Genomic DNA, 45,868 nt, shown 5'->3' with positions numbered 1-45,868 from the left:
CTCCTGCTCCGTGAGAACGAGTTCGGCCGCCGCGGCCGAATCCCGCACCGTCTCGGGACGGCTCGCCCCCGGCTGGTCGCTCCGCTGGAGCGACGACTTCGACGGCCCCGACCGTTCCCTCCCGAACGCCGCCGACTGGCAGATCGACACCGGTCACGGCTATCCCGGCGGCCCCGGGAACTGGGGCACCGGAGAGATCCAGAACTACACCGCCAGCCCCGACAACCTCCGCCTCGACGGCACCGGCAACCTGCGCATCACCCCGCTCCGGGACGGCGCGGGCAACTGGACCTCCGCCCGCATCGAGACCAAGCGGGCCGACTTCAAGGCCCCCGAGGGCGGCACCCTGCGCATCGAAGGCCGCGTCCAGATGCCGAACGTCACCGGTGACGCCGCCCTCGGCTACTGGCCGGCCTTCTGGGCGCTCGGCGCACCGTACCGGGGCAACTACTGGAACTGGCCCGCCATCGGCGAGTTCGACATCATGGAGAACGTCAACGGGCTCAACTCCGTCTGGGGCGTGCTCCACTGCGGGGTGAACCCGGGCGGCCCGTGCGGCGAGACGACGGGCATCGGCGCCAGCCGCGCCTGCCCGGGGGCGACCTGCCAGTCGGCCTTCCACACCTACCGCTTCGAGTGGGACCGCTCGGTCTCGCCCAACGCGCTGCGCTGGTACGTGGACGACCAGCTCTTCCACAGCGTGGACGAGAACCGGGTGGGCGCCGCCGCCTGGGCCGACATGACCAGCCACGCCGGCTACTTCATCCTGCTCAACGTCGCGATGGGCGGGGCCTTCCCCGACGCGCTGGCCGGGAAGACGCCGACCGCGGCGACCGTGCCGGGCCGGCCGATGCTGGTCGACTACGTGGCGGTCTGGACCCGGGGCGGTACGACGACACCGCCGACGACTCCCCCGACCACTCCCCCGCCGTCCGGCTCCTCCCAGCTGTACCTGCGGCCGGGCGGCGGGGCCGGGGACGCGACCACCGCCTCGACGGTGACCCTGGCGTCGGCGGGCGGAGCCAACCACGACGGGACCCCGGCCAATCCGCAGGTCTTCACCTCGGGCCCGATCACGCGGACGTACAACGGCGGTTCGACGCAGTTCGACCTGTTCGTGGACGCCGGCACGGTGGTGGCCAACGGCCAGCAGGTGCGGGTGAGTTACGACCGCACCGGCGACGGCACCTGGGACCGTACGGAGACCTACCAGTACTTCGCCACCGATCCGGTGCCGGGCGACGAGCACTACACCCAGGCGCGCGGTCTGAAGTCGGCGACCGGGACGCACGGCAACCTGGTCAACGGCCGGGTCCGGGTCGAGGTGTGGAACGCGATCGGCAACGGGCCGAGCACCCTGGGGATCGGGAACCGGTCCCTGGTGACCGTCCCCTTCTCCTGACCCGTCCGCGACACCCCGACACGGAGGGAGGACCCCAACCGCAGGCGGCCGGGGTCCTCCCCCACCCGAGGCCCGGATCCGGCTCAAGGCCCGGGACCCGGGATCCTCAGACGCCGGCGCGCGCCTTCTCGTCGCCCTCGTCGGCCGCCTCGACCGCGTCGGCCCGCTGGTCCGGTACCTCCGCGGCGGCGTGGTCGTCGACGAGCGTCTTCTCGTCGAAGGGGACACGGCCGGCGAGCACCTCGGACACCCGGGCCTTGTCGATCTCCTTGGTCCAGGTGCCGACGAGGACGGTCGCGACCGCGTTGCCCGCGAAGTTGGTCAGGGCGCGGGCCTCGCTCATGAAGCGGTCGATGCCGACGATCAGGCCGACGCCGTCGACCAGCTCGGGCCGGTGCGACTGCAGGCCTCCCGCGAGGGTGGCCAGACCGGCGCCGGTCACGCCCGCCGCGCCCTTCGAGGCGATCACCATGAAGACGAGCAGGGAGACCTGCTCGCCGAGCGAGAGCGGGTTGCCCATCGCCTCCGCGACGAAGAGCGAGGCCATCGTCAGGTAGATCGCGGTGCCGTCCAGGTTGAACGAGTAGCCGGTCGGCACGGTGATGCCGACGACGGGCTTGCTGACGCCCAGGTGCTCCATCTTCGCGATCAGCCGCGGCAGGGCCGACTCCGAGGAGGAGGTGGAGAGGATGAGCAGGAACTCGCGGCCCAGGTACTTCAGCAGCTTCAGGATGTTGACGCCGGCGACCAGCCGCAGCAGCGTGCCGAGGACCACGAAGACGAACAGCGCACAGGTCACGTAGAAGCCGATCATGATGACGGCGAGCGACTTCAGCGCGTCCATCCCGGTGGCGCCGACGACCGCGGCGATCGCGCCGAAGGCACCGACGGGCGCGGCCCACATGATCATGCCGAGGATGCGGAACACCAGCCGCTGGATGTGCCCGATCCCGCGCAGCACCGGCTCGCCGGCCCTGCCCATCGCCTGGAGCGCGAAGCCGGCGAGCAGCGCGACGAGCAGGGTCTGCAGCACCTCGCCCTCGGTGAAGGCCGAGACCAGCGTCTTCGGGATGATCCCGAGCAGGAAGTCCGCCGTGGACTCGCTCGCCCCCTCCGCCTGCTTGGAGCCGACCTCGGCGATCTCCTTCGTCAGGTGCAGCCCGGAGCCCGGCTCCAGGACGTTGCCGACGACGAGGCCGATCGCGAGGGCCACGGTCGACATCACGAGGAAGTACCCGAGGGCGAGCCCGCCGACCGCGCCGACCTTCGCCGCCTTCCGGACCGAGCCGACACCGAGCACGATCGTGCAGAAGATGATCGGCGAGATCATCATCTTGATCAGGTTGACGAAGCCGGTGCCCAGCGGCTTGAGCTCGACGGCGACGCCCGGTGCCAGGAAGCCGACGGCGATGCCGAGCAGCACGGCGCCGATGACTGCCAGATACAGGTAATGGGTACGGTCCCGCTGTGCGGCCACGGGGTCCTCCTCGTGCTGATGGGTGTCCACGTCCCGGTGGATCCCCGCGACTATCCATCAGCCTGTGACCCGGGTCACGGTTACGTGCGTTTCGTTCACGCACTGCTCCGCGACACCGTCACGGACGGCCCGGCCTCGGCCCGGGAACGATTCGGACGATCCGATTCCCCGGCGCGAATCCGGCCGGGCACACTTACCCGCATGCGCATACCCTTCCCCCGGCCCCGGAGCCTCGCCGGCCAGCTCTTCGCGATGCAGGTCGTGCTGGTGGCGGCGATCGTGGCCGGCTGCGCCGCCTTCGCCTACGTCACCGACCGGGGCCAGGCCGAGGAGACCGCGCGCCGGCAGTCCCACGCCACCGCGACGGCGGTGGCCGAGTCCCCGGCGGTGCTCGAGGCGGCCCGCTCGGGGCACCCGACGGCGCTGCTCCAGCCGTACGCGGAGTCGCTGCGGCACCACTCGGGGGTCACGTTCGTGGTGATCATGGCGCCCGACGGGACCCGGTGGACCCACCCCGAGCCGGACCAGATCGGGCGCACGTATCTCGGGCACATCGAGCCGGCCCTGCGGGGCCGGACGTTCTCCGAGACGCACCTGGGCGTCCTCGGCCCGTCCGTGCGGACGGTGGCCCCGGTCCTCGACCAGGGCCGCGTCGTCGCGCTGGTGAGCGCGGGCATCACGATCGAGAAGATCAGCGAGCAGGTCCGGGAGCAGGTCACGGCGCTGCTGGGGATGGCGGGCGCCGCGCTGGCGCTCGGCGGCGTCGGCACGTACGTCATCAACGCGCGGCTGCGCCGGCACACCCACGGCATGAACGCGGGCGAGCTCAGCCGGATGCACGACTACCACGAGGCCGCGCTCCACGCGGTGCGCGAGGGGCTCGTGATGCTGGACGGACGCCGCCGGATCGCGCTGATCAACGACGGCGCGCGGGAGCTCCTCGGCCTGGACGCGGACGTGGTGGGCAGGTCGGCGGCCGACCTGGGGCTGCCCGCCTCGCTGACCGGGGCTCTGCTGGCCTCGGAGCCGCGGGTGGACGAACTGCACCTCACGGCGGACCGGGTGCTGGTGGTCAGCACCGGCCCGGTGGTGGGAGGCGAACGGCGCGGAACGGTCGTCACCCTGCGAGACCGCACCGAACTCCAGGCGCTGTCCGGCGAGTTGACCTCGGAGCGGGGATTCACCCAGGCCCTTCGCTCCCAGGCTCACGAGGCGGCGAACCGCCTGCACACCGTGGTCTCGCTGATCGAGCTGGGCCGGGTGGACGAGGCCGTCGACTTCGCCACGGCCGAACTGGAACTGGCCCAGGCGCTCACCGATCGCGTGGTCGACGCGGTGGGCGAGCCGGTCCTGGCGGCACTGCTGCTGGGCAAGGCGGCGCAGGCGAACGAACGCGGCGTGGAGCTGGTCCTGACCGAGGACAGCCGCATCGACGACGGCCTGCTGCCGCCCGCGATCCCGTCCCGCGACCTGGTGACGATCCTGGGCAACCTGATCGACAACGCGGTGGAGGCGGCGGGCGAGGCCGCGTTCGGCCCGGCGAGGCCCGAGGCCGGGAACGCGGAGGCCGAGGAGGCCGCGGACGCGGAGGCCGAGGACGGGCCCGGATCGGCGGCCGGCCCCGGATTCACGGGCGGTCCCGGACCGCGGGTGACGGTCACCGCCCGGGCCGGGGACGGCGTGCTGCTGATCCGCGTCGCCGACACCGGCCCCGGGATCGCCGACGAGGCCCGGGAGACGGTGTTCGACCGGGGCTGGTCCACCCACGGACCGGGCCGTGGGCTCGGTCTCGCACTGGTCCGCCAGGCGACGGCGCGCGCGGGCGGCACGGTGACGCTGGCCGGGTCCCCGGACGGCGGCGCCGAGTTCACCGTACGGCTGCCGCTGGACCGCAGGCCCGGCCTCGTGGAACAGCGGACCGCCGATCCGGCCGCGCCCGGCACCGCCCCCGACGCCACATCCGCATCCGGCGCCGCCGGGCCCGCGGCGGCCGGCTCCGCCCGCACCGAGGTGACCTCATGAACGGCACGCCCATCCGCGTCCTCGTCGTCGAGGACGACCCCGTCGCCGCCGACGCGCACGCGCTCTACGCCGGGCGCGTGCCCGGGTTCACGGTCACCGGGGTCGCGCACTCCCGGGCGGCCGCCGTGCGGTTCCTGGAGCGCGGGCCGGTCGACCTGATCCTGCTCGACCTCTACCTCCCCGACGGCCACGGCCTCCACCTGCTCCGCTCGCTGCGCGCCGCCGGGCACTCGGCCGACGTCATCGCCGTCACCTCCGCCCGCGACCTGGCGATCGTCCGCGAAGGCGTGTCCCTCGGGGTCGTGCAGTACGTGCTGAAGCCGTTCACCTTCGCCACGCTCCGGGACCGGCTCGCCCGGTACGCGGAGTTCCGCGCCGCCGCGGGCGAGGCGTCCGGGCAGGACGAGGTGGACCGGGCGCTGGCCACGCTGCGGACCCCGCAGCCCGCGGCCCTCCCCAAGGGGCTCAGCGCCCCCACGCTGGAGGCGGTCACGCGCACGCTCCGGGACTCCCCCGAGGGGCTGACCGCCGCCGAGGCCGGGAACGTCGTCGGCATCTCGCGGATCACCGCGCGCCGCTACCTGGAGCACCTCGTCACGGACGGCCGGGCCGCGCGGGCGCCGCAGTACGGGCAGATCGGGCGGCCGGAGCTGCAGTACCGGTGGATCACGTCGGCCGGGCGCACGCGCTGACCGCGCGCCGGCTCCCGCTCCCCGGGCCGTCCGGGCCCCGGGGCGGGCCCGCGGGACGGGCCCGCGGACCACGGCGTCGACGGCATCCGCGCTCTACGCGCGAAGACTCACCGTGAGTGACCGGTCTCCCTCGGTTACTCATCGGTTCCCCCATTCCTACGACATTTGGCCTTGGGTAAACACACCGTAGCCATCCGTGACGTTCCGCTTCTACTGTGACGCCGTGCACCAACCCCAGTCCCAGCCCTCTCCCCCGTTCGACACCGTCGCCGCGCGCCGTCTGCGCGAGGGCCTCGGCATGGCCCCGGGCCATGTCGCCTACGGCCTGCGGGCCCAGTACGGGCTCCTCGTCACCCCCGACACGGTGGTCGCGTGGGAGCGCGGCCGGCTCGCCCCGAGCTCACAGGAGATGACCGCGCTGGCGGGAGTCCTGTGGTGCGCGCCCGGTGATCTGCTCGCCGCGGCGACCACCCTGCGCGAGTACCGGATGGCCCGCTCCCTCACGCCCGAGGACCTGGCCCGGCGGGTCGGTCTGGACCCGGCCGCGTATCTGAGAATGGAGGAGAGCGGACGCTGGCGCGGCAACGAACGCCAGACCGCCGCCCTCGCCGAGGCCCTCTCCCTCGGGCCGCGCGCCCTGCTGACCGCGACCGGCCGGGACGAGGACCTCGCCGCCCTGCTCCGCGACGCGGCGACCACCCGCTGGCAGGCGTACGTCCGGCCCGCCGTGCGGATGCTGCCGCTGCCGAAGCGGGTCCTGGAGTCCGCGCTCCAGCGGCTGCACACCGACTACCACGCCAGGATGGCCGCCACGAGCAGCTGGGGCGCCTCGGGCGACAGCGGGGACTCGGGCCGCGCCTACCTGGACGGCATCGTCGGGCACTTCTGGGACGCGACGGGCGACTAGGTCCTGTCCGGCCGATCAGGCCGTGTCCGAGGACCGTCCGAGGACCGTCCCGGGTCAGCCGGACGTGTTCCGGCGGTCGAAGCTGAAGAGCTGGCCCCGCCCGTCCGTCCGGCACGGGGCCTGGGCCAGCCTCGCCCACGCAGCGGTGCGGTCGCCGACCACGGTCACGCACACCCCGGCGGTCGCCGAGCCCACCGGCACGATGCGGTAGCCGCGGACCGGCGTGCCGAGCGGCTCCAGCGCGAAGCGCTCGACGCGGGTCGGATCACCGCACTCCGAGTCCTCCAGCGCGGCGTCCGGGATGCGGCCCCCGGAGGGGATGCCGGAGCAGCCCGGGCCGTAGTCGGGGTGGTCGGAGACGATCCGCCATCGGTCCGCGCCGAGGTCCTTCAGCGAGTAGAGCGGGGTCGTGGCGCCCGCGCACTCCTGCTGGAAGACCTGGCCACTCCTTCCCCCGCGCCGCTCGCCGAGGCAGAGGTCGGAGCCGATCACCCGGATCCGCACGTCGCCCGCGGCCGGCGCCGTCGGCCGGGGCCGGCCCGGGGGCGGTTCCGGGGTGCCGTCGCGGACGAGCGCGACGACGACGCTGACCGCGGCGAGGACGAGTCCCGTGACGGCGACGAGCCCGACCAGCGTGCGCCGGACCCGGGGGCCGGCCCCGGGGCGCGGCGGCTCGGGTTCGGGGTCGGGTTCCGGGGCAGCGGGCCAGCGGAGCGCGCCGTCCGCGTGGTCACCGGCCCCGGCCACCGCGTCCGCGGAGATCTCGGCGTCGTCGGTGTCGTCATCGGTGTCGGCGGCGTCGGCCCCGGTGTCCTCGATGCCTCCGCCGTCCTCGCCTGCGGCCGGCCCCGCCCTCCGCCCGGGGACCGTGCCGGCGGCCTCGGGTCCGGAGCCGTACGCCCCGCGCACGGCCAGCTCCTTGCGGACCACCAGCCAGCTCTCCAGGGACGACGGGTCCACGCCGCAGGCCAGGACGAAGGACGTCAGCAGCTCCTCACGGGGCAGGGTCGCGCGCGACAGCATGTTCGCCACGGTGGAGCGGGGCAGCACCTGCCCCAGCGCCTCCGCGTGGGCCGTCAGCTCGCGGTAGGTCAGCCCGGACCAGTCCTTGAGGTCCTGCAGCCGTGCGACGAAGGCCGCGGGGTCGCCGGCCTCGCGCGGGTCGGGTGCGCGCCGCCCGCCGCGGTACCGCTCGGTCATCCGTACTCCCCCGCCCTCGCCGTGCCCGCCTCCGGCCGCGCCCGGGACGGAGTCGGGACATGTCCCGGACAGGGGCAAGCCTTGTTGATCGCGCTGTTCGGCTCAAGAGTGGAAACCGGCAATTCCGGGTCGGGGGCCGGAAGGGCACGGGGAGGGCGAAGGGCCCCGACCGTCCACGGGGGGACGGTCGGGGCCCTTCAGCGTGCGGGACACCCCGCGACGAACGGGGCGGCCGGGCCGGGTCAGAAGACCGACTCCGCCTCGGACATCCGGTTCGCGGGCACCGTCTTGAGCTGCGTGATGGCCTCCGCGAGCGGCACCATCACGACGTCCGTGCCGCGCAGCGCCGTCATCCGGCCGAAGTCGCCGCGGTGCGCCGCCTCCACCGCGTGCCAGCCGAAGCGGGTCGCGAGCACCCGGTCGTACGCGGTGGGCGTGCCGCCGCGCTGCACGTGACCGAGGATGACCGGCCGGGCCTCCTTGCCGAGGCGCCGCTCCAGTTCGACCGCGAGCCGGTTGCCGATGCCCTGGAAGCGCTCGTGACCGAACTGGTCGATCTCGCCCTTCCGGTAGTCCATGGAGCCCTCCGCCGGGTGGGCGCCCTCGGCGACGCAGATGACGGCGAACTTCTTGCCGCGCGAGAAGCGCTCCTCGACCATCTTGACCAGGTCCTCGACCTGGAAGGGCCGCTCGGGCAGGCAGATGCCGTGAGCGCCGCCGGCCATGCCGGACTCCAGGGCGATCCAGCCCGCGTGACGGCCCATCACCTCGACGACCATCACCCGCTGGTGGGACTCGGCGGTGGTCTTGAGACGGTCTATGGCCTCGGTCGCCACACCCACCGCGGTGTCGAAACCGAAGGTGCGGTCGGTGGCGGAGATGTCGTTGTCGATGGTCTTCGGCACGCCCACGACGGGCATGCCGGCGTCGGAGAGCATCCGCGAGGCGGTGAGGGTGCCCTCGCCGCCGATCGGGATGAGGACGTCGATGCCGTACTCCCTGGCCAACTCCGGCGCGGACGCGGCGGCTTCGGCCAGCCGGTTGCGCTCCAGCCGGGCGGAGCCGAGGATCGTGCCGCCACGGGCCAGGATGCCGCTCACCGCGTTGAGGTCGAGCGGGCGGAAGTGCCCGTCGAGGAGACCCTTGAACCCGTCCTCGAAGCCGATGACTTCGTCCCCGTGACCGGTGAGCGCGCGGTGGACGACCGACCGGATCACTGCGTTCAGGCCAGGGCAGTCGCCGCCTGCGGTGAGAACTCCGATACGCATCGTGCTGTGTCTCCTGCTCGGGTAGCGGAACGTGTGAGCCCTGTCGATTCTCACACGCCCGGAGCGGCGCCCGCGCTCCCGACCGCCCGGCGCGTCCGGCCCCGGGCCCGCCCGGGCGGGGCCGTGGGGCGGCTTCCGCGCGGGTCCGGCACGGCCCGGAACAGGGGCCGCGGAGGGCCCGGGCGGCCCTCCGGGACGGCCGCCCGGGCCTTTCGTCCCGACCTCGCGGGACCCTTGTCGGGACCTTCCGTCCGGCGGGCGTTCTAGCCATCCCCAGAGGTATTGTCAAGAGGGCATTGCCACCCTATCGAGCTGCCTTGAGAACACTCGGCTGACGGAAACGGGACAGGAGACCACGGCGTGACGCGCAGTGTGTACGTGACCGGGATCGACCGCGGGGACGGCCGGCAGGTCGTCGAGCTGGGAGTCATGGAGCTCCTGACCCGCCAGGTGGACCGCGTGGGGGTGTTCCGGCCCCTCGTGCACGACGGCCCCGACCGCCTGTTCGATCTGCTGCGGGCCCGCTACCGGCTCTCGCAGGACGCGTCGACCGTCTACGGCATGGACTACCACGAGGCGTCCGCCCTCCAGGCGGAGCAGGGCACCGACGAGCTGGTCTCCCGGCTCGTCGACCGTTTCCACGCGGTGGCCCGGAAGTACGAGGTCGTCCTCGTCCTGGGCACCGACTTCGCCGCCACCCAGCTCCCCGACGAGCTGGCCATCAACGCCCGGCTCGCGAACGAGTTCGGCGCCTCGGTCATACCCGTGGTGGGCGGCAAGGGCCAGCCCGCCGAGTCCGTACGGGCCGAGGCCCGCAACGCCTACCGGGCGTACGACGGGCTCGGCTGCGACGTGCTCGCCATGGTCGTCAACCGGGTGGCCGCCGAGGACCGCGCGGTCATCGCCGAACGCCTCGCGAGCCGGCTGCCCGTCCCCTGCTACGTCCTGCCCGACGAGCCGGCACTGGCCGCCCCCACCGTGGCCCAGATCGCCCACGCGCTCGGCGCCTCGGTCGTGCTCGGCGACGACGCGGGCATGGCCCGGGACGCCCTCGACTTCGTCTTCGGCGGCGCGATGCTGCCGAACTTCCTGAGCGCGCTGACCCCCGGCTGTCTGGTCGTCACCCCCGGGGACCGCGCCGACCTGGTCGTGGGCGCGCTGGCCGCCCACTCGTCCGGCACCCCGCCGATCGCCGGAGTGCTGCTCACCCTGAACGAGCGGCCCAGCGACGCGGTGCTGACCCTGGCGGCCCGGCTCGCGCCCGGCACCCCGGTGATCTCCGTCGCCGGCACCAGCTTCCCCACCGCCGCCGAACTGTTCGCCCTCGAAGGCAAGTTGAACGCGGCCACGCCCCGCAAGGCGGAGACCGCGCTCGGACTCTTCGAGCGGCACGTGGACACCGCCGATCTGCTCAAGCGGATCTCGGTGGCCCGCAGCGGCCGGGTCACCCCGATGATGTTCGAGCACGAGCTGCTGGAGCAGGCCCGCGCGCACCGCCGCCGGGTGGTGCTGCCCGAGGGCGGCGAGGAGCGGGTGCTGCGCGCCGCCGACGTCCTGCTGCGCCGCGACGTCTGCGACCTGACGCTGCTCGGCGACGTGGAGGCCATCCGCAAGAAGGCCGCCGACCTCGGCATCGACCTGTCGGCCACCCAGCTGATCGACCCGCACACCTCCGAGCTGCGCGACGCCTTCGCGGAGAAGTACGCGGCGCTGCGCGCCCACAAGGGCGTCACGGTCGAGCTCGCGTACGACGTGGTGGCGGACGTGAACTACTTCGGGACGCTGATGGTCGAGGAGGGTCTGGCCGACGGCATGGTCTCCGGTTCGGTGCACTCCACGGCCGCGACGATCCGCCCGGCCTTCGAGATCATCAAGACGAAGCCGGAGGCGTCGATCGTCTCCTCGGTCTTCTTCATGTGCCTCGCGGACAGGGTGCTCGTCTACGGCGACTGCGCGGTCAACCCGGACCCGGACGCGGAGCAGCTCGCGGACATCGCCGTGCAGTCGGCGGCGACGGCGGCGCGGTTCGGCGTCGAGCCGCGGATCGCGATGCTCTCGTACTCCACCGGCACCTCGGGCTCCGGGGCGGACGTGGACAAGGTGCGGGAGGCGACCAAGCTGGTGCGCGAGTCCCGTCCGGAGCTGCGCATCGAGGGACCGATCCAGTACGACGCGGCGGTCGAGCCCTCCGTCGCCGCGACCAAGCTGCCGGAGTCGGAGGTGGCCGGCCAGGCGACCGTGCTGATCTTCCCGGACCTCAACACCGGCAACAACACCTACAAGGCGGTGCAGCGTTCGGCCGGCGCGGTGGCCGTCGGACCGGTGCTCCAGGGTCTGCGCAAGCCGGTGAACGACCTTTCGCGCGGCGCGCTCGTCAGCGACATCGTGAACACGGTCGCCATCACGGCCATCCAGTCCCAGGGTGAGGAGCTCCCCGCATGACCGCGTCCCGTGTCCTCGTCCTCAACTCCGGTTCTTCGTCGGTGAAGTACCAGCTGCTGGACATGCGCGAGCACACCCGGCTGGCGGTCGGCCTGGTGGAGCGGATCGGCGAGGAGACCTCGCGGCTCGTGCACACCCCGCTCCAGGGCGGGGGCGGCGAGAGGCGCGAGCGGACGAGCCCGGTCGCCGACCACGCGGCCGCGCTGAAGGCGGTGGCCGAGGAGCTGGCCGCGGACGGCCTCGGACTGGACTCCCCCGAACTGGCCGCCATCGGCCACCGGGTGGTGCACGGCGGGCTGCGGTTCACGCAGCCGACCGTCGTCGACGACGAGGTGCTGGCCGAGATCGAGCGGCTGGTGCCGGTGGCCCCGCTGCACAACCCGGCGAACCTGACCGGCATCCGCACGGCGATGGAGCTGCGCCCGGACCTGCCGCAGGTCGCCGTCTTCGACACCGCGTTCCACACGACGATGCCGGAGCACGCGGCCCGGTACGCGATCGACGTGGAGACGGCGGACGCCCACCGCATCCGCCGCTACGGCTTCCACGGCACCTCGCACGCCTACGTGTCGCGCGAGACGGCGAAGCTCCTGGGCAAGGCGCCCGAGGAGGTGAACGTGATCGTGCTGCACCTGGGCAACGGGGCCTCCGCCTCCGCCGTGCGGGGCGGCCGGTGCGTGGACACCTCGATGGGCCTGACCCCGCTGGAGGGCCTGGTGATGGGTACCCGTTCCGGCGACATCGACCCGGCGGTCACCTTCCACCTCGAGCGCGTGGCCGGCATGTCGACCGACGAGATCGACGTGCTGCTGAACAAGCGGAGCGGGCTGGTCGGGCTCTGCGGGGACAACGACATGCGGGAGATCCGGCGCCGGATCGAGGAGGGCGACGAGCGGGCGGCGCTCGCCTTCGACGTGTACATCCACCGGCTGAAGAAGTACATCGGGGCTTACTACGCGGTTCTGGGGAAGGTGGACGCGGTGGCGTTCACGGCGGGCGTCGGGGAGAACGCGGCCCCGGTGCGGGAGGCGGCCGTCGCGGGCCTGGAGGAACTGGGCCTCGCGGTGGACGCCGGTCTCAACGCGGTGCGGTCCGACGAGGCCCGGCTGATCTCGCCCGCCTACGCGCGGGTGGCGGTCGCCGTGGTGCCGACCGACGAGGAGCTGGAGATCGCCCGGCAGAGCTTCGCGCTGGTGGAGGAAGTGAACGCCTGAGCGGCCGCGCGCCCATTTGTACATTCCACCAGACGGAATATTCCGCAGTGAAACAAACCGATAGGATCCGCCTCATGCGCCGTTCCAAAATCGTCTGCACGCTGGGCCCCGCCGTCGACTCGTATGAGCAGCTGAAGGCTCTCATCGAGGCCGGTATGAACGTGGCCCGATTCAACATGAGCCACGGGACCCAGGCAGAGCACCAGGAGCGGTACGACCGTCTCCGCAGGGCGGTGGCGGACACCGGCCGCGCCGTGGGCGTGCTCGCCGACCTCCAGGGCCCCAAGATCCGTCTGGAGACCTTCGCGGAGGGTCCCGTCGAGCTGGTCCGCGGTGACGAGTTCACCATCACCGTCGAGGACGTCCCCGGGGACAAGTCCATCTGCGGCACCACGTACAAGGGCCTGCCCGGCGACGTGTCCAAGGGCGACCAGGTCCTGATCAACGACGGCAACGTCGAACTCCGCGTCGTCGAGGTCGAGGGCCCGCGGGTGAAGACGATCGTCGTCGAGGGCGGTGTCATCTCCGACCACAAGGGCATCAACCTGCCCGGCGCGGCGGTGAACGTCCCGGCCCTGTCCGAGAAGGACGTCGAGGACCTCCGCTTCGCCCTCCGGATGGGCTGCGACATGGTCGCCCTCTCCTTCGTCCGCGACGCCAACGACGTCAAGGACGTGCACAGGGTGATGGACGAGGAGGGCCGCCGGGTCCCCGTCATCGCCAAGGTGGAGAAGCCGCAGGCCGTCGAGAACATGGCGGACGTCGTCGCCGCCTTCGACGCGGTCATGGTGGCCCGCGGCGACCTCGCCGTGGAGTACCCGCTGGAGAAGGTCCCGATGGTGCAGAAGCGCCTCGTGGAGATGTGCCGCCGCAACGCCAAGCCGGTCATCGTCGCCACCCAGATGATGGAGTCGATGATCACCAACTCGCGCCCCACGCGCGCCGAGGCCTCCGACGTGGCCAACGCGATCCTGGACGGCGCGGACGCGGTCATGCTCTCGGCGGAGTCCTCCGTCGGCGCGTACCCGATCGAGACCGTGAAGACGATGTCGAAGATCGTCGTCGCGGCCGAGGAGGAGCTGCTCTCCAAGGGCCTGCAGCCGCTCGTGCCCGGCAAGAAGCCGCGCACGCAGGGCGGCTCGGTCGCCCGTGCGGCCTGCGAGATCGCGGACTTCCTGGGCGGCCAGGCACTGATCGCCTTCACGCAGTCCGGCGACACCGCCCGCCGCCTCTCGCGCTACCGCGCGTCGCAGCCGATCCTGGCCTTCACGACGGAGGAGTCGACCCGCAACCAGCTCACCCTGAGCTGGGGCGTGGAGCCCTTCCTCGCGCCGTTCGTGCAGACCACCGACGCGATGGTCGAGCTGGTCGACGCCGAGCTGCTGAAGCTCCAGCGCTACAACGAGGGCGACACGATGGTCATCACCGCCGGTTCGCCTCCCGGCGTCCCGGGCAGCACGAACATGGTCCGGGTGCACCACCTGGGCGGCGGAGAGCGCGACTGACGCCCCCCGCACGCGGCATGACGAGGGCCCCCGTCCGGATCGGACGGGGGCCCTCGTCATGGGAAAGGGGCCGGCGCGAGCGCCGTCGTCGAGGGGCGGCGCGCCGTCCCGAGCGACCGGGGCGGTCAGCTCGGTTCGATCGTGTTGCGCAGGCCGGGCACCTTGAGGGTGCCGCCGAACTGGCCCGCCTGGAGGACCTCCACGTTCGTGAAGAAGGCGAACGGGACGTCGAGCGGCGGCGGGGTCTGCGGGTTGAAGGTGATCGGGATCAGACCGAAGAGGTTGCCCTTCAGCTGCTCCGTGTACATGGTCACCGTGCCGTTGCGGATGGTCGACGTCGAGCCCTTGTCGGAGCGGACGTGACCCGTGCGGCCCTGCGAGTGCACCGTGAACTGGTGCAGGTCCTTGATGTCGACCTCGCTCGAGGTGAACTTCAGCACCTTCTTGATCTTGCCGCTGCCCGTCTTGACCTCGACGATGCCGTGGTACTTCAGGCCCTTCAGCGTGAGCAGCGAGCTCTCCAGCTTCCACGGCTCGTCCGGGAGCAGCGGGATGCCCGGCTCCAGTTCGGCCGCCGCGAGCGCCTCGGGGTCGGGCTCGGGGCACGGGAAGCGCGGCTTGGCGCCCTCGGGTATGTCCTCGTCCTTCTTGGCGTCGAGGCCCTTGGCGTCCTCGGGCAGCTCCTCGACCTTGGCACCCGCCTTGTCGGCGGCGTCCTTGATCGCGTCCTTGGTCTTGTCGACCGGGGTCTGCGTCTTGGGTGCCGTGCCCGTCTCGGGAGCCTTCGTCGGAGCCGTCGTGGGGGCCGTCGTCGGCTCGGGAGCCTCGGTGGTGGCCGTCGGGGACGGCGTGCCCGTCGGCGTGGCGTCGGGTCCGTCGAAGAGGTCCTTGAGCTTGTCGCCGAGGCCCAGCGGGTCGAGCGGGTTGACGCTCTTCGTCGGGGTCGGCGCCGGAGCGGGCGCCTGCTGTGCGGCGGGCCGCTGCTCCGTGACGGCCTGCGCGCTCGCGTCGGCCGAGGGGGTGGCGCCGGGTGCCGGCGTCTCCTTCTCCTCGGTCGCCTCCGGGTCGGGCTTCTCCGTCGCGGAGGCGCTGGCGGTCGGCTCGGGCGTCTCGGCGGGCTTCGTCGTCTCCTCGGCCGCCGGCTCGTCCGAGCGGGTCACGCACGGACCGGGAGCGAACGGGATGTCCTTCTCGTCGGCGAGGGCGAGACGGGGCGTCAGCCCCATGCCGACGAGCACCGCGGTCGGCATGGCCGCGAGGGCCATCGCCTTGCCCGCCGGTACCTGGATTCTGTTCAGCAGTGACTTGCGCGGGGCCGCGTGCCGCGGACCCCTGCTGGCCAGAGTGGCGCTGTCCCCAGTCGTCGCCGACTGCGACGACTGTGTTTCGTCACCCCGCACTGTTCCTCCCGCCGTTGGCGTCGATCGTCGTTTCGGTCGGCTGCGCACCGGGACCCGCCGAGAGGCCCGGCTCCTCACCGGCGCGCTGCTCCGGAACCGGCACCGGCGCGACGGCGTCGAAGCCCTCGTCACCCTCCGGGCCCTGCTGCGGACCGTCGTACCCGTACTCGCCCGGGACTTCCCCGCCCTCGGTCTGCTCGGTCTCCTCCACCGGGGCGCCCGGCGCCCAGGCGACCGAGAGGCAGCCGCCGACCATGGAGAAGAGGAAGCCGAAGACGAGACCGCCGAAGTTCGACACCGGGATGGAGACGAGCGCCAGCACGATCGCGGCCACACCCGCGAACACCCGGACGATCGGCTGGAACCACATGGTGAGGCCGAGCGTCACCAGCAGTACACCGATGATCAGCGCGCCGGCGCCGGCCGTGGTCGCCATGGCGATCGTCATGTTGCCGAGCCGCATGTCGGCGTACGGAAGGTACGCGATCGGCACGCCGCCCAGCATGGTGAACAGACCGGCCCAGAACGGCCGGGTACCCCGCCAGGTGCGGAAGCGGTGTTCGTTCGGGACTCCGCGGGAAGCAGTGGACTCGGCGCTCATGGAAAACAGCTCCCTGGAAGCGGTGTTGCTGAGAAAAGTAGAGAAAGTGGCGCTATGGCCGGGAACGGGCGCGGGCCGTACGGAACGAACGACGGCCCACGCCCGCCGAGCGGGGTGCTCGCCGAGTGATTACTCGGAGAAGCACTCCTTGGTGCCCTTGTGCAGCGACAGCTTCAGGTCGGGAAGCTTGAAGGTGCCGGCGGTGGTCGCCCAGGCCTTCTGCTCCACGTTCTTCAGCGTCGCCGTCTCGGCGCGCTGCGAGAAGCCGTACGGGTTCGCCTGGGTGCCCGGCTGGATGCCCGGCTTGCCCTGCGACTTCGGCAGGGAGCCCGCCGCAACACCGATGTCGATGTTGCCGAACTCCGCGTCCGCCTTCAGCGAGGAGACATCGAGGTAGATGTCCTTCGCGTAGACGGGCTCGCCGTTGTCCGTACCGGCGCGCAGCTCCAGCGAGACGTTGCCGATGAACGGAACCTTCGGCGTCACGACGGACTGGCACATGTTGGTGATCCACGCCTCGGAGAAGCCCGAGACGCCGACCGGCTCCGCGAACGGCTTGCCCTCGAGGTCCTTGCCGGACGCGAGGCTGCCGTACTGCACGAAGTCCTTGCCGACAAGGCTGTCGGCCTTAACCTTGAACTCCTGGCCGGAGATGCTGAAGGACGCGGCCAGCGCGCCCTGAGCCAGGCCGACACCGATCGCGGCCGTCGCGGCCACACTCGGCACCATGACGACGGCGAACCGCTTCCATCTGGTCCCGCCACGAACCTGGGACTTCATGAGAATTCCTCCTTCTCGGACGTACATCTCCGGATGGGCCCAGGGCCCGTCCTGGGATGGGAGAAGTGCTACGTCCTCGGGAAGAAGCGCCGGAACAACGGCCGCTGTGCGTCCGATTCACCGGCGATCACCCCCGAGCGACAACCACTGGCCACGCCTTGCGCGCAACCTGCTTGGACAGGCCCTGCCGGTGAGAGCAGGAACCCCCCTGTCCACGGCCGGCGTCAGTGCCGCCGGCCCGCCCGGTGGGGACCCTCGCCGCTCACCCGGATGGTTGCCGGGCTTGGTGCGGTGGAGGACCGAGCGTGGCCGATCGTGGTCCATTACGGGCCGGGGCACAAGGGGGTTCGTTACTCGCTAGTAACGGCTGGATAACCACGCCACGACAGGGCGATGTCGGGCGGCCACACAGGGTGGGGCCTTGGCCCACGACATAGAAGGAGGATGCCGGTGAAATACGGACAGAAATCCGGGTTCGATTTACTGCAAGTAACAGCGGCCGCGATTACCAAGTTTTGGTAAAGCGCGGCCGCGTTGTGTCACTGTGTCGCCAAATCGGCACCGTCCCGGGAGGGACGGACGGGGTCAGAACAGCACGCGCGCGAGAGCCTGACGGGCCGTCGTGACCCGGGGGTCGTCCGGACCGATGACCTCGAAGAGCTCCAGCAGGCGCAGGCGCGCCGCGTCCCGGTCCTCACCGGCGGTACGGCGCACGGCGTCCACAAGACGGCTGAAAGCGTCCTCGACATGACCGCCCACCAGGTCCAGGTCGGCGGCGGCGATCTGCGCGGTGACGTCGGCCGGCCGGTCCGCCGCCTCCTTGCGCACCAGCTGCGGGTCCATGTCCTGCACCCGGGCGAGCAACTCGGCCTGGGCCAGACCCAGCTTGGCCTCGGGGTGGGCGGGGTCGTCGGCGAGCACGTTCTTGTACGCCTGCACGGCGCCCGCCAGATCACCGGCGTCGAGCGCGGACATCGCCGCCTCGAGCAGGACGTCGTACGGGCCGGCCGGCAGCGGCGCCTCGTCGGCGTCGCCCTCGGCGGACGCGTCCACGGCGATTCCGGTCAGACCGAAGCGCTCCTCGCCGACCTGGATCAGCTGGTCGAGGGTCTGCCGGATCTGGGCCTCGGGCGCCGCGCCCTGGAAGAGCGGCAGGGCCTGGCCCGCCACGACCGCGAAAACGGCCGGAATTCCCTGGATGCCGAACTGCTGCATCAGCATCTGGTTGGCGTCGACGTCGACCTTGGCCAGCAGGAAGCGGCCGTTGTACTCGACGGCGAGACGCTCCAGGAGGGGGCCGAGCTGCTTGCACGGCTCGCACCACTCGGCCCAGAAGTCGATGACGACCGGAACCTCGGCGGAGCGCTGCAGGACGTCGCGCTCGAAGCCGGCCTCGTCGACGTCGATCACCAGGGCGGAAGGGGCGACGGCGGGGGTGCCGCCGTGCCGGGCGGCCTCGGCGCGCGCCTGCTCCGCCTTGGCCTTGGCCTCGCCGGCCGCCTTCACCGCGGCGAGGTCGACGACGCCGCTCATGGACATGTTTCTGGGCTGCATGAGTACATCCTCCCCCTTCCGCGCGCGTTACCGGTAAGCCATGGCTGAACCGTGCCGCCCGCAGGCCTCCCGCCGGTGTGCGAGACGTACGGACGAACACGGTTCCCGTTCGGTTGCACCGGGTCCCCACCCGGTGCCTGTGGTTGTCGCTGGGGCCGCTCAAGCCTTTCGCTACAGGTCGTAGCGTAACTGTCCGAGGCGCCGCGCGGCGAGGGGTCCGGGGTGGTTCCCGGCGGTGAACTGCCTCACATCACGCGCCTCTGGCGCAATACCTACCGGCGGGTATGGTCGCCTCCATGTGCAGCCGTACCCGCTCCCGCACCTCCGGCCGCCCCGGCCGCCCCCGCTCGGTCGAGGCCGATGCCGCGATCCTGGAGGCGACCCGCGCGGCCCTGGTCGACCTGGGCTGGTCCAAGCTCACGATGGGCGACGTGGCGACCCGGGCGGGGGTCGCCAAGACCACGCTGTACCGCCGCTGGGGCAACAAGAACGAGCTCGTGGTGGACGCCGTCGCGGTGCTCTTCGACGAACTCGAACTGCCCGACCTCGGCAGCCTGCAGGCGGACATCGAGAACGTGGTGCTGCAGTTCGCCGAGCTGCTCCAGCGGCCGGAGACCAAGACGGCCCTGATGGCGGTGGTGGCCGAGTCCACCCGGGACGCGCCGCTGCGCGAGCGGATCCGCACCTCGATCGTCGACCGGCAGAAGCGCCTGGTCCTGGAGGGGCGGCAGCGGGCCCAGGCCCGGGGCGAGCTGCCCACCGACCGGGATCCCGCCACGATCGACGCCACGGACGACCTGATCTTCGACGTGATCGCCGGCGCGGTGGTCCACCGGGCGCTCGTGAGCGCCGAACCCGTCGACGAGCAGTGGGTCCAGCGGCTGTGCGCGCTGCTCGTGGGCGGCCTCGGCGCTGCGGCCTCCCAGGGCTGAACGCGCCCCGGAAGCGCGGCGGAACACCCTGGCCGCGAGCGGCCCGTCACCCGGGAGGCCCCCCTGCCGCCCCCTGGAAGATCGTCCGGACAGCACCTATCGTCGCGGCGGTGACGACACCTCTGAACGGCGCCGTGCGCGCGCTTCTGGACGACACCCATCCGGCGGTCCTGGCCACCGTCCACCCCGACGGCTCCCCGCAGACCTCGGTGGTCTGGGTGGCCCGCGACGGCGACGACCTGCTGATCTCCACCCAGGACGGCCGCCGCAAGGTCCGCAACATCCAGGCCGATCCGCGCGTGAGCCTGACCGTGTACGACCTCCGGGACCCGCTGAACTACGCCGAGATACGGGGCACGGCCACGGTCACCGAGGACGCCGGCCGGGCGCTCGCGGTGGCGCTCGCCGAGCACTACGAGGGACCGGGAGCGGGTCAGGAGTACCTCGAACTGCCCCCGGAGGTGGTCCGCGTGGCCGTCCGGATCACCCCGCAGCGGGTGCTGGGCACGGCGGCGAAGCAGTAGCGGTGCGACGACGGAAGGGAGCGGCGGTGGCCGCCCCCTCCGTCGTGCACACCCCTCAGAAGCCCGGCGGCTCCGTGTAGATGCCCCACTCGTCGCGGAGCACGTCGCAGATCTCGCCGAGCGTGGCCTCGGCGCGGACGGCGTCGAGCATCGGGCCGATCATGTTCGAGCCGTCCCGGGCCGCCGCCAGCATCGCGTCGAGCGCGGCGCGGACGCGGGCGTCGTCGCGCCGGTCCTTGCGCTCGCCCAGGACCCGGACCTGCTCCCACTCGACCTCGTGGCTGACCCGCAGGATCTCCAGGTCGCCGGTGACCGAGCCGTGGTGCACGTTGACGCCGACGACCCGCTTGTCGCCCTTCTCCAGGGACTGCTGGTACTGGAAGGCGGACTCGGCGATCTCGCCGGTGAACCAGCCGTCCTCGATGCCGCGCAGGATGCCCGACGTGATCGGGCCGATCGGGTGCTGCCCGTCCGGGTGGGCGCGCCGGCCGCGCTCCTTGATCTGGTCGAAGATCTTCTCGGCGTCGGCCTCGATGCGGTCGGTGAGCTGCTCGACGTACCAGGAGCCGCCCAGCGGGTCGGCCACGTTGGCCACGCCCGTCTCCTCCATCAGCACCTGCTGCGTGCGCAGCGCGATCTCGGCGGCCTGCGCGCTCGGGAGCGCCAGGGTCTCGTCGAGGGCGTTGGTGTGCAGCGAGTTCGTGCCGCCGAGGACCGCGGAGAGGGCCTCCACGGCCGTGCGCACGACGTTGTTGTACGGCTGCTGGGCGGTGAGCGACACACCGGCGGTCTGGGTGTGGAAGCGGAGCCACTGGGCCTTGTCGGTCTCGGCGCCGTAGACCTCCTTCATCCAGCGCGCCCAGATCCGGCGGGCGGCGCGGAACTTGGCGATCTCCTCGAAGAAGTCGAGGTGCGCGTCGAAGAAGAAGGAGAGACCGGGCGCGAAGACGTCGACGTCCAGGCCGCGGGAGAGACCGAGCTCCACGTAGCCGAAGCCGTCGGCGAGGGTGTAGGCGAGCTCCTGCGCGGCCGTCGCCCCGGCCTCGCGGATGTGGTAGCCGGAGACCGAGAGCGGCTTGTACGCGGGGATGCCCTGCGCGCAGTGCTCCATCAGGTCGCCGATCAGGCGCAGGTGCGGCTCGGGCTGGAAGAGCCACTCCTTCTGCGCGATGTACTCCTTGAAGATGTCGGTCTGGAGCGTGCCGTTGAGCACGGCCGGGTCGACACCCTGGCGCTCGGCGGCGACCAGGTACATGCAGAAGACGGGCACGGCGGGGCCCGAGATCGTCATGGAGGTGGTCACGTCGCCGAGCGGGATGTCCTTGAACAGGACCTCCATGTCGGCGGCGGAGTCGATGGCGACGCCGCAGTGGCCGACCTCGCCGAGCGAGCGCGGGTCGTCGGAGTCGCGGCCCATCAGGGTCGGCATGTCGAACGCGACCGAGAGCCCGCCGCCGCCGGCGGCCAGGATCATCTTGTACCGCTCGTTGGTCTGCTCGGCGTTGCCGAAGCCGGCGAACTGGCGGATGGTCCAGGTCCGGCCGCGGTAGCCGGTGGGGTGCAGACCGCGGGTGAAGGGGTACTCGCCCGGCCAGCCGATGCGCTCGAACCCCTCGTAGGCGTCCCCGGGCCGGGGCCCGTAGACCGGCTCGACCGGGTCACCGGACAGCGTGGTGAAGTCGGCGTCGCGCTTGCGGGCCTTGTCGTAGCGGGCCTGCCAGCGGCGGCGGCCTTCCTCGATCGCGTCAGCGTCCATGCCATCGAATTTACTAGGACGTCCTAGTAAATGTCGACGGCAAACCTCCGCACATCAGTGCGGAGGTGGACGATCAGGCCTTGACCGGCTCCGGCTGCGCGCCGCTGACCAGCGGAAGCGTGTCGCGGACGACCTTGCGCTCGACGAAGAAGGCGGCGAACGGGATCGTGCCCGACAGCAGGACCCAGAGCAGCCGGCCGAACGGCCACTTCGCCTTGGAGCCCAGGTCGAAGGCGAAGATCAGGTAGATGATGTAGAGGACGCCGTGGGCCTGGGAGACCGCGAAGGTCACGTCCTCGCCCGTCTCGAACCCGTACTTGAAGACCATGCAGGTGCACAGCACGAGCAGCATGACGGCGGTCACGTACGCCATGACGCGGTAGCGGGTCAGCACGCTGGATTTCATGCCGTCGAGCGTAACGGCACGTTCCGGGCGATCTTCGCGCGGGTCAGCCCTCGTCGAAGTCGTGCGCGTTCACGCGCAGCGGGCGCAGCATCGCGAAGATCTCGGCGCACTCCTCGGCGTCGTAGACCCCGAGCCCGAAGTCCATCCCCATCAGGTCGCGGGTGGCCGCCTCGACCACCTCGCGGCCCTTGTCCGTGATGGAGGCGAGGGTGCCGCGGCCGTCGTTGGGATTGGGCCGCTTGTCGACCAGACCGGACCGCACCAGCCGGTCCACGGTGTTCGTCACCGAGGTGGGGTGGACCATGAGCCGCTCACCGATCTTGGACATCGGCAGCTCGCCGGCCTTGGAGAAGGTGAGGAGCACCAGCGCCTCGTAGCGCGCGAAGGTCAGTCCGTACGGCTTGACGACCGCGTCGACCTCGGCGAGGAGGATCTGGTGGGCCCGCATGATCGAGGTGATCGCGGCCATCGACGGCACCGGACCCCAGCGCTTCTGCCAGAGTTCGTCGGCGCGGGCGATGGGGTCGAACGGGAGACTGAGCGGCTTCGGCACGCGTCGACCTTACCCACTGGTCACATGCTGGTCAGCCCCGTCTCGCACTTCGGTCGTCCGGGACGGGGGCGCCGCCGGCCCGGTCGCCCGCACCTCGGCGACGACGCAGAGGACGGCGAGCGTGCCGAGCACGCCGGCACCGGCGACCACGAGATGGACGGCCGCGAACTCCGCGGCGAGGCCGGCGGCGGCCATCCCGACGCCCTGGACCGTCATCATGCCCGCGGTCATCAGCGTCATGGCCCGMCCCCGCTGCTCCTCGGGGACGGCGGCGACGAACCAGGCGTCGAGCCCCAGGGTGTACGCGCCGGTGGCGCCGGCCAGCAGCAGGGCGGCGGCGGCCGGGGCGACGCCCGGCTCGGTCACGTAGAGGAGGAGGGGCAGGAGCCCGACGGCGGCGAGCGGGACGACGATCCGTGAGCGGGTCCCGGGTCCCAGCACGGAGCCGGCGAGCAGCTCTCCCGCGATGGTGCCGACCGGGAGGGCGCACATCAGCAGACCCAGGGCGGCGGTGGAGACGCCGATCTCGTCGGCGTAGGGGGCGGCGAGCGCCTCGGGGGCGACCGCGAAGAGCGGCGGGATCCAGAACATCAGCATGAGGGCGCGGACCCGGCGGTCGCGCAGCACCGCGAACGTCCCGCCGAGCCCCTCGCGCACGCCGGGCGCCCGGGCGGGCCGCTTCCGGGTGCCGAAGCGCAGCAGCAGGGCGGAGAGCAGGAAGGTGGCGGCGGTGATCGCGATGGCCCCGCGCGGCGGGACGACGGTGAGGAGCACACCGCCGACGCCGAAGCCGGCGAGCAGGGCGCTCTGCGAGACGATCCGCAGCACGGACCTGCCCAGGACGAAGAGCTCGCCCGCGCCCAGGATGTCGGTGAGGGTCGCCATGCGGGTGCCGTTGAAGACGGGCGCGACGGCGGCGACGGCGCAGCGCAGTACGAGGAGTCCGGCGACGGGGGTCACGGGGGCGGCCATCAGCGCCACGCAGCCGGCGCACACGAGGTCGCAGACGACGAGCACCCTGCGGGGCGGGTGGCGGTCGGCGACGCCGGCGAGCAGCGTGCCGCCGAGGAGGTAGGGCAGGAAGCCGAGCGCGAAGGTGAGGGCGGACAGGAGCGGGGAGCCGGTGAGGTCGTAGACGAGGACGGTGAGCGCGATCTCGCTGATGACGACACCGAGGAGCGACAGCAGGTGGGCGACGAAGACGGTCCGGAACTCCCGTACGGCGAACACGGCCCGATAGCCCCGCCGCCCGTCCTCCCCGCCGGGGTCCGGGGCCCGCGCCGGGACGTCGTCATCAGCGAGATCGCGCTCACCGTCCTCGTCTACGACCTCACCGGCTCCCCGCTCCTGTCCGCCCTCACCTTCGCGCTCGGCTTCCTGCCCTACCACCTCCATTTCGGCGAGTCCGACCCGCTCCGGATCCGGTTCGCGATCTCGCCGCTCTGGGAGACGCACTCCGCCGTGCGGGTGCTCGCCCGGCCCCGGCAGCAGGGCTACCACCTGCCCTGGCTGCGGCGGATCCGCGGCGCGGCCGAGGGGCTCGACCTGCGGCCGCTGCACCTGCTGATGCCGCAGCGCGGCCACAGCCCCGACTTCCTCTATCCGCCCCCGCTGCGGGCCACCGCGTCCTTCGAGGACGAGATCGCGGCCGTCCGGGAGACCGACCCGGTTCTCGCCCTGGACGACTTCGAGCGGGCACTCGCCGGCACCCCCGGGGCCGCGGACAGCGCCGAGGGCCGGCGCATGCTCGCCGACCCGGCGGGCGCGGTCCAGCGCCTCGCCGATCTGCTCCGGCTCGCCTGGGAGGTCCTGGTGGCCCCCGACTGGCCGCGGCTGCGCGCGCTGCTGGAGGCGGACGTCGCCTACCACTCGCGCCGGCTGGCGGAGGGCGGTCTGGAGCGGCTCCTGGGCGAGCTGCACCCCGGATTCGACTGGGCCGCCGAGCGCGCGACCCTCACCGTCGACTACCGCGGCGAGCACGTCCGCGCCCTAGACGGCCAGGGGCTCGTCCTGCTGCCGTCGGTGTTCATCTGGCCCGACGTGGTGAGCGGCTTCGACCCGCCCTGGCAGCCGACCGTCGCCTATCCGGTCCGCGGGATCGGCGGCCTGTGGACCGAGGCCCGCGAGCGGACGCCGGAGAGCCTGGCCCGGCTGCTCGGACGGGCCCGCGCCGACGTGCTGTGCGCGCTCGACGAGCCGGCCGGCACGACCGCGCTGGCGCACCGGCTCGGGCTCGCCGCCTCCTCGGTGTCGGCCCATCTCGGCGTGCTGCGGGAGGCGGGCCTGCTGACCTCGCGCCGCCACGGCCACCAGGTGCTGTACGAGCGGACCCCGCTGGGGATCGCCCTGGCGGTGTCGCACCCCGACCCGGTATGACCGTTGTGTCACGATGATCCGGCCCGTCTGACCCGTGACCCTGGGGGCCGGATGTCCCGCACCACCACCGGCACCGTCGCGGCCTCCGTGGCCCTCGCCCTGGCCTGCGCGCTGCTGCTCGGCGGCTGCGACACCGGCGGCCCGGGCCGGACACCGGCCGGTCCGCGCTCCCCCGGCACGTCCGGCGCCCCCGGCGGCGGCTCCCCCTTCTGGGTCGACCCCGACAGCGACGCGGCCCGGCAGGTCAGGGAGTACGAGGCGCAGGGCCGTGCCGAGGACGCCCGGATCCTGCGACGGATCGCCGAGCGCCCGGTCGCCGAGTGGCCGGCCGGGGACGACCCCGTACCGGACATCGCCAGGGCGGTGCGGGGTGCCGCGGCCGACCGACGGACCGTGGTGCTCGTGGCGTACAACATCCCGCACCGCGACTGCGGGATGTACTCGGCGGGCGGCGCCCCCGACGCCCGGGCCTACCGGACGTGGCTGGACGCCTTCGCCGGCGCGGTCGGGGACGCGCCCGCGGTGGTCGTCCTGGAGCCGGACGCGGTCGCGCACCTGGTGGACGGCTGCACCCCGGGGCAGTACCACGACGAGCGGTTCCGGCTGCTCGCCGAGGCGATCGACCGGCTGAAGCGGCAGCCGCGCACCCGGGTCTACCTGGACGCCGGCAATCCGCGGTGGATCGACGATCCCGGCAAACTGGTCGAACCGCTGCGGCGTGCGGGCATCGGGCGCGCGGACGGTTTCTCGCTGAACGTCTCCAACTTCGAGACCGACGACCGCGTGAAGGGCTTCGGCGGGCGGTTGTCGGCGCTGCTCGGCGGCGCCCACTTCACCATCGACACCAGCCGGAACGGCGACGGGCCCCTGCCGGGGAACCAGGAGGAGGCCTGGTGCAATCCGCCGGGCCGGGCGCTCGGCGTGCCGCCGACCGACGACACCGGGGACGAACGGGTCGACGCGTATCTCTGGATCAAGCGGCCCGGCGACTCGGACGGCACGTGCCGGGGCGGTCCGGCGGCCGGCACCTGGTGGCCGGACTACGCCATGGGCCTGGCCAGGAGGGCCAGGGCCTGACCCCCCGGGCGACGGGCCGTCAGCCGACCCGCACCCACTTCGCCTCGGACGGGGTGCCGTCCCGGTCGGTCACGAAGAGCATGTACCAGCCGGGCGGCACCAGCGTCCGGTCCTTCGGCACGTCCACCGTCACCGTGTCCGAGCCCTTCGTCAGGCCCAGCTCGACGGAGCGCTGTTCGACGTCCGTGGTGTGGGTGACCGCGCTCGGGCGCATCAGCCGGGCGGTGGCGATCCGGTCCGCGTCCGCCGTCCGGAAGGTGACCCGGCCACTGCCGTCGACCTTCTCCGGTCCCTCCCCGAGGACGGGCCGGGTGGCGCCGGCCCGGTGCAGGGCGGGCGGGGTGAAGACCTCGATCCGCTGCTCGAAGGTGCCCAGTCTGGTGTCGTCCTTGTCGTCGAAGAGCGGGTCGGAACCGAAGGTGGCCACCCGCCCGTCGGGGAGCAGCAGCGCCTCGGAGTGGTAGTTGCGGCCGACGGTCGGCTCGGCCGCCTCGGTGAAGCCGTTGGTCCGCGGGTCGTAGAACTGCGCCTTGAGCACGTCGCTGCCGCCGCGGCCGCGGTACTGGCGCGAGCCGCCGGTGGTGAAGACGGTGTCGTCGGGCATGAGGACGCTGCTGAGGTAGCGGGTGCCCTGCGGCAGCGCCGGCCCGTCCCGGAACGACGGGTCGGCCAGGGAGAGGTCGACGATGGAGGTGCGGGCGGTCGACTTCGGGGACTCGCCGACCCCGCCGCCGCCGAGGACCATGAGCCGCTGCCGCTGGGCGGGCGGCAGGAGGACGGAGGAGGACGTCTCCAGCTGGTCCGGGTCCGTCAGCCCGCCGAGCCGGGTGAAGGTGTTCTTCTCCAGGTCCCACAGGCCCGGCGCGCGGCCCTTGTCGGCGGGTCCGTAGCCGGCGTTGGAGCCGGTGTAGAGGAGCTTGCCGCCCTTGGTGAGGAAGAGCGAGGGGTAGGTGGGGAAGTAGCGGGAGGGTCCCCGGGACCACTTGCGGGTCGCCGGGTCGTAGATCTCGTTGTCGCCGGGGACGACGTCGCCCACGTCGTTGAGGCCGGAGACGGCGAGGACCCTGCCGTCGTCGAGGGTGACCAGGGTGGGGTACCAGCGGGCGTCCTTCATCGGCGCGACGGGGACGTAGCGCTCGGCCCGGGGGTCGAACTCGTAGGCGCCCTTGATGCCCTGGAAGTCCTGCTTCTCGGTGGTGAGCCGCTGGGCGAGCCCGTAGACGTTGTCGGCGTCGGCGCCCTCGAGGCCGACGATCTCGTACTGCGCGGCCTCGGTGGTGAGTGCCTGCGGACCCTCCTCGCGCGCCTCGACGAAGACCCGCGCCTCGGCCGCGGTGACCTTGGTCCTCCAGGGCTTCATCTGACCGCTGCCGGTGTACGAGACCTCGAACTCGCGCTTGGCCCTGGGTACGGTGACGTCGAACCTGCTGACGTACTCGACACCCGAGGGAGAGCGGAAGACGGTGCCCTTCCTGAGGGTGACGGCCTTGTCCGGGCTCTCGTTCTTCACGCGCATCCCGCCGCCGGCCTTCCTGACCTGGCCGTCGAGGATCTCGTAGCGGGCGGTGCCGCCGGCGACCAGGAGCCGGCCGTCGGGGAGCTGGGCGTGGCCGGAGCAGAAGAAGTCCTCGGGGGTGGGGATCTTCTTGAAGGTGTCGTTCCGCGGGTCCCACAGCACGGTCTCGAAGGTGCCGGAGTCGAACTTCTTCTGGTCGTTGCCCGAGCCGGCGATGAGCAGCACCTTGCCGGTGCGCAGCAGCGCCGCGTGGATCGCGTTGACCCGGTACTCGGAGGGCACGTCGACCTGCCGCCAGGAGCCGTACTTCCGCTGGTACCCGGGCTGGGCGATCTTGTAGGCGTGGTACCTGGCCTCGGCGAAGGAGACGGCGGCCGGGGCGTTCAGCGCCGCGAGGACCACGACGGCTCCCCCGCCGAACAGGTTCTTCCTGAGCTTCTTCGACGGCTGTCGGACCATGTGTCAGCTTCCTCCGGTCGTCGTGGGCGCCGCCGTGGTCGGTCCGGCGGGGCCGGAGGTGGCGGTCGTCGTCTTCGTCACCAGGACGGCGGGCGGGAGCGCTCCGGGCTCGGCGACGGCGGGGGCGCCGCCCGTCCGGGCGGCGCCGCGGGCCCGGCCGCCGCGCAGGACGGTCCAGCTCCAGACGGCGAGCGGGCTGAGGGCCAGCGCCAGGGCGAGGACGGACCAGGTGCGCATGGCCGCGTGGGTGTGGTGGAAGTGGACGGAGGCGGCCAGGGAGACGGCGAGGACGGCCGCCCAGGCGAGGTGGATCCGGAAGGTGAGGACGCGGTCCGGGCTGGCCTCCCCGCCCTTGGGGGTGACGACGAACGCGCCGCGGGTGCGCAGCACCGCGGCGCCGAGGGACTTGAGGTAGATCGGGGCGGAGAGCGCCGACATCGCCATACCGGCCAGCCCTCCGGATCCCTCGGGCTCGTGCGGCGAGACGTTGTGCCGCCGGTTCCAGAGGTACAGCCCGATCTGCAGGGCCACCGCGTCGCTGTAGATCATCAGCCAGACCGAGGAGGACACCTGGGTGCCGGACGCCCCGAACCAGAGGAACAGCACGCAGCTGAGGATCCCGAGGAGCCAGTTGACCGCCGTCATCGGATAGTAGACGAGCATCAGGGTGTAGTTGAGGAAGCGGCCGGGCGGGACCCTGAAGGGCGTCTTCCAGTACTGCTTGATCAGCGTCTCGTACGTGCCCCGGGACCAGCGCAGCTGCTGGGTGAAGAAGTCCGTCCAGGAGGCCGGGCCCTCTCCGACGGCGAGGACGTCGGGGGTGTAGACGGACCGCCAGAAGTGACCGGTGCCGGGGTTCCTGCGCCGGTGCAGCTCGAAGCCGGTCGCCATGTCCTCGGTGATCGAGTCGTACAGGCCGCCGACCTGCTTCAGCGCGGACACCCGGACGACGTTGTTGGTGCCGACGAACATGGGCGCGTGGTACCGGTTCCCGGCCCGCTGGATCAGGGCGTGGAAGAGGAACTGCTGGGACTCCGCGGCCTTGGTGACGGGCCCGGTGTAGTTGCCGTAGACCTGCGGTCCGACCACGAAGGCGACGTCCGGGTCGCGGAAGTAGCCGAGCATCCGCTCCAGGAGGTTCGGCAGGGGGACGTGGTCGGTGTCGACGGAGGCGAAGAACTCGTAGGCGTCGCCGTGCATCGCGAGCCAGGCGTTGTAGTTGCCGTGCTTCGTACGGGCCTTGTGGACGCCCTTGGCGCGGTTCCACTCGGGTATTCCGTGCCGGGTGAAGTGCCGGACCCCGAGTTCGGCGCACAGGGCCCGGGCGCCCTCGTCGTCGCCTTCGTCGAGCAGCCAGACGTCCAGCGGCCCGTCGTGCCGCAGCCGCCGGGCGGCCGCGAGGGTCGCGCGGACCATGGCGAGCGGTTCCTTGCCCGGCACGTAGGTGGTGACGAAGGCGACCCGGGTGCCCTTCTGGGGGTACACGGGTATCGGGTCGCGGGCGACCATGGTCGCGTGGGCGATCGAGGCGACGTTCACCAGCATGAAGAAGCAGACGAGGCCGATCGACACCAGCATCACCGTGTCGAGGTGGACGAGCAGGCCGTCGCCGCCCTCGCGGACGGTCCAGTGGCTGGGCCAGACGAGGTAGACGAGCAGGGTCGCGGAGAGCAGGGGCGCGAGGGCCATGAGCAGGACGGCGCGTATGCGGTGCGGTTCCTTCGCCAGCAGGCTGCGGTACCTCACCCGGTACGCCGTCGCCTCCGGCTCCGTGAGGGGGCCGGCGATTCGGCTGTAGGTCTCGTAGTCGTAGCCATCCGCCCGCACGGTGCCTCCAGCTGCCGTCGAACAGGTCGATATCCCCACGAAAGGGGACGACCTTCGACGACGCGACCGGAATTCGTCCGAGCGAGCGTTTCCGCGGTGCGCGGCGCCGCTGGGCCGATTCAGCGACGCCCGTCGCGACGGAGCCGGTGCCGGACGGCTCGCTGGGCGAGCGGGCCGAGGTCCTCCAGGGCGGCGGCGATCGAGGCCAGCTGCTCCAGGGAGACGAGCACCTGCTCCGCCCCGTCCGGGTCCACCCCCTCGTACAGTTCGAGCCCCACGAAGGCCGCGGCGCAGGTACGGGCGAGTCCGGCGGGGTCGGTGAACTCGCCCAGCGGGTTGCCGGCCAGCACCCGGGCGAGGACGGCTTCGAGCTCCTCGATCCAGAGGTCGAGACCGGCCGCGGTGGCCGGTGCCAGGCGGGGCTGGGTCTGCGCCCCGGCCAGCAGCTGGGCCAGTACCGCGACATGACCGCCGGCCCGCTCCTCCGCGTGCATCTCCCGGCCGAACTGGAGCAGTTCGGCGAAGGTGCCGATCGCGGCGAGCCGCTCGCGGTAGCGGGTCACGCGCTGCTCGGCGCCGTGCCGGCAGGCGGCGGCGAGGAGCTCGTCCATGGAGCCGAAGTGGTAGAAGACCAAGGCCTGGTTGACCCCCGCGGCGGCGGCGACGGAGCGGGCCGAGGTCTTGGCGATGCCCTGTTCGGTGAGGGTGCGCAGGGCGCCTTCGAGGAGCTTCTCCCGGGTCTCCCGGCCGCGCGCGTCCTTGGGGGCGCCCGGGGAGGGGCTCCGGCGCGCGTCGCCCGCCTTCCCCGCGTTCTCCGCCTTCTCCGGGTCTGCGGTCACGCGGGTCCCTCCTCCCGTTCGGAGCCCGGCGACCGGGCTCTATCACGTCCACCCCGCGGACGCACCCGGCCGGCGGGCCGGACGGGCCTCCGCACTCCGTACGCCTGACGGCCAGTCGGTCGACGGGGCACCGGGCCGGGCGGACGGATGACGGTCGCCGTCGGCCCGGGTGGCACTCCCCCGCGGAGACACCGGCGCCGACGACGGCCGAAACTCATTGAGCGACCGCTCAAACAGAAGGTAGCTCATTTTGAGCGGTCGCTCAATCCAGGGCCACGGAGAGAGCCCCCGACCCGTGGAGGGCGGGGGCTCGGCGACGGCCGGCGGCGCGTCGGGGTGAAGACTCGGGAGGTCAGGCCTCCAGATGGCGCTCCACCGTGGCGACCTTCGCGGTCAGGCCGTCCGTGACGCCCGGCCGGATGTCGGCCTTGAGTACCAGGGAGACCCGCGGGGCGCGCTCCTCGACGGCGGCGACGGCCCGCTTCACGACGTCCATGACCTCGTCCCACTCCCCCTCGACGGAGGTGAACATGGCGTCCGTGCGGTTCGGCAGGCCCGACTCTCGGACGACCCGGACGGCATCGGCGACGTACTCGCCGACCTCCTCCCCGACGCCCAGCGGGGTGACCGAGAACGCGACGATCACGCGTTCACCGTCCCCTCGCGACGGGCGCGGGACGCGATGACCGCGTCCTCGGCCTCACGCTTCAGCTTGCGCTCGGCGAAGAAGCCGCCGAAGGGGAGCACGGAGAGCAGGAAGTAGAGCGCCGCCGTCCCGAGGCCCCACTTGGTCCGGTTCCAGGCGTCCAGCCAGAAGAGCACGTAGAGGACGAAGAGGATGCCGTGGATCGCGCCCATCACCGGGACCGCGTTGAACTCCGTGGTGCGCTTGAGCACCGAGCAGACCAGCAGCAGGAGGAACGAGACGGCCTCCGGCGCGGAGACGAGTCGGAGACGGTGGAGGGACGAGGCGGTCTTGATGTCCACGGGGGTCACCTTTTGATCGGGATCGACGATCTTGTGAAGGGATGCACAAGCGCCCGCCCATTGTGGCACCCGACTTTGCCGGCTCTTTATCAGGGTCGGGATCCTCCGCAGGTCCCTGTTCGCCGCCGCACCCCGCCCCGTAATCTCCCTCCGTGGCAATGTTCCGACTCCAAGGCAGCAAAGTGCTCGCCGTCGACATGACCGGTGACGCCGTCAAGGCGAAGAACGGCTCGATGGTCGCGTACGACGGCCAGATGGCCTTCAAGAAGATGTCCGGTGGCGGCGAGGGCCTGCGCGGGATGGTCACCCGCCGCCTCACCGGCGAACAGATGGAAGTGATGGAGGTGAAGGGCCAGGGGACCTGCTGGTTCGCCGACCGCGCGTCCGAGATCAACCTGGTCTCCCTGCACGGCGACAAGCTCTTCGTCGAGGCGAGCAACCTGCTCTGCACCGACGCGGGTCTGCGCACCGGCACCACCTTCACCGGCCTGCGCGGCGGAGCGACCGGCAACGGCCTCTTCACGACGACCGTCGAGGGCACCGGCCAGGCCGCGATCATGTCCGACGGCCCGGCCGTGGTCCTGCGCGTCACCCCGCAGTACCCGCTCTCCGTCGACCCCGGCGCGTACATCGCCCACCAGGGCAACCTCCAGCAGCACTTCCAGTCCGGTGTGACCTTCCGCACCTTCCTGGGCGAGGGCGGCGGCGAGGCGTTCCAGATCCGCTTCGAGGGCGACGGGCTCGTCTACGTGCAGCCCAGCGAGCGGAACACGATCGGGGGTGACGTCTGATGCCGTTCCGCGAGATCAACTCGAAGATGGTCGAGGCCACGGTCGTGCCGGGGCAGCGCATGTTCAGCCAGCGCGGCGCGATGCTCGCCTATCGCGGCGACGTCTCCTTCACCCCGAACATCGCCGGCGGCCAGGGCGGCGTCATGTCGATGATCGGCCGCCGCGTCGCCGGCGAGGCGACGCCGCTCATGACCGTCGAGGGCAACGGCACGGTGATGTTCGGCCACGGCGGACACCACATCCAGGTGATCCGGCTGACGGGCGACACCCTGTTCGTCGAGGCCGACCGGCTGCTCGCCTTCGACGGCACCCTGGAGCAGGGCACGATGTTCATGGGCTCGCAGGGCGGGGTCATGGGCATGGTGCGCGGCCAGGTCACGGGCCAGGGGCTCTTCACCACCACCCTCAAGGGGCACGGCGCCGTCGCGGTGATGGCCCACGGCGGCGTCATCGAACTGCCCATCACGCCCGGCCGCGCCGTCCACGTGGACCCGCAGGCGTACGTGGCCCACCACGGCGACGTCCGCAACAAGCTCTCCACCGCGCTCGGCTGGCGCGACATGGTGGGACGCGGCTCCGGCGAGGCGTTCCAGCTGGAGCTCAGCGGCAACGGCTCCGTGTACGTCCAGGCCTCGGAGGAGAAGCTGTGAGCGCCCCCGTGATCCACGATCCGATGACCCTGCCGTCGGACGACAACGTCAACGCCTACACCTTCTGCGTGGAGCTCAAGGGCTCCCAGTGGTTCCTGCAGAAGGGGAAGATGATCGCCTACTACGGGCGGATCGACTTCAACGGCATCGGCCACGGCCGGCTGGACCGCCTGGTGCGGACGTCCTTCCACTCGCCGCTGCACGCGAGCGACTGGGTGGTCGCCGAGGGCAGCGGCAAGATGCTGCTCGCCGACCGGGCCTTCGACGTGAACTCGTACGACCTCGACGAGGGCAACCTGACGATCCGTTCGGGCAACCTCCTGGCCTTCCAGCCGACGCTGGCCCTGAAGCAGTCGATCGTGCCGGGCTTCGTGACGCTGATCGGCACCGGCAAGTTCGTGGCCGCCTCCAACGGCCCGGTGGTCTTCATGGAGCCCCCGCTGCGGGTGGACCCGCAGGCGCTGGTGGGCTGGGCGGACTGCCCCTCCCCCTGCCACCACTACGACCACGCGTACATGACGGGCGTGATGGGCGGCGTACGGGCGCTGACCGGGCTCGGCGGGACCTCGGGCGAGGAGCACCAGTTCGAGTTCGTCGGAGCGGGTACGGTGCTGCTCCAGTCGACCGAGCTGCTGATGGCGGAGCGGGCGATCGGCGAGACGCCGGCGCAGGCGGGCGTTCCGGGCCACGGTCCGCATGGTTCCGGCCAGGGACCGCTCGGATCCGTACCGCGCCTTCCCGGCCAGCTGGGGGACCTCCAGCGCCGCTTCGGCCTGTGACCGTCCCCCCGCCTCCGGGCGGGGGAAACCCCGCCGACCCCGCCCGGAGCCCGGGCGGGGCGGCGGTTCGGGCGTGGTCCGCCGGCGCCCCGGCGGCCGTCCGCGGCGGGTGTCGACCGGCCTGGTCGGATTCCGGCCCGGCCCGCCGCCGGGCCGCTCCGGGTCCGGCGCGTGAGCGGTAGTCTGCGGAGTGTGACGCCCTCGAACGTCTGCACCCGTTTTGCCGGGCTCCGGGTGCTCCGCGTCACACTCCCCTACTTCGTCCAGTATTCAACTTCTTAGGTAGAATCCATATATGGAGACCGAGACGGCCACCCCCTGGCTCACCGACGCCGAGCAGTGCGCCTGGCGCACCTACCTGGACGTCAACAGAATGCTGACGTACCAGCTGGAGAAGGACCTCCAGCCCTTCGGCCTGACCATGAACGACTACGAGATCCTGGTGAATCTCTCGGAGTCCGACGACCGTCGTCTGCGCATGAGCGATCTGGCCGCGGCCACGCTGCAGTCCAAGAGCCGCCTCTCGCACCAGATCACCCGGATGGAGAACGCCGGCCTCGTCCGCCGTGAGAACTGCGAGTCGGACCGGCGGGGTCTGTACGCCGTCCTGACGGACCAGGGCATGGAGACGATGCGCAAGGTGGCACCCCACCACGTCGACTCGGTGCGCAGGCACTTCATCGACCAGCTCTCCCCCGAGGCGCTCGGCGACCTGCACGAGTCCCTCAAGCCCGTCGCGGAGCAGCTCCGGGGCCGGCGCGGCAAGCCGTAGCGCGCGTCGCCGGCCTCCTGGCGGGCTCGGAACCGGGGCGACCCCCCGCGGGGCGGGCCGAGACCAGGAGGAGCGCCGAGAAGCACGAAGAGGGCCTCCCCGTGCGGGGAGGCCCTCTTCGTGTCGTGTCAGTTGCCCGTCAGGCTCGCGATGAGCTCGTCGGAGGCGGCGTACGGGTCCAGTTCCCCGGCCACGATGCGCTCCGCCAGGGCGTCCAGGCGGCGGTCGCCGTGGAGGTCGCCGATCCGCTCGCGCAGCGCGGTGACCGCGATCGTCTCGACCTCGCGCGCCGAGCGGGCCCGGCGGCGGTCGGCGAGCACGCCGTGCTCCTCCATCCACGCGCGGTGCTTCTCCAGCGCCTCGACGACCTCGTCGATGCCCTCGCCCCGCGCCGCGACCGTCTTCACGATCGGCGGACGCCAGTCGGCCGGGCCGCGTGCCTCGCCCAGCCCCAGCATGTGGTTCAGCTCGCGGGCCGTCGCGTCGGCGCCGTCCCGGTCCGCCTTGTTCACGACGTACACGTCGCCGATCTCCAGGATGCCCGCCTTGGCGGCCTGGATCCCGTCGCCCATGCCGGGCGCCAGCAGCACCACGGAGGTGTCCGCCTGGGAGGCGATCTCCACCTCGGACTGGCCGACCCCGACGGTCTCCACGAGGATCACGTCGCAGCCGGCGGCGTCCAGTACGCGGATCGCCTGCGGGGCGGACCACGCCAGTCCGCCCAGGTGGCCACGCGTGGCCATGGAGCGGATGTACACGCCCGGGTCGGAGGCGTGCTCCGACATCCGGACGCGGTCACCGAGCAGCGCGCCGCCGCTGAACGGCGACGACGGGTCGACGGCCAGGACGCCGACCCGCTTGCCGGCCCGCCGGTACGCGGCCACCAGCGCGGAGGTCGACGTGGACTTGCCCACGCCGGGCGAGCCCGTCAGGCCCACCACGTACGCACCGCCGMTCAGCGGCGCCAGCGCCGCCATGACCTCCCGCAGCTGCGGGGACGCCCCCTCCACGAGCGAGATCAGCCGGGCCACGGCCCGCGGCCTGCCCTCCCGCGCCTGGGCGACCAGTTCGGGGACGTCCACCATGTGCCGATGCTCCTTACTTGCCGGGACTGCGCCTAGTTGCGGACGTGGAGGATCAGCGCGTCACCCTGACCGCCGCCACCGCACAGCGCGGCCGCACCGGTGCCGCCGCCGCGCCGCTTGAGCTCCAGGGCCAGGTGCAGCACCACGCGGGCGCCGGACATGCCGATCGGGTGGCCGAGCGCGATCGCGCCACCGTTGACGTTCACCTTCTCGGAGGTGACGCCCAGGTCCTTCATCGACTGGTGCGCGACGGCCGCGAACGCCTCGTTGATCTCGATCAGGTCGAGGTCGTCGACGCTCAGGCCCTCCTTGGCGAGCGCGTGCAGGATCGCGTTGGACGGCTGCGACTGCAGCGAGTTGTCCGGGCCCGCCACGTTGCCGTGCGCGCCGATCTCGGCGATCCACTCCAGGCCCAGCTCCTCGGCCTTGGCCTTGCTCATCACGACGACGGCGGCGGCGCCGTCCGAGATCTGCGAGGAGGTGCCGGCGGTGATGGTGCCGTCCTTGGCGAACGCCGGACGGAGCTTGCCGAGGGACTCGGCCGTGGTCTCGGCGCGGATGCCCTCGTCCTGGGAGAAGACGACCGGGTCACCCTTGCGCTGCGGGATCTCGACCGGGGTGATCTCGGCCTCGAAGACGCCGTTCTTCTGCGCGGCGGCCGCGCGCTGGTGCGACAGCGCGGCGATCTCGTCCTGCTCCGCGCGCTGGATGCCCAGGCGGGTGTTGTGCTTCTCCGTGGACTCGCCCATGGCGATGTTCTCGAAGGCGTCGGTGAGGCCGTCGTACGCCATCGCGTCGAGCATCTCGATCGCGCCGTACTTGAAGCCCTCACGGGACTTGGGCAGCAGGTGCGGGGCGTTGGTCATCGACTCCTGGCCGCCGGCCACGACCACGTCGAACTCGCCGGCGCGGATGAGCTGGTCCGCCAGCGCGATCGCGTCCAGGCCGGACAGGCACACCTTGTTGATGGTGAGGGCCGGGACGTTCATCGGGATGCCGGCCTTGACGGCGGCCTGGCGGGCGGGGATCTGGCCGGCGCCCGCCTGGAGCACCTGGCCCATGATCACGTACTGCACCTGGTCGCCGCCGATGCCGGCGCGGTCGAGCGCCGCCTTGATGGCGAAGCCTCCCAGGTCGGCGCCGGAGAAGGACTTCAGCGAGCCGAGCAGTCGCCCCATGGGCGTGCGGGCGCCCGCGACGATCACTGAGGTGGTACCGGTCGTTCCAGACATGAGGCACAGCCCCTTGGGATGAGGAGTGAACGAGGGTTTACCGCCAATGTACTGAGCGGTGCTGCGCGAGGTCACCGGCCCACCGGTGTGACGGCGCGCACGTTGCGTAACCACCTCTCTGGCGCTGCACTGGAGAAATGCTGACGCGAATCGACCACATCGGGATCGCCTGTTTCGACCTCGACAAGACCGTCGAGTTCTACCGTGCGACGTACGGTTTCGAGGTGTTCCACTCCGAGGTCAACGAGGAGCAGGGCGTCCGCGAGGCCATGCTCAAGATCAACGAGACCTCCGACGGCGGTGCCTCGTACCTCCAGCTCCTGGAGCCCACCCGCGAGGACTCCGCGGTGGGCAAGTGGCTGGCCAAGAACGGCGAGGGTGTCCACCACATCGCCTTCGGGACCGCGGACGTGGACGGCGACGCCGCCGACATCCGCTCCAAGGGCGTCCGGGTCCTCTACGACGAGCCCCGGATCGGCTCCATGGGCTCCCGCATCACCTTCCTCCACCCCAAGGACTGCCATGGTGTCCTGACCGAACTGGTCACCTCGGCGGAGCCGTCCGGCGACCACTCCTCGACGGAGCACTGACCTCCGGATTCCCGGCCCGGTAGAGTGGGCGGCTCCGGGCCGGGGCCGGTCGGTGCCGCGTGCCATGCGGCGTCGAAGTCGGGGTATCCGATCTGCCACCATTCCCCGGGGGGCCCGTTCGCCGGGGAACGGTGCTCAGAGGAGTTGCGACCAGGGGACGGATGGGACCGCGCAGTGCGGGGCTACGAACGCCAGGAGAGCCACCGAGCTGAAGACGACCATCTTTCGCGGTTCGAAGCCGAGATGGACCGGCTGAAGACCGAGCGGGAGAAGGCAGTCCAGCACGCCGAGGACCTCGGTTACCAGGTCGAGGTCTTGCGTGCCAAGCTGCACGAAGCGCGCCGCACGATCGCCACCCGGCCCGCGTACGACAGCGCGGACATCGGCTACCAGGCCGAACAGCTGCTGCGGAACGCGCAGATCCAGGCCGAGCAGCTGCGCCAGGACGCCGAGCGCGAGCTGCGCGAGGCCCGCGCCCAGACCCAGCGGATCCTCCAGGAGCACGCCGAGCACCAGGCGCGCCTGCAGGCCGAGCTGCACGCCGAGGCCGTCCAGCGCCGGCAGCGGCTCGACCAGGAGCTGGCGGAGCGCCGCCAGACCGTCGAGGCGCACGTCAACGAGAACGTCGCCTGGGCCGAGCAGCTGCGCGCCCGGACCGAGTCCCAGGCCCGCCGCCTCATGGAGGAGTCCCGCGCCGAGGCCGAGCAGTCGCTCGCCACCGCGCGCGCCGAGGCCACCCGGCTCGCCGAGGAGACCCGGCACCGGGTCGGTTCCGAGGCGGAGTCCGCCCGTGCCGAGGCCGAGGCGATCCTGCTCCGCGCCCGACGGGACGCCGAACGACTCCTGAACGCCGCCTCCACGCAGGCGCAGGAGGCCACCAGCCACGCCGAGCAGCTCCGCTCGGCCACCACCGCCGAGAGCGACCAGGCCCGCCAGCAGGCCTCCGAGCTGTCCCGCGCCGCCGAGCAGCGGATGCAGGAGGCCGAGGAGAAGCTCCGCGAGGCCCGTGCCGAGGCCGAGAAGGCCCTCACCGAGGCCAGGGAGCAGGCCGCCAAGACGCTCTCCTCCGCCGAGTCGACGAACGAGCAGCGCACCCGCACGGCGAAGGCGGAGATCGCCCGGCTCGTCGGAGAGGCCACCAAGGAGGCCGAGACCCTCAAGGCCGAGGCCGAGGAGAAGCTCCGCGAGGCGACCGCCGCCTCCGAGAAGCTCGTCTCGGAGGCGTCCGAGAAGGCCCGCACGGTCGCCGCCGAGGACTCCGCCGCCGCGCTGGCCAAGGCCGCGCGGTCCGCCGAGGAGGTCCTCACCAAGGCGTCCGAGGACGCCCGCGAGACCACCCGCAAGGCGTCCGAGGAGGCCGAGCGGATCCGTCGCGAGGCCGAGAGCGAGGCCGAGCGGCTGCGCAGCCAGGCCGAGGAGCAGGCCGGCGAGGTCCTGGGCTCGGCCAAGGACGACACCAAGGAGTACCGCGCCAAGACCGTCGAGCTGCAGGAGGAGGCGCGCCGGCTGCGCGGCGAGGCCGAGCAGCTGCGCGCCGAGGCGATCGCCGAGGGCGAGCGGATCCGCGGCGAGGCCCGGCGCGAGGCGGTCCAGCAGATCGAGGAGGCCGCCCGCAGGGCCGAGGAGCTGCTGACCAAGGCCCGCACGGACGCCGACGAGATGCGCGCCGGCGCGAGCGCCGAGGGCGACCGGGTCCGCGCCGAGGCCATCGAGCGCGCCCAGACGCTGCGCACCCAGGCCGAGGAGACCCTGGAGCGCACCCGGGCCGAGGCCGAGCGGATGCGGACCGAGGCCGAGGAGCAGGCCGAGGGCGTCAAGGAGGCCGCCGAGCGGGCCGCCACCGAGCTGCGCGAGGAGGCCGAGCGGGCCGTCGAGGCGCGGCACGCGGAGGCCGCCGACGAGCTGACCCGACTGCACACCGAGGCGGCCTCGCGGGTCGAGAGCGCCGAGCAGGCCCTGACCGACGCCCGCGCCGCGAGCGAGCGCATCCGGCGCGAGGCGTCCGAGGAGACGGAGCGGCTGCGCGCCGAGGCCGCCGAACGCATCCGTACGCTCCAGGCGCAGGCCGAGCAGGAGGCCGAGCGGCTGCGCACGGAGGCCGCGTCGGACGCGTCCACCTCGCGCGCCGAGGCCGAGAACGCCGCGGTCCGGCTGCGGACCGAGGCGTCCGCGGAGGCCGAGCGGCTCAAGACGGAGGCCCAGGAGACCGCGGACCGGGTCCGCGCCGAGGCCGCTGCCGCCGCCGAGCGGGTGGGAACCGAGGCCGCCGAGGCGCTGGCCGCCGCGCAGGAGGAGGCCAACCGGCGCCGCCGGGAGGCCGACGAGACCCTGGACTCGGCCCGTTCCGAGGCCGGCCGGGAGCGTGAGAACGCCCGCGAGCAGTCCGAGGAGCTGCTCGCCTCCGCCCGCAAGCGGGTGGAGGAGGCGCAGACCGAGGCGCAGCGTCTGGTCGAGGAGGCCGACAGCCGCGCGACCGAGATGGTGTCGGCGGCCGAGCAGACCGCGCAGCAGGTCCGTGACTCCGTCGCCGGGCTCCAGGAGCAGACCGAGGAGGAGGTCGCCGGACTGCGCAGCGCCGCCGAGCACGCGGCGGAGCGCACCCGTACCGAGGCGCAGGAGGAGGCGGACCGGGTCCGCGCCGACGCGTACGAGGAGCGGGAGCGGGCGACCGAGGACGCCAACCGCATCCGCGCCGCGGTCCAGGAGGAGACCGCGGCCGCGAAGGCGCTGGCCGAGCGGACGGTCGCGGACGCGATCGCCGAGTCGGACCGGCTGCGCGCGGACACCGCCGAGTACGCCCAGCGGGTACGGACCGAGGCGTCGGACTCGCTGGCCGCGGCCGAGCAGGACGCGGCCCGCACCCGTGCGGACGCCCGCGAGGACGCCAACCGGATCCGGTCCGAGGCCGCGGCCCAGGCCGATCTCCTGGTCGCCGAGGCGACGGCCGAGGCCGACCGGATCACGGCCGAGGTCTCGGACCTGCTGACCGAGGCGGAGCAGGTCAAGGAGGACGGGGAGGCGCACGCCGAGGCACTGCGCATCGCCGCCCTCAGCGACGCCGATCAGGTCCTCGACGACGCCCGCAAGGCCGCCGACAAGCGCCGCACCGACGCCGCCGAACAGGCCGACCAGCTCATCGGCGAAGCCGGCGCCGAGGCCGAGCGGCTCACCGCCGAGGCCGCCGAGCTGCTGGAGAGCACCGAGCAGGACGCGCTGCGGCTGCGGACCGAGGCGGAGCAGGTCAAGCGGGACGGGGAGGCGCACGCCGAGGCACTGCGCACCGCCGCCCTCAGCGACGCCGAACAGGTCCTCGACGACGCCCGCAAGGCCGCCGACAAGCGCCGCACCGACGCCGCCGAACAGGCCGACCGGCTCATCGGCGAAGCCGGCGCCGAGGCCGAGCGGATCCGCGCCGAGTCCGAACGCGTCCGCGAGGACGCCGAGGCGGCGGCGGAGCAGATGCTGGCGGACGCCCGGTCCGCGGCGGACCGGACCCTCGACGAGGCGCGCGAGGCCGGTGCCAAGCGCCGTGCCGACGCGGCCGAGCAGGCCGACCAGCTCATGGCGAAGGCCCAGGAGGAGGCGCTGCGCGCGGCCACCGAGGCGGAGTCGCAGGCGGACACGATGGTCGGCGCGGCCCGCAAGGAGGCCGAGCGGATCGTCGCCGAGGCGACGGTCGAGGGCAACTCGCTGGTGGAGAAGGCGCGTACGGACGCGGACGAGCTCCTGGTGGGAGCGCGCAGCGACGCGACGGCCATAAGGGAGCGGGCCGAGGAGCTGCGTGCCCGGCTCGAGGGCGAGATCGAGGAGCTGCACGAGCGGGCGCGGCGCGAGACCGCCGAGCAGATGAAGACGGCGGGCGAGCGCGTCGACAAGCTGGTGAAGGCGGCGACGGAGCAGCGGGCCGAGGCCGAGGCGAAGGCCAAGGAGCTGGTGTCCGAGGCGAGTTCCGAGGCGGGCAAGGTGCGCATCGCCGCGGTCCGCAAGGCCGAGGCGCTGCTCAAGGAGGCGGAGCAGAAGAAGGCCACGCTCGTCGGCGAGGCGGAGAAGATCAAGGCGGACGCCGAGAGCGAGGCGGAGAAGATGATCTCCGAGGGCAAGCGCGATCTGGATGTACTGGTGCGTCGCCGCGAGGACATCAATGCCGAGATCTCCCGTGTCCAGGACGTCCTCGAAGCGTTGGAGTCATTCGAAGCACCTGGCGGAGCGAAGGACGGGGTGAAGGCGGGTGCGTCCGCGGGGGTTACACGTTCGAGTGGCAAGTCTTCCGAGGGCTAGCCACTCAAAAGGCTGGACATTCTCCATATCAAACGGGCATCCGCTCGATGACACGCCGCTTCGGCGCCTAGGATTCCCTCTAACACCTCACCGGTCTCATTCGACAGGAACCCCATGAGCGACACTTCCTCCCCCTTCGGCTTCGAGCTCGTGCGGCGTGGTTACGACCGCGGTCAGGTGGATGACCGCATTACCAAGCTCGTCGCCGACCGTGACAGTGCTCTGGCCCGAATCACCTCTCTGGAAAAGCGCATCGAGGAGCTCCACCTCGAGACGCAGAACGCCCAGGCCCAGGTCACCGACGCAGAGCCGTCGTACGCCGGCCTCGGTGCGCGTGTCGAGAAGATCCTCCGCCTCGCCGAGGAGGAGGCGAAGGACCTGCGCGAGGAGGCCCGCCGCGCCGCCGAGCAGCACCGCGAGCTGGCCGAGTCGGCCGCCCAGCAGGTGCGCAACGACGCCGAGTCCTTCGCCGCGGAGCGCAAGTCGAAGGCCGAGGACGAGGGCGTCCGGATCGTCGAGAAGGCCCAGGGTGAGGCCAACTCGCTGCGCGCCGAGGCGCAGAAGGACGCGCAGTCCAAGCGCGAGGAGGCGGACGCCCTCTTCGAGGAGACCCGCGCCAAGGCCGCTCAGGCCGCCGCGGACTTCGAGACCAACCTGGCCAAGCGTCGCGAGCAGTCGGAGCGCGACCTGGCCTCGCGTCAGGCCAAGGCCGAGAAGCGCCTCGCGGAGATCGAGCACCGCGCCGAGCAGCTGCGGCTGGAGGCCGAGAAGCTGCGCACGGACGCGGAGCGCCGGGCCCGCCAGACGGTGGAGACCGCGCAGCGCCAGGCCGAGGACATCGTGGCCGACGCGAACGCCAAGGCCGACCGGATCCGTTCGGAATCGGAGCGCGAGCTGGCGGCGCTGACGAACCGTCGCGACTCGATCAACGCGCAGCTGACCAACGTCCGCGAGATGCTGGCCACCCTGACCGGTGCGGCCGTGGCCGCGGCGGGTTCCCCGATCGACGACGAGCCGGCCACCCGCGGTGTCCCGGCCCAGCAGTCCCGGTAGCAGGCACGGCGAGTGAGCCGAAGGGGCTGAGGGGTCCCGGAGGCGAACCGGGCCTCCAAGAAGGTGCGAAAACCCTCCGTCATTCCGGTGGCGGAGGGTTTTTCGCGCCCGTAGGTTGGTACGCATGATCGAGCTCGAGGGCCTGACGAAACGGTTCGGAACGAAGACGGCGGTCGACCATCTCTCCTTCCAGGTCCGGCCTGGCGTGGTGACCGGCTTCCTGGGACCCAACGGCGCCGGCAAGTCGACCACCATGCGCATGATGCTGGACCTGGACAACCCGACCAGCGGAACGGTCCGGATCGACGGCAAGCACTACCGCGAGCTCCAGGAACCGCTGAAGTACATCGGGGCACTGCTCGACGCGAAGGCGATGCACGGCGGCCGGTCGGCGTACAACAACCTGCTGTGTCTCGCGCAGTCCAACCGCATTCCGTCGAGCCGGGTCGGCGAGGTGCTCGACCTGGTCGGTCTGACGCAGGTCGCGAAGAAGAAGTCGAAGGGCTTCTCGCTCGGCATGGGGCAGCGGCTGGGAATCGCCTCGGCGCTTCTCGGTGATCCCGAGATCCTGATGTTCGACGAACCCGTCAATGGTCTGGACCCCGAGGGAATTCACTGGATCCGCAATCTGATGAAGGCGCTGGCCGCCGAAGGCCGGACGATCTTCGTTTCCAGCCATCTGATGAGTGAAATGGCCCTGACAGCCGATCATCTGATCGTGATCGGTCAGGGAAAGCTGCTGGCAGACACCTCGATGGCCGATTTCATCCACCAGAATTCGCGCAGCTACGTACGCCTGCGCTCGCCGCAGCAGGAACAGCTCCGCGACGTCCTGCGGGCCAACGGCTTCACCGCCGTGGAGGCCGGTGGCGGCACGCTCGAGGTGGACGGCGCGACGACGGAGAAGCTGGGTGAACTGGCCGCGGAGAACCGGCTCGTCCTGCACGAGCTGAGTGCCCAGCGCGCCTCCCTGGAGGAGGCGTTCATGCAGATGACGGCCGGCGCCGTGGAGTACCACGCGCACGGCACGGACGTCCACGGCGCGGCCGCGCCCGACGCCGCCGGTCCCCGCTGGGGCGACACCACCAAGGGAGCCTGAACGATGGCAGCGGTATCCGCGGTCCTCCAGTCGGAGTGGACCAAGATCCGTACGGTCTCTTCGACGATCTGGACGCTGGCCAGCGCGCTGCTGGTGACCGTGGCGATGAGCGCCGCGCTGTGCGCCCTGCTGAAGTCCACCTTCGACGACCTCTCGGAGGCCGAGCAGGCCACCTTCGACCCGACCTTCGTCAGCTTCTCCGGGATGGTGCTCGGTCAGCTGGCGATGGTCGTCTTCGGCGTCCTGGTGGTCGGCACCGAGTACTCCTCGGGGATGATCCGCACCTCACTGGCGGCCGTCCCGCAGCGCGCGACCTTCCTCTTCAGCAAGATCGCGGTGGCCGGCGCGCTGGCCCTGCTGATCGGCCTGGCCACCAGCTTCCTCTCCTTCTTCCTGGGACAGGCGCTGCTCGGCGAGCACCGCACCACCATCGGCGCGGACAACGTGCTGCGGGCGGTGGTGGGCGGCGGCCTCTACATGGGGCTGATCGCGCTGTTCTCGATGGGCGTGGCGGCGATGCTGCGCTCCTCGATGCTGTCGCTCGGCATCCTGGTGCCGTTCTTCTTCCTCGTCTCGCAGATCCTCTCCGCGGTCCCGAAGGCCAAGGAGGTCGCGCGCTACTTCCCGGACCAGGCCGGCTCGAAGATCATGCAGGTCGTGCCGGACGCGATGAACTCCGAGGAGGCCCCGTACGGCCCCTGGGGCGGACTGGGCATCATGCTGATCTGGGTGGCCGCGGCGCTGCTCGGCGGCTACCTCGTCCTGAAGAAGCGGGACGCCTGAGGAGGCCGGGGACTGCGGGTCTGGGGGCTTGGGGTGCTGGGACCTCGTTGGCTTCGGGTGGTTGGCCGCCCTCTCTCCGAGTGTGGCAGCCGGGGCCGGTCCCTCAAGGGCGCTCCTTCGTCGCGTCGCTGCGCGATGGCCTGGCGGCCACCCTTGACCGCCCGGCCCCGGCTGCCTTTTCACACTCGGAGGGCGGCCCGGGGATGGGGCATCCGCTCCGGGGACCGGAGCCTCCCGGGCGCCGTCGGCGGCTGTCGGGTCTAGGGGTGGCTTCCCGCTGTCATTGAATGGGGTGACGCGGCGGCGCTTAGCGTCGATCGGTCGCTCATTGGTTGGGATTCATGCCCCGCTGGTCATTCTCCGGTGGGGGTGAAGCCGGATCCGCAGCTGGCATCGGGTGTGCGGGTCATGGGCCACCGGGCGCGCGGATCGTGCGGGCTCCGTCCGTCCCACCGGTCCCATCCACCCCACCGCCGGGCTGGAGTCGATTCATCAATGACGCTACGGCGTACATTAAGCCCTCCGAGAGTCCGATATGCCCATCAAAGTCCCTTATCCCGCCGGGTTACCGCAGGTAATGTACGCCGTAGCGTCATTCGGGATGACTCCGTGAGACGGGAAGGGCGGGACCCGATGGTGGCCGGCTTGAGGCCTCGACTTCTCCATGGGCTCGCGGATCCGGTTTCACCCACCACCGGGAGTGACCAGCGGGGCATGAATCCCCGCCAGGAATCGAGTGGTACTCGCTAAGCSCKGCCGSGTCACCCCATTCAATGACAGCGGGAAGCCACCCCTAGACCCGACAGCCGCCGACGGCGCCCGGGAGGCTCCGGTCCCCGGAGCGGATGCCCCATCCCCGGGCCGCCCTCCGAGTGTGAAAAGGCAGCCGGGGCCGGGCGGTCAAGGGTGGCCGCCAGGCCATCGCGCAGCGACGCGACGAAGGAGCGCCCTTGAGGGACCGGCCCCGGCTGCCACACTCGGAGAGAGGGCGGCCAACCACCCGAAGCCAACGAGGTCCCAGCACCCCAAGCCCCCAGACC

General features: G+C 72.0%; 38 protein-coding genes. 20 read left to right on the top strand and 18 right to left on the bottom strand.

What is annotated here, in order from left to right:
* The first annotated feature begins 10 nt into the window (after positions 1–10).
* Positions 11–1,402 (top strand): glycoside hydrolase family 16 protein, encoded by a 1,392-nt coding sequence (locus EAO71_RS32150; protein ID WP_147981293.1) that lies wholly within the window; start codon positions 11–13, stop codon positions 1,400–1,402.
* Between the two features lie 106 nt (positions 1,403–1,508).
* On the opposite strand, the gene EAO71_RS32145 is transcribed toward EAO71_RS32150, so the two are convergent.
* On the bottom strand, positions 1,509–2,879 hold the full coding sequence (locus tag EAO71_RS32145) for a cation:dicarboxylate symporter family transporter (protein ID WP_147981292.1): 1,371 nt from the start codon (positions 2,877–2,879) through the stop codon (positions 1,509–1,511).
* A gap of 201 nt (positions 2,880–3,080) precedes the next feature.
* Here EAO71_RS32145 and EAO71_RS32140 point away from each other — a divergent pair, with 201 nt between their 5' ends.
* From EAO71_RS32140 to EAO71_RS32130, 3 genes are all read left to right on the top strand, one after another.
* Complete coding sequence (locus EAO71_RS32140) at positions 3,081–4,901, top strand: sensor histidine kinase (RefSeq protein ID WP_187282900.1); 1,821 nt, start codon at positions 3,081–3,083, stop codon at positions 4,899–4,901.
* Complete coding sequence (locus EAO71_RS32135) at positions 4,898–5,593, top strand: response regulator (protein ID WP_147981291.1); 696 nt, start codon at positions 4,898–4,900, stop codon at positions 5,591–5,593. Before EAO71_RS32140 ends, EAO71_RS32135 begins: the two co-directional genes overlap by 4 nt.
* Positions 5,594–5,891: 298 nt before the next feature.
* Complete coding sequence (locus EAO71_RS32130; RefSeq protein ID WP_147981366.1) at positions 5,892–6,500, top strand: helix-turn-helix domain-containing protein; 609 nt, start codon at positions 5,892–5,894, stop codon at positions 6,498–6,500.
* Between the two features lie 54 nt (positions 6,501–6,554).
* Here the strand turns inward: EAO71_RS32130 and EAO71_RS32125 are convergent, their stop codons facing one another.
* Together EAO71_RS32125 and EAO71_RS32120 are read right to left on the bottom strand one after the other, a co-directional pair.
* Positions 6,555–7,700 (bottom strand): RICIN domain-containing protein, encoded by a 1,146-nt coding sequence (locus EAO71_RS32125; protein WP_147981290.1) that lies wholly within the window; start codon positions 7,698–7,700, stop codon positions 6,555–6,557.
* Between the two features lie 242 nt (positions 7,701–7,942).
* On the bottom strand, positions 7,943–8,968 hold the full coding sequence (locus EAO71_RS32120) for an ATP-dependent 6-phosphofructokinase (RefSeq protein WP_147981289.1): 1,026 nt from the start codon (positions 8,966–8,968) through the stop codon (positions 7,943–7,945).
* 360 nt (positions 8,969–9,328) lie between these two features.
* Here EAO71_RS32120 and pta point away from each other — a divergent pair, with 360 nt between their 5' ends.
* From pta to pyk, 3 genes are all read left to right on the top strand, one after another.
* Positions 9,329–11,410 carry a phosphate acetyltransferase gene (gene pta / locus EAO71_RS32115; protein WP_147981288.1) on the top strand — a complete coding sequence of 694 codons (2,082 nt, stop codon included), beginning with the start codon at positions 9,329–9,331 and terminating at the stop codon, positions 11,408–11,410.
* Positions 11,407–12,624: an acetate kinase gene (locus tag EAO71_RS32110; protein ID WP_147981287.1), complete on the top strand. Its 1,218-nt coding sequence runs from the start codon at positions 11,407–11,409 to the stop codon at positions 12,622–12,624. Before pta ends, EAO71_RS32110 begins: the two co-directional genes overlap by 4 nt.
* 74 nt (positions 12,625–12,698) lie before the next feature.
* Positions 12,699–14,129 (top strand): pyruvate kinase, encoded by a 1,431-nt coding sequence (pyk, locus tag EAO71_RS32105; protein WP_147981286.1) that lies wholly within the window; start codon positions 12,699–12,701, stop codon positions 14,127–14,129.
* Positions 14,130–14,254: 125 nt separating this feature from the next.
* On the opposite strand, the gene EAO71_RS32100 is transcribed toward pyk, so the two are convergent.
* The 4 genes from EAO71_RS32100 to EAO71_RS32080 all read right to left on the bottom strand — a co-directional run bounded on the left by EAO71_RS32100 (position 14,255) and on the right by EAO71_RS32080 (position 18,464).
* Complete coding sequence (locus EAO71_RS32100; protein ID WP_147981285.1) at positions 14,255–15,529, bottom strand: hypothetical protein; 1,275 nt, start codon at positions 15,527–15,529, stop codon at positions 14,255–14,257.
* Positions 15,519–16,130 (bottom strand): DUF6114 domain-containing protein, encoded by a 612-nt coding sequence (locus EAO71_RS32095; RefSeq protein WP_147981284.1) that lies wholly within the window; start codon positions 16,128–16,130, stop codon positions 15,519–15,521. The genes EAO71_RS32100 and EAO71_RS32095 overlap by 11 nt, the downstream gene beginning before the upstream one ends.
* 129 nt (positions 16,131–16,259) lie before the next feature.
* A complete protein-coding gene (locus tag EAO71_RS32090; protein WP_147981283.1) occupies positions 16,260–16,910 on the bottom strand; it encodes a DUF6230 family protein in 651 nt (216 codons plus the stop codon).
* A 585-nt stretch (positions 16,911–17,495) separates the two neighbouring features.
* On the bottom strand, positions 17,496–18,464 hold the full coding sequence (locus tag EAO71_RS32080) for a tetratricopeptide repeat protein (RefSeq protein WP_147981282.1): 969 nt from the start codon (positions 18,462–18,464) through the stop codon (positions 17,496–17,498).
* 296 nt (positions 18,465–18,760) lie between these two features.
* On the opposite strand from EAO71_RS32080, the gene EAO71_RS32075 reads away from it, so the two are divergent.
* Together EAO71_RS32075 and EAO71_RS32070 are read left to right on the top strand one after the other, a co-directional pair.
* Positions 18,761–19,396 (top strand): TetR/AcrR family transcriptional regulator, encoded by a 636-nt coding sequence (locus tag EAO71_RS32075; protein WP_187282899.1) that lies wholly within the window; start codon positions 18,761–18,763, stop codon positions 19,394–19,396.
* 110 nt (positions 19,397–19,506) lie between these two features.
* Complete coding sequence (locus tag EAO71_RS32070; protein WP_147981280.1) at positions 19,507–19,920, top strand: PPOX class F420-dependent oxidoreductase; 414 nt, start codon at positions 19,507–19,509, stop codon at positions 19,918–19,920.
* Positions 19,921–19,975: 55 nt separating this feature from the next.
* Here the strand turns inward: EAO71_RS32070 and EAO71_RS32065 are convergent, their stop codons facing one another.
* From EAO71_RS32065 to EAO71_RS32050, 4 genes are all read right to left on the bottom strand, one after another.
* Entirely contained in the window at positions 19,976–21,676 is a 1,701-nt protein-coding gene (locus EAO71_RS32065; protein WP_147981279.1) for an acyl-CoA mutase large subunit family protein, read from the bottom strand.
* Between the two features lie 73 nt (positions 21,677–21,749).
* The gene (locus EAO71_RS32060; protein WP_147981278.1) at positions 21,750–22,082 is read right to left on the bottom strand and encodes a DUF3817 domain-containing protein; all 333 of its coding nucleotides are present in this window, start codon (positions 22,080–22,082) and stop codon (positions 21,750–21,752) included.
* A gap of 43 nt (positions 22,083–22,125) precedes the next feature.
* Positions 22,126–22,635 carry a MarR family winged helix-turn-helix transcriptional regulator gene (locus tag EAO71_RS32055; protein ID WP_147981277.1) on the bottom strand — a complete coding sequence of 170 codons (510 nt, stop codon included), beginning with the start codon at positions 22,633–22,635 and terminating at the stop codon, positions 22,126–22,128.
* Positions 22,636–22,644: 9 nt separating this feature from the next.
* Positions 22,645–23,865, bottom strand: coding sequence for an MFS transporter (locus tag EAO71_RS32050; RefSeq protein ID WP_261992436.1), 1,221 nt, complete (start codon positions 23,863–23,865; stop codon positions 22,645–22,647).
* A gap of 6 nt (positions 23,866–23,871) precedes the next feature.
* Between EAO71_RS32050 and EAO71_RS32045 the strand changes: the two genes are divergently transcribed.
* Together EAO71_RS32045 and EAO71_RS32040 are read left to right on the top strand one after the other, a co-directional pair.
* Positions 23,872–25,011, top strand: a complete 1,140-nt coding sequence (locus EAO71_RS32045) for an ArsR/SmtB family transcription factor (protein WP_410094194.1) — start codon at positions 23,872–23,874, stop codon at positions 25,009–25,011.
* Between the two features lie 51 nt (positions 25,012–25,062).
* A complete protein-coding gene (locus EAO71_RS32040; RefSeq protein ID WP_147981275.1) occupies positions 25,063–26,088 on the top strand; it encodes a glycoside hydrolase family 6 protein in 1,026 nt (341 codons plus the stop codon).
* A 19-nt stretch (positions 26,089–26,107) separates the two neighbouring features.
* Here EAO71_RS32040 and glxA read toward each other — a convergent pair whose 3' ends face one another.
* From glxA to EAO71_RS32015, 5 genes are all read right to left on the bottom strand, one after another.
* Positions 26,108–28,063, bottom strand: coding sequence for a radical copper oxidase GlxA (gene glxA, locus EAO71_RS32035; protein ID WP_147981274.1), 1,956 nt, complete (start codon positions 28,061–28,063; stop codon positions 26,108–26,110).
* A gap of 3 nt (positions 28,064–28,066) precedes the next feature.
* Positions 28,067–29,890, bottom strand: coding sequence for a glycosyltransferase family 2 protein (locus EAO71_RS32030; protein ID WP_187282898.1), 1,824 nt, complete (start codon positions 29,888–29,890; stop codon positions 28,067–28,069).
* A gap of 119 nt (positions 29,891–30,009) precedes the next feature.
* On the bottom strand, positions 30,010–30,729 hold the full coding sequence (locus EAO71_RS32025; protein ID WP_147981272.1) for a TetR/AcrR family transcriptional regulator: 720 nt from the start codon (positions 30,727–30,729) through the stop codon (positions 30,010–30,012).
* A 352-nt stretch (positions 30,730–31,081) separates the two neighbouring features.
* A complete protein-coding gene (locus EAO71_RS32020) occupies positions 31,082–31,375 on the bottom strand; it encodes an MTH1187 family thiamine-binding protein (protein WP_147981271.1) in 294 nt (97 codons plus the stop codon).
* A complete protein-coding gene (locus EAO71_RS32015; protein ID WP_147981270.1) occupies positions 31,372–31,716 on the bottom strand; it encodes a DUF3817 domain-containing protein in 345 nt (114 codons plus the stop codon). Before EAO71_RS32015 ends, EAO71_RS32020 begins: the two co-directional genes overlap by 4 nt.
* Positions 31,717–31,868: 152 nt before the next feature.
* Between EAO71_RS32015 and EAO71_RS32010 the strand changes: the two genes are divergently transcribed.
* The 4 genes from EAO71_RS32010 (at position 31,869) to EAO71_RS31995 (ending at position 34,708) form a co-directional block, all read left to right on the top strand.
* Positions 31,869–32,507: an AIM24 family protein gene (locus EAO71_RS32010; protein ID WP_187282897.1), complete on the top strand. Its 639-nt coding sequence runs from the start codon at positions 31,869–31,871 to the stop codon at positions 32,505–32,507.
* Positions 32,507–33,157, top strand: coding sequence for an AIM24 family protein (locus EAO71_RS32005; RefSeq protein WP_147981269.1), 651 nt, complete (start codon positions 32,507–32,509; stop codon positions 33,155–33,157). The genes EAO71_RS32010 and EAO71_RS32005 overlap by 1 nt, the downstream gene beginning before the upstream one ends.
* A gap of 23 nt (positions 33,158–33,180) precedes the next feature.
* Positions 33,181–33,936 carry an AIM24 family protein gene (locus EAO71_RS32000; protein ID WP_147981363.1) on the top strand — a complete coding sequence of 252 codons (756 nt, stop codon included), beginning with the start codon at positions 33,181–33,183 and terminating at the stop codon, positions 33,934–33,936.
* 295 nt (positions 33,937–34,231) lie between these two features.
* Positions 34,232–34,708 (top strand): MarR family winged helix-turn-helix transcriptional regulator, encoded by a 477-nt coding sequence (locus EAO71_RS31995; RefSeq protein ID WP_147981268.1) that lies wholly within the window; start codon positions 34,232–34,234, stop codon positions 34,706–34,708.
* 128 nt (positions 34,709–34,836) lie between these two features.
* On the opposite strand, the gene meaB is transcribed toward EAO71_RS31995, so the two are convergent.
* Positions 34,837–35,793 (bottom strand): methylmalonyl Co-A mutase-associated GTPase MeaB, encoded by a 957-nt coding sequence (meaB, locus tag EAO71_RS31990; RefSeq protein ID WP_147981267.1) that lies wholly within the window; start codon positions 35,791–35,793, stop codon positions 34,837–34,839.
* A 32-nt stretch (positions 35,794–35,825) separates the two neighbouring features.
* Entirely contained in the window at positions 35,826–37,025 is a 1,200-nt protein-coding gene (locus EAO71_RS31985; protein WP_147981266.1) for an acetyl-CoA C-acetyltransferase, read from the bottom strand.
* Between the two features lie 137 nt (positions 37,026–37,162).
* Here EAO71_RS31985 and mce point away from each other — a divergent pair, with 137 nt between their 5' ends.
* The 5 genes from mce (at position 37,163) to EAO71_RS31960 (ending at position 44,828) form a co-directional block, all read left to right on the top strand.
* Positions 37,163–37,615, top strand: coding sequence for a methylmalonyl-CoA epimerase (gene mce / locus EAO71_RS31980; protein ID WP_147981265.1), 453 nt, complete (start codon positions 37,163–37,165; stop codon positions 37,613–37,615).
* A gap of 174 nt (positions 37,616–37,789) precedes the next feature.
* Positions 37,790–41,893 carry a polarized growth protein Scy gene (gene scy / locus EAO71_RS31975; protein WP_147981264.1) on the top strand — a complete coding sequence of 1,368 codons (4,104 nt, stop codon included), beginning with the start codon at positions 37,790–37,792 and terminating at the stop codon, positions 41,891–41,893.
* A 114-nt stretch (positions 41,894–42,007) separates the two neighbouring features.
* Positions 42,008–42,946 (top strand): coiled-coil domain-containing protein, encoded by a 939-nt coding sequence (locus EAO71_RS31970; RefSeq protein WP_147981263.1) that lies wholly within the window; start codon positions 42,008–42,010, stop codon positions 42,944–42,946.
* Between the two features lie 124 nt (positions 42,947–43,070).
* A complete protein-coding gene (locus EAO71_RS31965; RefSeq protein WP_147981262.1) occupies positions 43,071–44,045 on the top strand; it encodes an ATP-binding cassette domain-containing protein in 975 nt (324 codons plus the stop codon).
* Between the two features lie 3 nt (positions 44,046–44,048).
* Positions 44,049–44,828: an ABC transporter permease gene (locus EAO71_RS31960; protein ID WP_147981261.1), complete on the top strand. Its 780-nt coding sequence runs from the start codon at positions 44,049–44,051 to the stop codon at positions 44,826–44,828.
* The last annotated feature ends 1,040 nt before the right edge of the window (positions 44,829–45,868 follow it).

This window comes from Streptomyces sp. MS191 (assembly GCF_008042125.1).
Classification (GTDB): domain Bacteria; phylum Actinomycetota; class Actinomycetes; order Streptomycetales; family Streptomycetaceae; genus Streptomyces.
This window is presented reverse-complemented; position numbering and strand designations above follow the sequence as displayed.

What these genes read in the sequence shown, in the direction of transcription:
- EAO71_RS32140 (WP_187282900.1), top strand. Translation starts at nt 3,081, where the DNA reads ATGCGCATACCCTTCCCCCGGCCCCGGAGCCTCGCCGGCCAGCTCTTC.
- EAO71_RS32135 (WP_147981291.1), top strand. Translation starts at nt 4,898, where the DNA reads ATGAACGGCACGCCCATCCGCGTCCTCGTCGTCGAGGACGACCCCGTC.
- EAO71_RS32130 (WP_147981366.1), top strand. Translation starts at nt 5,892, where the DNA reads ATGGCCCCGGGCCATGTCGCCTACGGCCTGCGGGCCCAGTACGGGCTC.
- EAO71_RS32125 (WP_147981290.1), bottom strand. Translation starts at nt 7,700, where the DNA reads ATGACCGAGCGGTACCGCGGCGGGCGGCGCGCACCCGACCCGCGCGAG.
- EAO71_RS32120 (WP_147981289.1), bottom strand. Translation starts at nt 8,968, where the DNA reads ATGCGTATCGGAGTTCTCACCGCAGGCGGCGACTGCCCTGGCCTGAAC.
- EAO71_RS32110 (WP_147981287.1), top strand. Translation starts at nt 11,407, where the DNA reads ATGACCGCGTCCCGTGTCCTCGTCCTCAACTCCGGTTCTTCGTCGGTG.
- pyk (WP_147981286.1), top strand. Translation starts at nt 12,699, where the DNA reads ATGCGCCGTTCCAAAATCGTCTGCACGCTGGGCCCCGCCGTCGACTCG.
- EAO71_RS32095 (WP_147981284.1), bottom strand. Translation starts at nt 16,130, where the DNA reads ATGAGCGCCGAGTCCACTGCTTCCCGCGGAGTCCCGAACGAACACCGC.
- EAO71_RS32090 (WP_147981283.1), bottom strand. Translation starts at nt 16,910, where the DNA reads ATGAAGTCCCAGGTTCGTGGCGGGACCAGATGGAAGCGGTTCGCCGTC.
- EAO71_RS32080 (WP_147981282.1), bottom strand. Translation starts at nt 18,464, where the DNA reads ATGCAGCCCAGAAACATGTCCATGAGCGGCGTCGTCGACCTCGCCGCG.
- EAO71_RS32075 (WP_187282899.1), top strand. Translation starts at nt 18,761, where the DNA reads ATGTGCAGCCGTACCCGCTCCCGCACCTCCGGCCGCCCCGGCCGCCCC.
- EAO71_RS32065 (WP_147981279.1), bottom strand. Translation starts at nt 21,676, where the DNA reads ATGGACGCTGACGCGATCGAGGAAGGCCGCCGCCGCTGGCAGGCCCGC.
- EAO71_RS32060 (WP_147981278.1), bottom strand. Translation starts at nt 22,082, where the DNA reads ATGAAATCCAGCGTGCTGACCCGCTACCGCGTCATGGCGTACGTGACC.
- EAO71_RS32040 (WP_147981275.1), top strand. Translation starts at nt 25,063, where the DNA reads ATGTCCCGCACCACCACCGGCACCGTCGCGGCCTCCGTGGCCCTCGCC.
- glxA (WP_147981274.1), bottom strand. Translation starts at nt 28,063, where the DNA reads ATGGTCCGACAGCCGTCGAAGAAGCTCAGGAAGAACCTGTTCGGCGGG.
- EAO71_RS32005 (WP_147981269.1), top strand. Translation starts at nt 32,507, where the DNA reads ATGCCGTTCCGCGAGATCAACTCGAAGATGGTCGAGGCCACGGTCGTG.
- EAO71_RS32000 (WP_147981363.1), top strand. Translation starts at nt 33,181, where the DNA reads ATGACCCTGCCGTCGGACGACAACGTCAACGCCTACACCTTCTGCGTG.
- EAO71_RS31995 (WP_147981268.1), top strand. Translation starts at nt 34,232, where the DNA reads ATGGAGACCGAGACGGCCACCCCCTGGCTCACCGACGCCGAGCAGTGC.
- EAO71_RS31985 (WP_147981266.1), bottom strand. Translation starts at nt 37,025, where the DNA reads ATGTCTGGAACGACCGGTACCACCTCAGTGATCGTCGCGGGCGCCCGC.
- mce (WP_147981265.1), top strand. Translation starts at nt 37,163, where the DNA reads ATGCTGACGCGAATCGACCACATCGGGATCGCCTGTTTCGACCTCGAC.
- EAO71_RS31970 (WP_147981263.1), top strand. Translation starts at nt 42,008, where the DNA reads ATGAGCGACACTTCCTCCCCCTTCGGCTTCGAGCTCGTGCGGCGTGGT.
- EAO71_RS31965 (WP_147981262.1), top strand. Translation starts at nt 43,071, where the DNA reads ATGATCGAGCTCGAGGGCCTGACGAAACGGTTCGGAACGAAGACGGCG.
- EAO71_RS31960 (WP_147981261.1), top strand. Translation starts at nt 44,049, where the DNA reads ATGGCAGCGGTATCCGCGGTCCTCCAGTCGGAGTGGACCAAGATCCGT.